47 protein-coding genes (1 of these 47 only partly in view) are annotated in these 56,576 nt (G+C 73.5%); 13 read left to right on the top strand and 34 right to left on the bottom strand.

Annotated elements, in window-relative coordinates:
- Nucleotides 1-13: 13 nt before the first annotated feature.
- Nucleotides 14-2,098: a SpoIIE family protein phosphatase gene (locus tag ABTY04_RS25180; RefSeq protein WP_352215647.1), complete on the bottom strand. Its 2,085-nt coding sequence runs from the start codon at nucleotides 2,096-2,098 to the stop codon at nucleotides 14-16.
- Between the two features lie 564 nt (nucleotides 2,099-2,662).
- Here ABTY04_RS25180 and ABTY04_RS25175 point away from each other — a divergent pair.
- From ABTY04_RS25175 to ABTY04_RS25160, 4 genes are all read left to right on the top strand, one after another.
- Nucleotides 2,663-3,028, top strand: coding sequence for a hypothetical protein (locus ABTY04_RS25175; protein WP_352215646.1), 366 nt, complete (start codon nucleotides 2,663-2,665; stop codon nucleotides 3,026-3,028).
- Nucleotides 3,029-3,189: 161 nt separating this feature from the next.
- Entirely contained in the window at nucleotides 3,190-7,155 is a 3,966-nt protein-coding gene (locus ABTY04_RS25170) for an nSTAND1 domain-containing NTPase (RefSeq protein WP_502996714.1), read from the top strand.
- Nucleotides 7,156-7,373: 218 nt separating this feature from the next.
- The gene (locus ABTY04_RS25165) at nucleotides 7,374-8,216 is read left to right on the top strand and encodes a C40 family peptidase (protein ID WP_352215644.1); all 843 of its coding nucleotides are present in this window, start codon (nucleotides 7,374-7,376) and stop codon (nucleotides 8,214-8,216) included.
- Nucleotides 8,217-8,346: 130 nt separating this feature from the next.
- The gene (locus tag ABTY04_RS25160) at nucleotides 8,347-9,621 is read left to right on the top strand and encodes a serine hydrolase domain-containing protein (RefSeq protein WP_352215664.1); all 1,275 of its coding nucleotides are present in this window, start codon (nucleotides 8,347-8,349) and stop codon (nucleotides 9,619-9,621) included.
- 77 nt (nucleotides 9,622-9,698) lie between these two features.
- Here ABTY04_RS25160 and ABTY04_RS25155 read toward each other — a convergent pair whose 3' ends face one another.
- The 4 genes from ABTY04_RS25155 to ABTY04_RS25140 are packed head-to-tail and all read right to left on the bottom strand — an operon-like array spanning nucleotide 9,699 to nucleotide 12,854.
- Complete coding sequence (locus tag ABTY04_RS25155; RefSeq protein WP_352215643.1) at nucleotides 9,699-10,472, bottom strand: class I SAM-dependent methyltransferase; 774 nt, start codon at nucleotides 10,470-10,472, stop codon at nucleotides 9,699-9,701.
- A 56-nt stretch (nucleotides 10,473-10,528) separates the two neighbouring features.
- Nucleotides 10,529-11,476, bottom strand: a complete 948-nt coding sequence (locus ABTY04_RS25150; protein ID WP_352215642.1) for an ABC-2 membrane transporter-related protein — start codon at nucleotides 11,474-11,476, stop codon at nucleotides 10,529-10,531.
- Complete coding sequence (locus ABTY04_RS25145; RefSeq protein WP_352215641.1) at nucleotides 11,473-12,423, bottom strand: ABC transporter ATP-binding protein; 951 nt, start codon at nucleotides 12,421-12,423, stop codon at nucleotides 11,473-11,475. Before ABTY04_RS25145 ends, ABTY04_RS25150 begins: the two co-directional genes overlap by 4 nt.
- Nucleotides 12,420-12,854: a GntR family transcriptional regulator gene (locus tag ABTY04_RS25140; RefSeq protein ID WP_352215640.1), complete on the bottom strand. Its 435-nt coding sequence runs from the start codon at nucleotides 12,852-12,854 to the stop codon at nucleotides 12,420-12,422. Before ABTY04_RS25140 ends, ABTY04_RS25145 begins: the two co-directional genes overlap by 4 nt.
- 146 nt (nucleotides 12,855-13,000) lie before the next feature.
- Between ABTY04_RS25140 and ABTY04_RS25135 the strand changes: the two genes are divergently transcribed.
- Entirely contained in the window at nucleotides 13,001-13,492 is a 492-nt protein-coding gene (locus ABTY04_RS25135; RefSeq protein WP_352215639.1) for a hypothetical protein, read from the top strand.
- On the opposite strand, the gene ABTY04_RS25130 is transcribed toward ABTY04_RS25135, so the two are convergent.
- The 5 genes from ABTY04_RS25130 to ABTY04_RS25110 all read right to left on the bottom strand — a co-directional run bounded on the left by ABTY04_RS25130 (nucleotide 13,485) and on the right by ABTY04_RS25110 (nucleotide 17,735).
- Nucleotides 13,485-14,276 carry a hypothetical protein gene (locus ABTY04_RS25130; RefSeq protein WP_352215638.1) on the bottom strand — a complete coding sequence of 264 codons (792 nt, stop codon included), beginning with the start codon at nucleotides 14,274-14,276 and terminating at the stop codon, nucleotides 13,485-13,487. The two genes, ABTY04_RS25135 and ABTY04_RS25130, sit on opposite strands and share 8 nt — an antisense overlap.
- Complete coding sequence (locus tag ABTY04_RS25125) at nucleotides 14,260-15,186, bottom strand: sigma factor-like helix-turn-helix DNA-binding protein (RefSeq protein WP_352215637.1); 927 nt, start codon at nucleotides 15,184-15,186, stop codon at nucleotides 14,260-14,262. Before ABTY04_RS25125 ends, ABTY04_RS25130 begins: the two co-directional genes overlap by 17 nt.
- A complete protein-coding gene (locus ABTY04_RS25120) occupies nucleotides 15,183-15,410 on the bottom strand; it encodes a hypothetical protein (RefSeq protein ID WP_352215636.1) in 228 nt (75 codons plus the stop codon). Before ABTY04_RS25120 ends, ABTY04_RS25125 begins: the two co-directional genes overlap by 4 nt.
- 215 nt (nucleotides 15,411-15,625) lie before the next feature.
- Nucleotides 15,626-17,065, bottom strand: coding sequence for a sensor histidine kinase (locus ABTY04_RS25115; protein ID WP_502996713.1), 1,440 nt, complete (start codon nucleotides 17,063-17,065; stop codon nucleotides 15,626-15,628).
- Nucleotides 17,058-17,735, bottom strand: a complete 678-nt coding sequence (locus ABTY04_RS25110; protein ID WP_352215635.1) for a response regulator transcription factor — start codon at nucleotides 17,733-17,735, stop codon at nucleotides 17,058-17,060. The genes ABTY04_RS25115 and ABTY04_RS25110 overlap by 8 nt, the downstream gene beginning before the upstream one ends.
- Nucleotides 17,736-17,868: 133 nt before the next feature.
- Here ABTY04_RS25110 and ABTY04_RS25105 point away from each other — a divergent pair, with 133 nt between their 5' ends.
- A complete protein-coding gene (locus ABTY04_RS25105) occupies nucleotides 17,869-18,525 on the top strand; it encodes a hypothetical protein (protein ID WP_352215634.1) in 657 nt (218 codons plus the stop codon).
- Between the two features lie 116 nt (nucleotides 18,526-18,641).
- Here ABTY04_RS25105 and ABTY04_RS25100 read toward each other — a convergent pair whose 3' ends face one another.
- Nucleotides 18,642-19,550: an aldo/keto reductase gene (locus ABTY04_RS25100; RefSeq protein WP_352215633.1), complete on the bottom strand. Its 909-nt coding sequence runs from the start codon at nucleotides 19,548-19,550 to the stop codon at nucleotides 18,642-18,644.
- Between the two features lie 111 nt (nucleotides 19,551-19,661).
- Here ABTY04_RS25100 and ABTY04_RS25095 point away from each other — a divergent pair, with 111 nt between their 5' ends.
- A complete protein-coding gene (locus tag ABTY04_RS25095; protein WP_352215662.1) occupies nucleotides 19,662-20,612 on the top strand; it encodes an ArsR/SmtB family transcription factor in 951 nt (316 codons plus the stop codon).
- Here ABTY04_RS25095 and cynS read toward each other — a convergent pair.
- Both cynS and ABTY04_RS25085 read right to left on the bottom strand, forming a co-directional pair.
- Entirely contained in the window at nucleotides 20,609-21,079 is a 471-nt protein-coding gene (gene cynS / locus ABTY04_RS25090; RefSeq protein ID WP_352215632.1) for a cyanase, read from the bottom strand. The two genes, ABTY04_RS25095 and cynS, sit on opposite strands and share 4 nt — an antisense overlap.
- A gap of 84 nt (nucleotides 21,080-21,163) precedes the next feature.
- Nucleotides 21,164-21,760, bottom strand: a complete 597-nt coding sequence (locus ABTY04_RS25085) for a carbonic anhydrase (protein ID WP_352215631.1) — start codon at nucleotides 21,758-21,760, stop codon at nucleotides 21,164-21,166.
- A gap of 123 nt (nucleotides 21,761-21,883) precedes the next feature.
- Between ABTY04_RS25085 and cynR the strand changes: the two genes are divergently transcribed.
- Nucleotides 21,884-22,771 (top strand): transcriptional regulator CynR, encoded by an 888-nt coding sequence (gene cynR, locus ABTY04_RS25080; protein WP_352215630.1) that lies wholly within the window; start codon nucleotides 21,884-21,886, stop codon nucleotides 22,769-22,771.
- Nucleotides 22,772-22,778: 7 nt separating this feature from the next.
- Here cynR and ABTY04_RS25075 read toward each other — a convergent pair whose 3' ends face one another.
- On the bottom strand, nucleotides 22,779-23,477 hold the full coding sequence (locus tag ABTY04_RS25075; protein ID WP_352215629.1) for a hemerythrin domain-containing protein: 699 nt from the start codon (nucleotides 23,475-23,477) through the stop codon (nucleotides 22,779-22,781).
- A gap of 151 nt (nucleotides 23,478-23,628) precedes the next feature.
- Between ABTY04_RS25075 and ABTY04_RS25070 the strand changes: the two genes are divergently transcribed.
- Nucleotides 23,629-24,372: an IclR family transcriptional regulator gene (locus tag ABTY04_RS25070; protein ID WP_352215628.1), complete on the top strand. Its 744-nt coding sequence runs from the start codon at nucleotides 23,629-23,631 to the stop codon at nucleotides 24,370-24,372.
- Nucleotides 24,373-24,458: 86 nt separating this feature from the next.
- On the top strand, nucleotides 24,459-24,785 hold the full coding sequence (locus tag ABTY04_RS25065; RefSeq protein ID WP_352215627.1) for a putative quinol monooxygenase: 327 nt from the start codon (nucleotides 24,459-24,461) through the stop codon (nucleotides 24,783-24,785).
- A gap of 22 nt (nucleotides 24,786-24,807) precedes the next feature.
- On the opposite strand, the gene ABTY04_RS25060 is transcribed toward ABTY04_RS25065, so the two are convergent.
- Both ABTY04_RS25060 and ABTY04_RS25055 read right to left on the bottom strand, forming a co-directional pair.
- Nucleotides 24,808-26,466, bottom strand: a complete 1,659-nt coding sequence (locus ABTY04_RS25060) for an AMP-binding protein (protein WP_352215626.1) — start codon at nucleotides 26,464-26,466, stop codon at nucleotides 24,808-24,810.
- Between the two features lie 111 nt (nucleotides 26,467-26,577).
- On the bottom strand, nucleotides 26,578-28,404 hold the full coding sequence (locus ABTY04_RS25055; protein ID WP_352215625.1) for a hypothetical protein: 1,827 nt from the start codon (nucleotides 28,402-28,404) through the stop codon (nucleotides 26,578-26,580).
- A 213-nt stretch (nucleotides 28,405-28,617) separates the two neighbouring features.
- On the opposite strand from ABTY04_RS25055, the gene ABTY04_RS25050 reads away from it, so the two are divergent.
- Nucleotides 28,618-29,835 carry a serine hydrolase domain-containing protein gene (locus tag ABTY04_RS25050; RefSeq protein ID WP_352215624.1) on the top strand — a complete coding sequence of 406 codons (1,218 nt, stop codon included), beginning with the start codon at nucleotides 28,618-28,620 and terminating at the stop codon, nucleotides 29,833-29,835.
- A 124-nt stretch (nucleotides 29,836-29,959) separates the two neighbouring features.
- Nucleotides 29,960-31,501, top strand: coding sequence for an alpha/beta hydrolase (locus ABTY04_RS25045; RefSeq protein WP_352215623.1), 1,542 nt, complete (start codon nucleotides 29,960-29,962; stop codon nucleotides 31,499-31,501).
- A gap of 54 nt (nucleotides 31,502-31,555) precedes the next feature.
- Here ABTY04_RS25045 and ABTY04_RS25040 read toward each other — a convergent pair whose 3' ends face one another.
- From ABTY04_RS25040 to ABTY04_RS25025, 4 genes are all read right to left on the bottom strand, one after another.
- On the bottom strand, nucleotides 31,556-32,248 hold the full coding sequence (locus tag ABTY04_RS25040) for an RraA family protein (RefSeq protein ID WP_352215622.1): 693 nt from the start codon (nucleotides 32,246-32,248) through the stop codon (nucleotides 31,556-31,558).
- A gap of 120 nt (nucleotides 32,249-32,368) precedes the next feature.
- Complete coding sequence (locus ABTY04_RS25035; RefSeq protein ID WP_352215621.1) at nucleotides 32,369-32,617, bottom strand: hypothetical protein; 249 nt, start codon at nucleotides 32,615-32,617, stop codon at nucleotides 32,369-32,371.
- Nucleotides 32,618-32,684: 67 nt separating this feature from the next.
- On the bottom strand, nucleotides 32,685-33,908 hold the full coding sequence (locus ABTY04_RS25030; RefSeq protein ID WP_352215620.1) for a cytochrome P450 family protein: 1,224 nt from the start codon (nucleotides 33,906-33,908) through the stop codon (nucleotides 32,685-32,687).
- Nucleotides 33,909-33,934: 26 nt separating this feature from the next.
- Nucleotides 33,935-35,047, bottom strand: a complete 1,113-nt coding sequence (locus ABTY04_RS25025; RefSeq protein ID WP_352215619.1) for an alpha/beta hydrolase — start codon at nucleotides 35,045-35,047, stop codon at nucleotides 33,935-33,937.
- A gap of 372 nt (nucleotides 35,048-35,419) precedes the next feature.
- Between ABTY04_RS25025 and ABTY04_RS25020 the strand changes: the two genes are divergently transcribed.
- Nucleotides 35,420-35,920, top strand: coding sequence for a hypothetical protein (locus tag ABTY04_RS25020; RefSeq protein ID WP_352215618.1), 501 nt, complete (start codon nucleotides 35,420-35,422; stop codon nucleotides 35,918-35,920).
- 80 nt (nucleotides 35,921-36,000) lie between these two features.
- Here the strand turns inward: ABTY04_RS25020 and ABTY04_RS25015 are convergent, their stop codons facing one another.
- From ABTY04_RS25015 to ABTY04_RS24950, 14 genes are all read right to left on the bottom strand, one after another.
- On the bottom strand, nucleotides 36,001-36,978 hold the full coding sequence (locus ABTY04_RS25015) for a helix-turn-helix transcriptional regulator (protein ID WP_352215617.1): 978 nt from the start codon (nucleotides 36,976-36,978) through the stop codon (nucleotides 36,001-36,003).
- A 114-nt stretch (nucleotides 36,979-37,092) separates the two neighbouring features.
- Nucleotides 37,093-37,833 carry a 4'-phosphopantetheinyl transferase family protein gene (locus ABTY04_RS25010; RefSeq protein WP_352215616.1) on the bottom strand — a complete coding sequence of 247 codons (741 nt, stop codon included), beginning with the start codon at nucleotides 37,831-37,833 and terminating at the stop codon, nucleotides 37,093-37,095.
- Nucleotides 37,834-37,849: 16 nt separating this feature from the next.
- Nucleotides 37,850-38,440, bottom strand: a complete 591-nt coding sequence (locus ABTY04_RS25005) for a nitroreductase family protein (protein ID WP_352215615.1) — start codon at nucleotides 38,438-38,440, stop codon at nucleotides 37,850-37,852.
- A gap of 67 nt (nucleotides 38,441-38,507) precedes the next feature.
- Nucleotides 38,508-39,344, bottom strand: coding sequence for a dimethylargininase (gene ddaH, locus ABTY04_RS25000; protein ID WP_352215614.1), 837 nt, complete (start codon nucleotides 39,342-39,344; stop codon nucleotides 38,508-38,510).
- Between the two features lie 100 nt (nucleotides 39,345-39,444).
- Nucleotides 39,445-39,867, bottom strand: coding sequence for a VOC family protein (locus tag ABTY04_RS24995; protein WP_352215613.1), 423 nt, complete (start codon nucleotides 39,865-39,867; stop codon nucleotides 39,445-39,447).
- Between the two features lie 7 nt (nucleotides 39,868-39,874).
- Nucleotides 39,875-40,192, bottom strand: a complete 318-nt coding sequence (locus ABTY04_RS24990; RefSeq protein WP_352215612.1) for an acyl carrier protein — start codon at nucleotides 40,190-40,192, stop codon at nucleotides 39,875-39,877.
- Nucleotides 40,185-42,092 (bottom strand): HAD-IIIC family phosphatase, encoded by a 1,908-nt coding sequence (locus ABTY04_RS24985; RefSeq protein ID WP_352215611.1) that lies wholly within the window; start codon nucleotides 42,090-42,092, stop codon nucleotides 40,185-40,187. The genes ABTY04_RS24990 and ABTY04_RS24985 overlap by 8 nt, the downstream gene beginning before the upstream one ends.
- The gene (locus ABTY04_RS24980) at nucleotides 42,089-43,138 is read right to left on the bottom strand and encodes a ketoacyl-ACP synthase III family protein (protein ID WP_352215610.1); all 1,050 of its coding nucleotides are present in this window, start codon (nucleotides 43,136-43,138) and stop codon (nucleotides 42,089-42,091) included. Before ABTY04_RS24980 ends, ABTY04_RS24985 begins: the two co-directional genes overlap by 4 nt.
- A gap of 59 nt (nucleotides 43,139-43,197) precedes the next feature.
- A complete protein-coding gene (locus ABTY04_RS24975) occupies nucleotides 43,198-44,022 on the bottom strand; it encodes an aspartyl/asparaginyl beta-hydroxylase domain-containing protein (RefSeq protein WP_352215609.1) in 825 nt (274 codons plus the stop codon).
- Nucleotides 44,023-44,024: 2 nt separating this feature from the next.
- Nucleotides 44,025-44,858, bottom strand: a complete 834-nt coding sequence (locus ABTY04_RS24970) for a DUF6202 family protein (protein WP_352215661.1) — start codon at nucleotides 44,856-44,858, stop codon at nucleotides 44,025-44,027.
- Nucleotides 44,859-44,898: 40 nt separating this feature from the next.
- Nucleotides 44,899-48,912 carry a non-ribosomal peptide synthetase gene (locus tag ABTY04_RS24965; RefSeq protein ID WP_352215608.1) on the bottom strand — a complete coding sequence of 1,338 codons (4,014 nt, stop codon included), beginning with the start codon at nucleotides 48,910-48,912 and terminating at the stop codon, nucleotides 44,899-44,901.
- Between the two features lie 131 nt (nucleotides 48,913-49,043).
- Nucleotides 49,044-50,087, bottom strand: coding sequence for a hypothetical protein (locus tag ABTY04_RS24960; RefSeq protein WP_352215607.1), 1,044 nt, complete (start codon nucleotides 50,085-50,087; stop codon nucleotides 49,044-49,046).
- Nucleotides 50,084-54,919: an excinuclease ABC subunit UvrA gene (locus tag ABTY04_RS24955; RefSeq protein ID WP_352215606.1), complete on the bottom strand. Its 4,836-nt coding sequence runs from the start codon at nucleotides 54,917-54,919 to the stop codon at nucleotides 50,084-50,086. Before ABTY04_RS24955 ends, ABTY04_RS24960 begins: the two co-directional genes overlap by 4 nt.
- Nucleotides 54,920-54,985: 66 nt before the next feature.
- On the bottom strand, nucleotides 54,986-56,576 hold the 3' portion of the coding sequence (locus tag ABTY04_RS24950) for a non-ribosomal peptide synthetase (protein ID WP_352215605.1). It continues 914 nt past the right edge of the window; only the last 1,591 of its 2,505 coding nucleotides appear in the window; the start codon falls outside the window, past its right edge — the gene reads right to left on this strand; its stop codon occupies nucleotides 54,986-54,988.

Here is a 56,576-nt window from a genome sequence, read left to right as displayed (position 1 = left end):
TTCCCGCGGGCCGTCATCCTGCCGGCGCACGGCCGGGAACCGTGCTGACCCGGGCGAGGACGAGAACCGTGTCGTCGGTCGCCGGGTCGGGGAGCAGGTTCGCGAGGATGCGGTCGGCTGCCTCCTCCAGCGAGCCCAGGGGCGCCCGCAGCTGCTCGCGCAGCGCGTCCACGCCGGTGTCGATGTCGTGGCCGCGGGCTTCGATGAGGCCGTCGGTGTACAGGGCCACGGTGGCGCCCTCGGGGATCTCGACCTCGACCGACCGGTACGGTACGCCGCCCACGCCGAGCGGGACTCCGAGCACGTCGCCGACGGTGTGCACGGTCCCGTCCCGGTGGCGTACCAGGGGCGGGGGGTGGCCGGCGTTGGCGATGCGGGCGCTGCCGGTGTGGGGGTCGTACAGCAGGTACAGGCAGGTCGCCCATTCGATGCCGGCCTCCTGGGCGCAGACGTCGAGTTCTTCGAGCAGGGCGGCGGGCTCCGCGGTGTGCCGGGCGAGCGTCTTCGCGGTGATCCGCAGCCGGCCCATGGCCGCGGCAGCGGGAACGCCGTGTCCCATCACGTCGCCGACGACGATGGCGACCCGGTCGCCGGGCAGGGTGGTCGCGTCGTACCAGTCGCCGCCGACCTCGGTGACGCGGCTTCCGGGCAGGTAGCGGACGCTGATGTCCACGTAGGGGCCGGCGGCGGGGGCGCTGGGCAGCAGGGCCCGCTGGAGGGTGATCGCGATGTCCCTGACCGTGCTGTACAGCCGGGCGTTGTCCAGGCACAGGGCGGCCCGGGAGGCCAGTTCGCCGGCGAGGCCGAGGTCCTCCTCGGCGAAGGCCGGGCGGGCGGCGGAGCGGCCGAACATCGTGATGCCCTGTACCGTGCCGCGGGCGACGAGCGGTGCGATGAGGATGCAGGCCACCCCGCTCTCCAGCAGCAGCCGCGCGCGGTACTGCTGCTCGACGCTCCGGGTCACGAACTCCTCGTCGACCGTGACGCAGAGCGGGCGGCCCGTGCTCACCATCTCGTGGACGCTGGAGCCCGGCGGGTACGCGACCTTCTCCAGGCCGCTCACCAGTTCCACGGCGGGCTCGGGGAGCGTGGTGCCGGACGCGATCCGCCGGGTGGCCAGGGGCAGCGCCGGGTCGAACGCCACGGTCTCGTCCATCCACTCCACGAGTTCGACGACGCAGGCGTCGCAGAAATCCGGGACCACCGCTTCGACCAGCTCGCGTGCGGTGGTGTTCACGTCCAGGGTCGTGCCGATGCGGGCCGCGGCCCGGTCGAGCAGGGCCAGGCGCCGGCGGGCCGCCGTCGCCTCCAGGATGGCCTGCTCGCGGTCGGTGACGTCCAGCAGCAGTCCGCCCACGCCGCGCCGGGTGTCACCCGCGCCGCTGAGCGGGAAGAAGCTGACCGAGCGCACCTGGTCGCGGTCCGGGTGACCCGGTGTGCGCAGCCCCACCAGGGTGCCGATGACGGGCCCGCCGCCCTCGGCCACGGCCCGGAGCATGCGCTGGTACTCCCCGCCGTCCGAGGTGATCATGATGTCCGCCACCGGGCGGCCCAGGTGCTCGTCGAGCGGGACCCCGTCCATGTCGGCCAGGGCCTGGTTGAGGTGGACGTAGCGCAGTTCCTCGTCCAGCATGACCAGGCCGATCGGGCAGGTCTCGAAGAGGGCGTCGAGGAAGGTCAGGTTGGTCTTCACCCGGTCGAGCTCGTCGCCCCGGCTGGCCAGTCCCAGGACCACGGAGCGGCCGGTGGACCCGGTCATCGGGAAGACGCGGAAGCCGCAGTCGAACACCGTGCCGTCGCGGTGCAGCGCGGGCAGCCGTACGCGCCAGTAGCCGAGGACGCGGGCGCGCTCGACGAGGCGCGCGGCCGAGCCGGGACCGTTCCCCGGGGGCGGCTCGGGGAAGAGGGCGGAAGCGGGCCGCCCCAGCACCGCCTGGGTCTCGTGGCCGAAGAGGTGCCGCGCTCCGGGGCCCCAGTAGCAGACCTGGTCCTCGTCGTCGATGCCGAAGACCGCCACCACCACGTGCTCCAGCAGGGATCCCGGTTCGGACCGGATCGGGCCGGGTTCCTCCGCGCCCCCCAGCCGGTCCGATGGCATCGGCAGGCCCCCTTCTGCGCACGGCTCGCGCGCGGCTGGCCGGAGCCCGCGCGGCGGACACGGGCTGCCCCTCAATTCTGCCCGCCATCGGGGAAGAGGACATCACCTGCGGTGTCCGGGAGCCGCCCGGTGACTACGGGTGACACTGCAGCCGCAGGCAGGCACGGGCACGGGACGGCGGCGGGCCCGGTCGCACCGCCGTCCAGGACGAGAGGCCCGTCGCGGGGACCGGACCGGCACCGGGCCGGGCGGGCACCGGGCCGGGCGGGCACCGGGCCGGGCGGGCACCGGGCCGGACCGGCACCGGGCCGGGCGGGCGCCGCAGCGGCCGGGCCGAGCCCGTCACGCGGTGGCCGCAGGCCCCGGCCCGGCCGTCGGGGCCCCGGGCTTCGCCGTCGCGCCCCGGACGGCCTCCGCCGGGTTGCCCCCCGCCTCGCGAGCGGGCAGGTCACGGCCGGTTTCCCGGCCGTCCCCGCGACGGGCAACAGGAAACCCGTCGACCCCCGCGGGCAGCCGGGCAAGGCTGAAGGCGTCAGCACCGAGGCAACCCAACAGGGGGACACCATGCGCAAGATGATCCGCGGCGCCGCTGCGCTCGCGACCGCCGCCGCAGCCGTCGTGGCACTGGCCGGCGCGGCCGACGCCAGGCCCGCCGACGACTGGGCGGGCTGTCCGTCCGGGGCGGTCTGCATCTACCCGCAGAACCAGAACCCGGCCGTCAAGCCGAGCCAGATCTTCTACAGCTACGGAGCCCACAACCTGAGCAACCAGTACGGCAATCACTGGGTCCTCAACAACCAGTACGGCGGAGCCACCGCCAGCCTGTGCACCGGCTACAACGGCGCGGGCTGCGGCTCGCCCATCGCCGAGGGGACCGGCGTCTACGCCGACCTCGGGCCGATCAACTCCATCACCCTCAACCGGCCGTAACCGAGCACCCGTTCGCAGCCTTCCGGATCCGCCGCCCCGGTGGCCCCGGAAGGCTGCTGTTCTGCGCGTTTTTCCGCCACGCCGGGCACAACGCGTGTTCCGCCGTGCGACCCCCGCGGTAGCCTGGCACCTTCCATCTCACAACCTGGGCGCGCTGTGCCATGGGGGATGCCGTGGGGAACCCGGACCGCGGACGGAACACCGATCACCAGCAGGATCCACCCGAAGCCGCGGAAGCCACCGGGGCCGACGACGGCTCCGGCGCGTCCTTCCCCGCCCGGCTGAGGCTCCTGCGGGTGCAGCGCGGCCTGTCGCTGGCCGATCTGGCCCGCCGGACGCACTACAGCAAGGGCTACCTGAGCAAGATCGAGACCGGCGCCAAGCGCGTCACCTTCGACGTGGCGCTGCGCTGCGACCAGGTACTGGAGGCCGGGGGCGCCCTCTTACGACTGGCCCCGGAGCCCGAAGTCCCCCGGGCCCGGACCGGATCCGGATCCGGGTCCGGCTCCGGCGGCCCGGCCGGTTCCGCTGCCGGTACCGGTACCGGCCCGGAACCGGCGAGGCCGCAGGCAGCGGGCGAGTGCCCCTACCGCGGCCTCGCCGCCTTCACCCCGCGGGACGCGGGCTGGTTCTTCGGCCGGGAAAGGGTCACCGCCGCTCTGGTCGAGCGGGTCTTCGAACGGATCGGCAGCGGCCCGCTGATGCTCGTCGGCCGGTCCGGCGCCGGCAAGTCGTCGCTGCTCAGCGCGGGTCTCGTACCGGCCCTGCGGCGGGCCGGCGGCTTCCCGATGGCGGGCGCCGACGGGTGGCCGGTCGTCCGGTTCACGCCGACCGCGCATCCGCTCCAGGAGCTGCTGGACTGCACCGCGAAGGCGCTGGGCGGCGATCTCGGCATCACCGCACGGGAGTTGCAGGACCGGCCGGAACGTCTGCTCGAAGCCGTCCACGGCCGGGCGGACGACACCCCTGCCGGAGTCGGGGAGCGCCAGGCCCCCACGGTCCGGCCGGTATTGCTCGTCGACCAGTTCGAGGAACTTTTCACCCTCTGCACCGACGAGGACGAACGGCGCGGCTTCGTCCGCGTGCTGTGCGCCCTGGCCACGGCGGCTCCGGGGGGCGCGGCACACGACCCGGCGGTCGTGGTCCTCGGCGTCCGGGCCGACTTCACGGCGGGCTGCCTGGACCTTCCCGGGCTGGCCCCGGTCTTCACCGACGGGCTCTTCGTCCTGCCCGCGATGTCCGTGGCGGAGCTGCGCGAGTCGATCACGCGCCCGGCGGAGCTCGCCGGGCTCACGCTCGAACCGGGTCTGGTCCCCCTGCTGCTGCGGGACGCGGGTCTGCGCGAGGAGCCGGGAGCGGCCGCCCCGGAGGCCGGGTCCGGGTCCGGGTCCGGGGACACGCCGTCCGGCGCCCTGCCGCTGGTTTCCCACGCGCTGATGGCCACCTGGCAGCGGCGCGAGGGGAGCACCCTGACCGTCGCGGGGTACGAGGACACGGGCGGCATCCAGGGTGCGGTCGCGCATACCGCCGAGAGCGTGTTCGCCCGCCTGTACCCGGCCGAGCAGCGGACGATCCGGCGCATCCTGATGGCGCTGGTCCATGTCGCCGACGGCACGGGGGCGACGCGGCGGCGCATGAGCCGGACCGCGCTGATGCAGCAGCCGGCCGCTGCGGACCGGGCCGCGGCGGCCCTCGACGCGTTCGTCCGGGCCCGGCTGATCACGATGGACAGCGACACCGTCGAAATCGCCCACGAGGCCCTGCTGCACGCCTGGCCGCGGCTGCGCGGATGGATCCACGCCGACCGGGACGGGCTGCTGGTCCACCGGCAACTGGCCCACGCAGCCGAGGAGTGGGAGCGCGAGGGCCGTGATCCCTCCGTCCTGTACCGCGGGACCCGGCTGGAGACCGCCCGCGCCTGGGCCGGCGAACTCGACGGCAGGAGCCGGCTCAGCCCCTCGGAGGCGGCCTTCCTCCGTGCGGGCCGGGCCGCGGAGGACGCCAGGCAGGCGCAGGCCAGGCGTCAGGTCCGGCTCCGGCAGCGGATGCTGGCCATGCTCGCCGTCCTGCTGGCCCTGGCCCTGACCGCCGGGGGGCTGGCGTACCGGCAGCGGGCGGAGGCGCTCGGCCAGGAGCGCATCGCCCGTTCGCAGGCCCTCGCCGTGCAGTCCACCTCCCTCGCCGCGGGCCGGCCCGAGGCCTCGATGAGGCTCGCCGAGGAGGCGTACCGCACCGGGGCGACGCCCGAGGCGCGGGGCGCGCTGCTGAGCACGCAGTCCCAGCCGTTCCTCGCCCGCCTCGGCGGGCACAGCGGCCCGGTCAACGCGGTGGCCTTCGCCCCGGGGAACCGGCTGCTGGCGACCGCCGGTTCCGACGGGAAGGTGCTGCTGCGCCGGGTCGCGGACCATCGGACGACGGTGACGCTGACCATGCCGGGCCGGGTGCGCGCGGTCGCCTTCGGCCCCGACGGCCGGATCCTCGCGGCGACGTCCACGGACGGTCCGGTGCGGCTGTGGGACACCGACGGGCACGGCGTCGCGGTGCTCCCCGCGCAGACGGCCGATGCCCGGGCCGTGGCCTTTGCGCCCGACGGGCACACGCTCGCCGTCGCGGGCGCCGACGGGACCGTGCGGCTGTGGGATCCCGCGGGCGGCGGGGCCGCCGTGGCGGTGCTGGCCGGCCACACCGGGAGGGTCGACGCCCTGGCGTACGCGCCGGACGGCAGGACGCTGGCGTCGGCGGGCACCGACCAGACCGTACGGCTGTGGGATCCGGCGGGGGCACGCCAGCTCGCCGTCCTGGCGGGGCACACCGGCGAGGTGCTGGGGGTGGCGTTCGCGCCGGACGGGCGGACGGTGGCCTCCGGGGGCGCCGACCGGACCGTACGGCTGTGGGACCTGGCCGAACGCCGTGCGACGGCGACGCTGACGGGCCATAACGACGACGTCAACGCGGTCGCCTACACCCCGGACGGCACCACGGTCGTCAGCGCGAGCGGCGACGGCACCACCCGGCTGTGGGACGTGCGCAGCGGCAGACTGGCCTCGACGCTGTCCGGACACACCGACTACGTGCTCGCGGTCGCGGTGGACTCCGGCGGCACGATGCTGGCCACCGCAGCCTTCGACCAGTCGGTGGTTCTCTGGGACCTGCGCGGTCCGGTCCTGGCCCCGCGCCCGTTCACGGAGATCTGGCACGCCGCGTACAGCCCGGACGGGAAGCTGCTGGCCACCGCCGACGCCGATCACACGGTGCGGCTGTGGGACGTGGCGGCGCGGCGGGTGGTGGCGGCGTTCGAGGGGCACACCGAGACGGTGTTCTCGGTGGCCTTCTCCCCCGACGGGGGGATGCTGGCGTCGGCGGGCTCCGACGGGACGGTCCGGCTGTGGGACGTGGCCTCGCGTACGGCCCTGGGCACGCTCGCCGGTCACACCGGGACCGTGTTCGCCGTGGCCTTCTCCCCGGACGGGCGGACGGTGGCCTCGGCCGGTTCCGACCGGACGGTACGGCTGTGGGACGTGGCCTCCCGTACGGCCCTGGTCACACTCACCGGTCACACGGACTTCGCGAACGACGTGGTGTTCGGTCCGGACGGCCGCACCCTCGCGAGCGCCGGGGACGATCTGACGGTACGTCTGTGGGACGTGCCCGGGCGGCGGCCCCTGGCCACGCTCACCGGACACGCGGGAGCGGTACGGGCCGTCGCGTTCAGCCCGGACGGGCGGACGCTGGCGAGCAGCGGCAACGACGGCACCGTACGCCTGTGGGACGCCCGGCGGTTCACGCCCGGGGCCGTGCTGGCGGGCCACACGGGCTCCGCGCGCGCCGTCGCCTTCTCCCCCGACGGGCGGACCCTGGCCAGCAGCGGCAATGACCGTACGGTGCGGCTGTGGGACGTGGCGGGGCGGCGGTTGCGGGCCGCGCTGACGGGCCACACCAGTGCGGTGTGGGGCGTCGCCTTCTCCCCCGACGGGCGGACGGTGGCCAGCAGCAGCAACGACGGCACGGTACGGCTGTGGAACCCGGACCCCGAGGCCCGGCTGGCGGAGATCTGCCGGCTGCGCGCAGGCGACGACGGCACGCCGGACGCGCGGGCGTCCGCCGCGCGGTGTGCACGAAAGCCCTGACGGGGCGGGGGTTTCCCGGGGGTTTCCCGTTGCCCTTCCGGGTGGGGTGACGCCGGGACCTCGACGCGGGGCGGCCGGGGCGCCCAGGCTCGTTCCGTGTGCGGCACGGGCCAACGGCCCTTCCGCGCAGGGTGCTTCCGCGCGTGCCCTCTCAGCGCGCCCGCCCGCGGCGGCTTCCCGCGCCGCCTTCCCACGGCAACGAGAAACGAGGATCCCGCATGCTTCGCCGGTCCGGTCTCATCGGCACACTCATCGCGCTCCTGGCCTGCCTACTGTGGGCCCCCGCTTCCGCGTCGGCCGCCGACGGCTCGTGCCGGGTCCTGGCCCCGGGGGCGTCCGCAACGGCCGAGCGGGCCGTCGGCGCCGCCTGCGCACAGGTTTCTGCCGACGTCTGGTACACGTGGGGCGGCGGCCACGGTCCGCAGCCCGGCCCCACCCATGGGCAGGTGGACCCTACGGATCCGGCCAGCGAGCACGATCCCGAACGGCTCGGCTTCGACTGCTCGGGGCTGGTGCGCCATGCCTATGCGCAGGCCGCGGGCGAGGACATCCTGAACGGGGTCGCCAGTGCCCAGTACTACACGCACCACGCGGCCGAACGCTTCACCGCGGCACAGGGCCTGGCCCCGCTGCTCCCGGGCGACCTGCTGGTGTGGGGCACCTCTCAGGACCTGCACCACATCGCGATCTACCTGGGTGCGGGCAAGATGGCGGAGGCCCGTCAGTCCGGAACGAAACTGATGGTCAGCGACGTCCGGCTGGACAGCGGTTACCACGGGGCGGTGCGCATCGACCCCGGTCCGGTCACCGGGCACGTGTTCCGGACCTGGGGCAACGGTGTCTGGACCAAGGACCGGCCCTCCACCGCGGCCGCGCGCGTCTACGCCTTCCCGGGGCCGACGACGATCCGGGTCCAGTGCCAGAAGCACGCGGAGGTGGTCACCTCCGACGGCTACACGAACGACGCGTGGTCCTACCTGCCCGACTACCGGGCATGGGTCACCAACATCTACATCCAGGGCCCCGCGTGGCTGGAAAACGTCCCCTCCTGCGCCTTCTGAGGCGGTACGGGATCGGACCCCGTCCTACCAAGCACGTACGATCGCAGGCCGCGGACTTGATCGCCTGTGGCGGCGAGTCCGCGACCGCGAAACCCTTCTTGTCACTCCGTAGTTGAGGAACAACGTGCGCCTGCCTCTCGACCGACGCCTGACTCTCAGCGCCGCCCTGCTCGCAGCGGTGGCCGGTGTGGTGCCGGCGACCGCCGCCCACGCAGCCCCGAGCCCCTTCGCCGGCCCGTCGGCGCAGCCCGCCGCGCCCGCACCCGCGCCGGTGCCCGATCTCGATGCCGTGACGCAGGCGTTGAAGAACACCACCGCGGCCGGGGCGCCCGGCGCCATGGTCCGCATCACCGGTTCCGGCGCGCCGCTGACCAGTGCGGTGGGCGTGCAGGACCGGACCACGGGCGCGGCCATGGACCTGAACGGCCGCTTCCGGATCGGTAGCGTCACCAAGACGTTCTCCAGCGTCGTCCTGCTCCAGCTGGTGAGCGAGGGGAAGCTGAGCCTGGACGCCCCGGTCAACCAGTACCTGCCCGGCCTGCTGCCCGACAGCCGGATCACGGTGCGTCACCTGCTCACCCACCGCAGCGGGTTGGCGGACTACACGAACGCCATGTTCGACAAGACCGTGCCCGGCTTCGAGGCCGTCCGGAACAAGGTCTTCACCTACCAGGAGCTGGTCGCCCTCTCGCTGCGCGAGCCGCGCACGACCGAGCCGGGCGTCTCGTACAACTACTCCAACACCAACTTCGTGGTCGTCGGCATGCTCATCGAGAAGGCCACCGGGCACGGCGTGGCCACGGAGTACGAGCGCCGCATCATCAAGCCCTTGAAGCTCAAGAACACCTCGTACGTGCACCCCTCCACGCAGATCAAGGGTGCGCACCTCCACGGCTACCTCACTCCGGACGAGGCCGGGGCGCCGCTGGTCGACTCCACCGAGCAGACGGTCTCCTGGGCGCAGTCCGCCGGTGCGATGATCTCGAACACGGCCGATCTGAACACCTTCGTGTCCGCGCTGCTCGGCGGCAAGCTGCTGGCACCCGCCATGCTGGGCGCCATGCTCAACGTGACCCCGACCGACACCACGAACACCCGTTTCTACGGTCTGGGCCTGCGCCGCTACGACCTGTCGTGCGGCACGTCGGTGTACGGGCACACGGGCACGGTGCAGGGCTTCTACACGTACGCCTTCGCGACCCGCGACGGAAAGCGCAGCCTTGCCGCAGTGGCGAACACCTCCAACAAGGGCGCCGCGAACACGGCCCTGGGCGGCACGCTCGAAGGCGCGTTCTGCGGGAAGAAGGGGCCGGTGGCCCCCACCGCCAAGCGCAGCTTCGCCCTGGTTCCGGCCCTGACCGCGGCCCCGGCCGAGAAGGACCTCCCGGAGCACGGCTCGCGCTGACGCCTGCGGCGGACGGCAGTCGCGGGGGCTGCCGTCCGTCCGGACGGCCGAGGGGCCCGAGGGGGGACGCAGAGCGGTCAGGCGGTGATCCGGATCTTGGACTGGCCGTGGCCGAACCGCTCCCAGTCGTCCATGAACCGTGCCGTCAGGCCGTGGCGGGCCGCCAGGTCGACGAGGGTCGCGGTGCGGTAGTAGAAGTCCTCCCGCAGGACCTGGTGCTCCGTTCCCTCGGTGCGGTCGAAGGTGAAGTCGAAGAAACCGCCCGGGGCCAGGACGCGGCCGACGTGGGCGAAGCACTCCTCGATGATCTCGATCGGCGAGTGGGAGAACACGCTGTGGGCGTGCACGACGTCGAAGTACGCGTCAGGGAGGAAGTCCAGGGTGAGGTCCTGGGAGAGGGTGAGGTGCGGCAGCTTGCCCTGGAGCCCCTGGCGGGTCAGCGTCTGCTTCGCCGATATGAGGATGTCCGGCGAGATGTCCATGCCGTAGTAGTGGCCGGCGTCGAGGTGCTCGATGAACCGCCAGCCGGCGCGCAGGTTGCCGCAGCCGATGTCCAGCATCGTGTGGTGCGGGGCGAGGCCGTGCTCCACGAGGTAGTCGAACTGCATCTTGCCAAGGGCCAGCCATCGGTCGTGGGTCTGGCTGCCGACGGCGGCCTCGGGGTTGCGGGCGGTGTCGGAGGCCATGACCGCCCGGTAGTAGCCGACGTGGTCGGGGTGCTTGAGCCGCAGCCAGCTGTCGCGGGCGGCCCGGCGGACGTACGGCCCGATGCGGGCGGGGTTGCGCGCCGCGTAGCGGACCTTGTGGGTGAGGCTGGTGCGGTTGGCGACGAGGTTCTTCTTGGTTGCCATGGGGGGTTCCTCCGGAAGGAGCGGTGGAAGGGGCAGGGCTGCCGGGCGGCTTCGGCTCAGCCGAGGCGGCGGCTGCGCAGCAGGCAGGCCGTCAGGGTGACGAGGACCAGGGTGAGCAGGAGATAGACCGTGGTGTCGATCCCCTGGAAGGTCCAGAAGTCGGAGCTGGGGTAGACCTTGTGGACCCGGCCCACGAACCCGTGCTCGTCCATGCAGCGGCGCAGCTCGTCGCCCGAGAACAGGCAGTTCTCCAGCGGGTGCTGGCCCCCGTCGGGGGTGAGGTAGCGGTATCCCGCGGACCAGGCGCTGCCGATGAGCCGCTTGGGCGTCATCCCGGGGGTGATCCGGTCGACGGGGGTGACGAAGTCCCGGCGGAAGAAGGTCAGTACGGCGGCCGTACCGAGGACCACGGCGAGGGTCACGCCCATCGCGGGAAGGGTACGGCGCACCAGCAGACCGAGCGCGGTGCCCGCGGCCAGGGCGAACAGGGCGCCGGCGACGGCCGAGGGGCCGGACGCGTTGAGGATGTACGGGTCGTGCCAGTACACGCCGTCGTTCATGTTGGAGATCGGTGCCCACCACCAGGCGATGAGGCCGGCGACGGCGGTGGAGACGGCGACGGCGCAGAGCGCGGCGAGGCCGAACCGGGCGGCGAACCAGCTGCGGACGCCGGTGTTCTGTGTGAGGACGACCTTGATCGTGCCGCTCTCCAGCTCGCGGCCGATGAGCGGGGCTCCCCAGAACATGCCGATGGCCGCCGGAAGGACCAGGCCGAGGGCGCCCAGGGTCCGGATCCCCGCGTTGCCGTCGGACATGGCCGCGTAGGCCTCGGGCGGGCAGGTGCCGTTCCAGCCCTTGCACTCCGAGAGGTCGTAGCCGCTGATGGCTTCGATCAGGTCCGCCCGCCGCAGGGCGACCCAGATCGTGCAGACGGTGACGAGCAGGGCTGCGCTCAGGATGAGCGGGCGCTGCTGGCGCCAGGCCAGCCACAGGGTGCCATTCATGCCGCGGCCTCCGTTTCGTGGCCGGCCGTGGTGGCGGTCGGGGCGCTGCGGGGTCCGGAGCGCAGGTGGGCGAGCAGGAGCTCTTCGAGGGAGGGCGCCCTGGTGATCCAGCGCTCGTCGGCGCCCGCCGGGCGGGAGGAGCCGGGCGCGTTGCGGACGAGCGCGGTCAGCTGGCGGCCCGTGGTGGTGGCGTGGACGACGGCGCCGCGGTCGGCGCCGCGCGGCAGGCCGTCCGGGGTGTCGGGGTCGGCGCGGCCGGTGAGCCGGGTGTACGCCTCCCGCAGGTCCTGGGTGTCGCCGGCGAGCCGGATCCGTCCGCCCTGCAGGAGCAGGACGTGGTCGCAGACGTTCTCCAGCTCGGGCAGGACGTGCGAGGAGATCACGACGGTGATCCCGCAGTCGGCGGCCTCGGCCATGAGCAGGCCCGTCACCTCGTGGCGGACCAGCGGGTCGAGGTCGGCGAGCGGCTCGTCCAGGAGGAGCAGGTCGGCCTGTTTGCCGAAGGCCAGGGCCAGCGCGACACGGGTGCGTTTGCCTCCGGAGAGGGTGCCGATCCGGGCGCTGAGGGGGATCTCGCCGTCCCCCACGATGCGCTCGGCCTTCGCCTGGTCCCAGTGGTGGGGGCTGAGCCGGCGGCCCACGGCCAGCATGTCCGCGACGGTGAACTGCGGGTAGAGCGGCTTGTCCTGGCTGACGAAGGCCGTCCGGGTGCGCGCGGCCCGGCTGCCGGGGGCGGCACCGAAGACCCGGATCTCCCCGCAGGAGGGCCGCAGCAGACCGGTCAGGAGGTGGAACAGCGTGCTCTTGCCGGCTCCGTTGGGGCCGACGAGCGCGGCGATCCGGCCCGGCGGAAGGTCGAACTCGCAGTCGTGCAGGGCCCAGTTCCCCCGGAACTGCCGCCCTGCCGCTGAAGCCCGGATCGCCGGTTCGGCGGTCGGGTCGTTCACGTGGTGTCCTCTCGTTGCGTTCGTTCCGTGCCGGCCTGCGCGGGCCCCGTCCGCGTCGCCGCCTCGGCCAGCGCCGCCTCGACGAGCGCCAGGACGTCCTCGCGGCCCAGCCCCGCGCGGTGCGCCCTCGTCACCCAGGCGACGAGGTCGGCGCGCAGCGGCGAATCGGCTGCGGCCTCGGGGCGGGAGAGCGAGCGGGTGACGAACGTGCCCTGTCCCGGGCGGGGTTCGACGAGTCCCTCGCGCTCCAGTTCGCGGTAGGCCTTCAGCACGGTGTTGGGGTTGATCGCGGTGGCCTCCACCACGGCCCTGGCGGTCGGCAGCCGGTCCCCCGGTTCCAGTACGCCCAGCCTGAGCGCCTGTTTGACCTGGTTGACGAGCTGCAGATACGTGGCGACACCGCTGTGCCGGTCCACCTGAAACTCGATCATGCCTGCCTCGTTCCACTAATTCCTTAGTGGAATGGTGCAGCGAGGGATTACGGTCCGTCAAATCACCGACCTCCGCATGGGTGTGATGAGATGGCCGGATGTCGACGTCCCGTCAGCCGGAGCACGGGAGGCAAGGAACGGGGAACATGCGCAGGACGGTTACCGGAGTGGCCCTGCTCGTCGCGGCGGCGGCGCTGCTGACGGGGTGCGGAAGCGACAGCGGGAAGGCCGACGGGAAGGCGAAGGCCGCGCCGAGCGCCGACGGCGGCAAGCCGTCGGCCGCGCAGAGCCCGTCGGCCGCCGCCACGCCCACGGCCACCGCGAAGGGCGGGGCGAAGGGCGGGGCGACCCACGAGGTGACCCTGGAGGTCGAGGGCCAGGGTCAGACGCCGGTCATGTACCACGTCGACAGCAGCGGTTTCGAGCCGCAGACGCTGCCGTGGGCGAAGACGGAGACGGTCGAACTCACCGCCGCGGAGCAGAAGGTGGGCTACCTGGTGAGCGTCGTCCCCGGCTCGGTCAAGGCCGCCGACGGCTCGCTCCAGCAGGCCGCGTGCACCATCAAGGTCGACGGCAAGAAGGTCGCCGACAACGAGGGCGGTAAGAACGCGAAGGGCTGCTCCTACCTGATCAAGTAACCCGGAGCCGGGCCGGCAGGCGCGGCCCGGCGCGGTGGCCCGGCCGCCTCGCCGGCCGGGTGGCGGCAGCCGTCAGGGCCCGGATCCGGTCGCTGAAGTCCGAGTCGGGCAGCGGCAGTTCGAGGTCGTCGTCGACGTAGCTGACGGCAGCCGAGACGTACTCCATGACGGCGTCGACGGTGGTGGAGCCGCGCTGCGGCCCGCGTCCGCCGGGCCGCAGCGCCCGCAGGACGCGCAGCGTGGTGGGCAGGCTCGCATCGGCGGCGAGGTCCCGCGCCGCGCCGTCGAAGACCACCGTGGCCGAGTCCGCACCGTCCGGTGCGTCCGCCGCGTCCCGTTGCGGCGCCGTCTGACGCCGCCACCAGACGGCTTCGTGGTTCTCCCCCAGGGCGAGGTGGTGGAGGTACAGGCAGTACGACGCGACCGGGTCTCCGGCGCCGGCGGCGTACTGCCACCAGAAGCGGGCCGAGTCCTCGGCCCCGGTGAGCAGCAGGATGCAGCCCAGGACCCGCGCGCCGGAGGGCTGGGGCAGCTTGTGCGTCAGGAACTCGCCCAGCGCGGCGACGGCGGTGCCCGCGACGGCCGTCTCGCACAGGGCCTGGAGGTCGTGCGCGGCTCCGCGCATGTCCTTCTGCGGTTCGCCCGTCGCCGGGTCGGGTGCCCCTGCCCCCGCCCGGCGGTGCGGTGCGCCGCCGGTGTCCGCGATGTCGGCGACGTCGGCGGGCGCTCGCAAGGTGTGGTGGATTCGGGCGCGGGCCAGCAGCTGGTCAATGGCCGAGGTCATCGCAGCGTCCCTCCTCGATGGTGCTGTCCGGGTACAGGGCGGCGTGCAGGTTGCGCTTGGCGTGCCGTGCGGTGGACCGTACGGAGGCGAGGGAGACGCCCAGTTCGCGTGCCACGCGGGCGTCCTCCAGCCCGCACAGGTACAGCAGGACGACGACGTCCCTCTGCAGGGGTGCGAGCTCCCCGACGGCCCGGAACAGGGCCATGGACTCCTCGACCTGGCTCATCGGGTCCGGGGCGAGGTCCAGGGCCACCGTGTCGAAGGCGGCCTCGACGAGCGAGGGGCGGCCGTTCTCCTTCGGGGCGCGTTCGAGCACGGTCTGGCGCAGCAGCGGCCACGCGAACCGCTCGGGGTTCTCGCTGGCGAGCGCGTCGTGCCACAGCATCAGCAGGAGCGTGAAGACGTCGTCGACCGCCTTCTCGACGAGGCGGGGCCGGCGCAGGAACACCGAGGCGTAGCAGGCGTAGTGCGGGCGGTGCATCTGCCGGAAGGCCAGGTAGTCCAGGGGGACCGAGGCTGATGCGGCGCGGCGGCGGGAGCCGCCTTCGTGGAGGCAGTCCTTGATCCACGAGGTGCGCTTGCCGGCGTCCCGGGCCGCGAGCACCCAGCGCAGCCGCATCGCGTCGTACGGCAGGCCGGGCCGGTCCAGCGCGAGGAGCACCGTACGGACGAAGACCCAGCGGGGATAGCGTCCGACGGCCCGCAGCAGCTCGGAGATGTGCCCTTTGGGCCGACCGGTACGGGCCTGGAGTTCGCCCAGCGTCACCCCCCTGCCGTGGACGGCGTCGCGTAACGGCTCCAGCCAGGCGCGGTGCGCCGGTCCGGTGCCCTCGGCGATGGGGCCCAGCTGGCGGCCCGGCCTGCCGCGCCGGTCCCGGGGCAGTTCCTGGGGTGCCGAGTGGAGGTTCATCCGCGCGGCTCCTCGTCCCGGTCGGACACCGGCGCGGCGGCCCGCTCGCGGCGGCTCTCGGACACCCCGACGCTCGCCTGCACGATCTGCTGCACGCCCAGCGCGGCCGACGGTATCAGCGCGGTGATGGCCGCGACGGGCTGTCCCGCCACCACCATCACCACACTGAATGCGAAGATCGCTACGAGCGCCACAACGGTGACGATCATCCGGTTGTTCTTCATCGCGAAGTCCTCTGACTGCTTGCGCCCTGGTTGATGTCTGTCCGGAATCCGGCTCCTGGCGTTGCCGCCTCCCCCCTTCAAGAGCCGAAGCAAGCATGGAGTGAACAGAGTTGGACAGGCGCGAAAAAAGCAGAACGGGGAACAATCAGAACTTCATGTCCGCCCCGTTCCAGGTGAGTTGACCGAACATCGGCCCCTCGGGCCGGCTCCCCGGTTCAGGCGGGGTCCAGGGGCAGCCGGGCCACCAGCAGGGCGCCGGCCGGGGCGTCCTCGACCGTGAGGGTGCCGCCCAGGCGGGTGGCGATGTCGCGGGCTATGGCCAGGCCCAGGCCCGTGCCCCCCTCGTCGCGGCTGCGGGCGTCGTCGAGGCGGGTGAACCGCTCGAAGATGCGCTCGCGGTCCGCGGCCGGGATGCCCGGCCCGTCGTCGCGGACCTCCAGTACGGCGGCGCGCCGGGTCCCGTCGACGCGCAGAACGAGCCGGACCCGCCGGTCGGCGTGGCGCTGGGCGTTGTCCAGCAGATTGGTGACGAGCCGGGTGAGCCACAGCGTGCTGCCGCGCACGACGGCCTCGGGTGCGATCTCCATGTCGACGGGGATCCGGTCCCGCCTGCGTGACCGGGCCGCGTCGCGGGCGACGTCGGCGAGGTCGACCGCGGCGTCCGGCGGCGGTTCCCCGGTGTCCAGGCGGGCCAGCAGGAGCAGGTCGGCGGCGAGGTCCTGGAGTCGTACGGTGTCCTCCAGCGCCCCGCTGACCAGCTCGCCCCACAGCGCCGGATCGGGGTGGGCCTGGGCGACCTCAAGCTGGGTGCGGAGCACCGTGATCGGGCTGCGGAGCTCGTGCGAGGCATCGGCGATGAACCGGCGCTGGCGGATTCCGGCGGCTTCCAGCCGGTCCAGGGTGGTGTTCATGGTGACGGCGAGCCGGGCGATCTCGTCCTGGCTGCGCGGCACCGGCACCCGGCGGTGCAGGTCGCCGTCGCCGATCTCGGCGACCTCGGCGCGGATCGCCTCGACGGGGCGCAGCGCCCAGCCGGTCACCCGCCAGGTGACCAGGGCCACGGTGAGCACGAGCAGCGGCACCGCGACGGCGAGCGCGCCCGTGATGACGTCGTCGGCGGTGTCGGCCTGCCGCAGGGATGTCCCCGCGTAGACGGTGACCAGCCCCTCCCCGGTGACGGTGGTGACCTGGACGACGCGATGGCGGCGGTCGCCGCGCACCGGGCCGTCCTTCCAGGTGCCGCGGACCGTGCCCGGTTTGCCCGGACGGGCCGGGGAGAGGGCGGGGCGGCCGACGAGGTTGGGGCTGGCCGCCAGGACGCGGCCCTCGGCGTCGACGACCTGGAGGAAGTCGGTGCCGCGCCCGGGGGTCAGTACGGTGTCGAGCCGGCCCGCGGCCACCAGCCCGGCGGTGGAGAGGGCCTGCCGTTCGGCGTCGGCCTGGGCGGTGCGCATCAGGTCGCCGTCCAGCATCCCGAGCAGCGCGAAGGAGGCGGCGCCGAGCGCCAGGGCCACCACGGTGGAGGCGCCGAGCGTGGCCCGGGCACGGACGGAGCGGGGGCGCAGGCGCCGCGAGGTGTCGCGGATCCGGCCGAGGGCGCGCAGGGGAGCACGGACGGCGGGCCGACGGGCGGCCCCGGTCTCCGGTTCAGCCACCGTCGGCCGCCAGCCGGTAGCCCGCACCGCGGACAGTCTCCACCGCGGCCCGGCCGAAGGGCGCGTCGATCTTCCGGCGCAGGGCGCTGACATGGACCTCGACCACGTTGAGATCGCCGTCGTAGGCGGCATCCCAGACGTGTTCCAGTATCTCCCGCTTGGGTACGACCTCCCCGGCGCGCCGGGCCAGGTACACGAGGACGGCGAACTCGCGCGAGGTCAGGCGGGCCTCGGTCCCGGCGCGCGTGCACCGCTGCCGGGCCGGGTCGATCACCAGGTCGCCGAACTCCATGATCTGGGGGCTGCGGCGGCCGGTGCGCCGGATGAGGGCGCGCAGCCGGGCGACCAGGACCACGTAGGAGAAGGGCTTGGAGAGGAAGTCGTCCGCGCCGGTGTCGAGGGCCTCCGCCTCGTCGTACTCCCCGTCCTTGGCGGTGAGCATCAAGATCCCCGACTCGCAGCCGCTCGCGCGCAGCCGGGCGCAGACCCGGTAGCCGTTGAGTCCGGGCAGCATGATGTCGAGCACGATGGCGTCGTAGTCGTGCTCGCAGGCCAGCCACAGGCCGTGCGCGCCGTCGTGGGCGACGTCCACGGAGAAGCCCTCGGCCTGCAGGCCCCGCTGCAGGGCAGCGGCGAGCCGCCGTTCGTCCTCGACCACCAGTACACGCATGGGGACAAGGTTCTCAGGTCGCGTCGGCGGCTTGCTGAAGAGGTCTTCAGCCGGCTTCAGCAAGGCTTCAGCATCGGCCGGGCAGGATCTGCCGAGGCGGGCAGAGTGCCCGCAGAACGCGAGGAGCAGCCAGATGACTCAGTCCAGTCCCCAGCCCCCCGAGCCGTCCGCGGCCCCGGGCGAGGCCACGGCCGACGCGACCGGCAAGGCGGCGGGACGCCGCGGCCGGGTGGTCCGGCTGGTCCGGCTGGTCCGTGAGGGACGTACGCGATGGGTGGCCCTCGGGCTGGTCGTCGCGATCGGCGGGGCGGCGGCGGTGGCGGTGGCGGCCGAGCACGGCCACCGGGAGCACGTGCGGCCCGGCTTCGCCGCCGATCGGCCCGGACACGGCCGCGGGGAGAAGCTGCCGGAGGGCCTGACGGGCCGGAAGTTCCACAAGGGCGGCGAGCCCGAGGCCGTCGATGGCGACCGCGGCCTCCCCGGCCGGGGACCGGGGGGCTTCGGTCCGGGAGGCCGGGGTCCGGGAGGCCGGGCGGACGTGGCCCGCAAGGCCGCCCCGGCACCGCTGCCCGCGCTGCCGGCGGCCCAGGCCCTGGAGAAGGCGACGGCCGCCGTGGACGGCGGCAAGCTCGAATCGCTGCGGGTCGTGGCCCAGCAGGGCGGTGGCAGCGCATGGCTGGCCGTGGTCCTCGGGCCCGACGGCGTCCGCCACGCGGTGACCCTGGCCGGCGCCGACGGCACGGTCACCGGCAACACCGTTGCCGGGAAGGGACCGCTGGCCCGCCGCTGACGGCGCACCCGGCCGGCCCGCCGCCGCCCCAGGCGGGGCCGGCAGCGGGCCGCCTCCCCTGGGCGGCCGCACGGCAACCGGCGATCCGGTACACGTGTCCGTCCGGCGGCGTGCGCTCACGCCCCGTCGGGGCCGAGGCCGTCCAGGAGCGCGAGTTCCTCCGCGGAGAGCCGCAGGGAGCCTGCGGCCACATTGGCGGCGAGGTGGTCCGGGTTGCCCGTGCCCGGGATGGCCAGTACGTGCGGTCCGCGGTGCAGGGTCCAGGCCAGCTTGATCTCGGCGGGGCCCACCCCGTGGGCGCGGGCCACGGAGAGCACCTCCGCGCGTTCGGCGCCGCTCGCGCCGTCCTGGCGTCCCGCACCCGCGATCGCGTAGAACGGCACGAACGCCACGCCCTGCTCGCCGCAGCTGCGCAGGAAGGCCTCCTGCTCGGGCAGCGCGCCGAGCCCGTACTGGTTCTGGACGCAGACCACCGGCGCGATGGCCTGCGCCTCGGCGAGGTGCTCGGGGCGCACGTTGGAGAGGCCGAGGTGGCGGATGAGTCCCGCTTGGCGCAGGTCGGCCAGGGCGCCGAAGCGTTCGGCTAGCGAATCGGTCCCTACGATGCGCAGGTTCACCACGTCGAGGTGGTCGCGGCCGAGCTGGCGCAGGTTCTCCTCGACCTGGCCCCGCAGTTGCGCGGGGGTGGCGTGGGGCAGGAACTCCCCCGCCGGGGAGCGGCCCGGACCGACCTTGGTGGTGATGACGAGGTCGTCTGGGTAGGGGGCCAGAGCCGTGTTGATCAGCTCGTTGGCGGAGCGCAGCGGGGAGAAGTAGAAAGCGGCCGTGTCGATGTGGTTCACGCCGAGCTCGACGGCGCGGCGCAGTACGCCGATCGCCCGGCCGCGGTCGGCGGGGGCGGCGCCGGCGGCGAACGCCGGGCCGTCCTGGGTCAGGCGCATCGCGCCGAAGCCGAGGCGGTTCACTTCGAGGTCGCCGAGCTTCCAGGTGCCCGATGCGGCCGCGTTGATCATCTGAGGGGTCATGCCGGAATGATCTACGCCCGGTAGGGTCGGGGCCATTGATTCGGGCATGTGTGAATCCAAGGGGTGGTCCTCCTGGCGGAGTTGGCGTTCTCGGCCGGCGATCTGGCGCAGATGCGGTGGGCCGTCTCGCCGCTGTGGGAGGTGGTGACCAGCTTCCGGAGGCTGCTGAACGACGACGCCGCGTCCCCGGTGTACCGGCCCTGGGCGGAGCAGGTACGGCCGCGGCTGGCGGCCGCCGGGCTGGACCGGGGCTGGCTCGCCGAGCTGGTCCCGCCGTCGGGATACGTGCCCCACTTCCTCAATCCCGCGCCTGCCGGACCGGCTCCGGTCCTGGCGGCGGAGCTGGCCGGGGTCGTGGCCGCTCCCGCCGGCACGGTCCGCCGCAATCTCGACCACCTGCGCTACCACCAGGGTGCGCTCGGCCCTCGTGCACGGAGCCTCCACACGGATCCGCAGGCCCGGCTGCCGCGCCTGGCGGAGGAGATCGAGGCGTACTGGAAACTCGCGCTCGCCCCGTACTGGGCGCGGATCCGGTCCGTGCTGGACGCCGATGTCTTCCACCGGGCCCGGCAGGCCGCCGAGCAGGGCGCCGGGCACGTCATCAACGAGCTGCACACCGCGGTGAGCTGGGACGACAATGCGCTGCGGCTGCTGCGCCGGACCCGGCCGCTGTCCCGGGAGGCGGCGGGGACGGGGTTGCTGCTGGTTCCCTCGGCCTTCCTCGGGCCGGGCCTGCTGACCCGGATGACGCCGCCCGATCCGCCGCAGCTCGCCTATCCGGCGCGGGGAGTCGGGACGCTGTGGGCGTCCCGGCCGCCGACCGCGAAGGCGCAGGCCGTCGCCGCCGTGCTCGGCCGGTCGCGGACGCTGCTGCTGTCGGAGCTGGAGGCGCCGGCCTCCACCACCGAGCTGGCGCGGCGTACGGGGCTCTCGGCGGCCGGGGTGTCGCAGAACCTGACCGCACTGCGCGACGCGGGCCTGGTCAGCGCCCACCGGGCGGGCCGCTCGGTGCTGTACGCGCGCACCGCCGTCGCCGAGGCCCTCCTCGGCGCCTGCTCCTAGAACGGCCTGGTGGGGAGGTACTTGCCGTCGAGGGTGATGACGGCGCGCTCCCCGCCCTCGGGGTCCGCGACCTTCCGGACGTCCAGCTTGAAGTTGATCGCGCTGATGATGCCGTCACCGCACTGCTCGTGGACCAGGGCCTTCAGGGTGGTGCCGTAGACCTGGAGCATCTCGTGGAAGCGGTAGATGGTCGGGTCGGCCGGGATGCCGCCGGGGATCGAGCCCCGGGTCGGGATCGTCTGGAGGAGCAGCGCGGCGTCGGCGTCGAGGCCCAGCAGCTCGGCGACGGCCTCGGCGGAGGCGGCCGGCAGGGGGTGCTGGCCCAGCACGGCGGCGGTGACGAAGGCGACCGACAGGCCGGCCGTGTCGGCGATCTGCTGCCAGGTGAGGTCCTTGCGGGTCTTGGCGTCGACTGCGGCGACGGCCAGGGCCTGACGGGCGGAGGGGTCGAACTGCGCGTGGATCACGAGGGGCTCCTTTTTCGGGGTGGGATTTTGGGGTGGGATGCGGTGGGTGGTGCGGGGCCGGTGCGGGACGGAGGCCGGGCCGGGTCAGGCCGCGCGGGCGGTGGGCCGGCCGGTGGCGGGATCGATCCGTTCGACCGTGCCGGTGGGGATGTCGTAGACCCAGCCGTGCAGGGTGACGGCGCCGGCGGCCAGGGCGCGGGCCACCGCGGGGTGCGTGGCGAGGTGCGCGAGCTGCACGGCGACGTTGTTGCGGATCAGGACGCCGACCTCGTCCTGCGGCGCCCCGGCGGGGGCCGCGTGGCGCAGCCACCGGGCGACTGCGGGCAGGTCCGCGAGGTCCTGGCCGGCGGCGAGTGCGGTCATGGCGCCGCAGGCGGAGTGCCCGCACACCACGATGTCGCGGACGCCGAGGACGGCGAGCGCGTACTCGATGCCGGCCGCGACGCCGTCGGCGCCGTCGACTCCCAGCGGGTGGGCCGGAACGAGGTTGCCGGCGGTCCGGATGACGAACAGCTCGCCCGGCTCCTGCTGGGTGATCAGCTCTGGGACGACGCGGGCATCGGAGCAGCCGATGAACAGCGTGTGCGGCCGGTGGGTGGTCGCCAGCCGGGCGAACAGCTCCGCCTTGGCCGGGAAGACGTCCTGCTGAAAGTACGCGACGCCCTCGGCGAGGTCTTGCACGGTCACTCCCTTCGGTGGGGCCCGCCCTGGTCGGGCTGACGAGAACCACCCTGCATGACCTGCACCTATAGTGTCCAAGACGCAATGAACATGATCGCTATTGCTGCGATCTATAGTGATGCCATGCCCCTGGAACTGCGCCATCTCCGCTATCTGCTGGCCGTGGCCGAACACGGCAGTTTCACCCGCGCCGCCGAGGAGCTGCACATCTCGCAGCCCACGCTCTCCCAGCAGATCAGGCAGCTGGAGCGGACCGTGGACGCGCAGCTGCTGGACCGCACGGGGCGCGCCGTGCGCCTGACCGACGCGGGCACGGCCTTCGTCCCGTACGCGCGCCGCGCACTCCAGGACCTGGCGGCGGCCGAACGGGCCGTCGTGGACGTGGCCGACCTCTCGCGCGGCAGCCTGCGCCTCGCCATGACGCCGACCTTCACCGCGTATCTGCTGGGCCCGCTCGCCGCGGAAATCCATGCCCGGCACCCCGGAATCCGCCTGAACGTCAAGGAGATGACGCAGGGCGGGCTGGAGTCGGCGCTGCTGGCCGACGACGTCGACCTGGGGATCGCCTTCCACGGCTCCCACCTGCCCGGCATCGCCGCCACCGGCCTGTTCACCGAGACCCTCGGCCTGGTGGTCGGACCCGCCCATCCGCACTCGGGCCGTACCGAGCCCCTGCCGGTGTCCGAACTCGCCCCGCTCCCCCTCGCGTTGCTCGGCAGCGGCTTCGCGACCCGGGCGCACATCGACGCGTACTTGCATCAGTACCGGGTCGAGCCGCCGATCGCGGTGGAGGCGGACTCCATCAGCGCCCTCACCGAGATCGTCCGGCGCACCGGGCTCGCCACGGTGCTCCCCGATGCCCTCACCCACGGCCACACCGGCCTGCACCCCGTCCCCCTCGCCCCCGCCCTCCCCGCGCGGACCGTGGTCCTGCTGCGCCGCGAGAGCGCGTACGAGAGCGCCGCCTCCCGCGCCTTCGCCGCCCTCGCCCGGCAGTGGGCGGGTGCCTGAAACCCGGTCAGCCTGCGAACACCGCCGCCGCCTCGGCGGCGTACGCCCGCAGCAGCGGGTCCAGGGCCGCCGGGTCCGCAGCGCCGCCGGGCAGCAGCCGGCGGCGCTCGCCCTCGGTGGCGTGGCTCAGCAGCCAGGCGCTCGCCCACGCCGGGTCCGCGGACCGGCCGGCTTTGCGGATGCGCGCCTCCGCGGCGGCGTAGGCGGCGCCGGGCACCTGGCCGGCGATGAGGGGGAAGAGGTGCTTCTCCTCGGCTTCGATGTGCTCGGCCAGCAGATCCCGCTGGTCGGCGAGGAGCCCGGCCAACCGGCCGGCGTGGCGGCCGGGTTCGGCGGCGAAGCGGTCCGCGGCCGCGTCGCAGTCGGCTTGGAGCGCGTCGAGCGCCTCGTGGTCCTCGACGAAGCGGACGATGGCGGGCACCGCACCGGCCGCGTCGGGCACGGCGTCCAGGATCACCGGCCACAGGATCTCGTCCTCGCCGCGGTGGTGGCCGCGTACGACGGCGTTGTAGCGGTGCACGTACCCGGCGACCGCCTCCGCCCGCGCGCGCCCGGCCGGTTCCGCCGCCCCGGCGAGGGCCGCGAGCAGCCGGGCGAGGCGCTCGATGTCGGCCAGGATCGCGCGGTGGGCGAGCCGGATGCCGGTGAGGTCCGCGGCAGCCGCACCGTCGTACGGCGGCGCGGGGGTGTGGTGTTCGCTGTCCATACGGACGACTGTGCGCGCCCCCGCTCTGCGTCGGGTCAACGTTCGATGAACGCCGTCTTCGCAGCGGCCTCCGTCGCCGTCTTCGCAGCCACCGTCGGCGGCGGCGTAGGCTCGGGGGTCCGTTTCCGTCACCACCTCGGGGGAACCCGCCATGCCGCCCACCGGTCCGCAGTCCGTCGACCGCGCGCTGGCGATCCTCGACGCCGTCGCCGATGCGGCAGGGCCGGTCGGCGCCAAGGCGCTGGCACGCCGGATGGAGTGTTCGCTGTCCACCGCCTACCACCTCCTCGCCCCGCTCACCGAACGCGGGTACCTGATCCGCACCGCGCAGGGGTACGTGCTGGGACCGCGGATCCCCGGGCTGCACCGGAGCCTCCTGCGGCATCTGGAGCCCGCACCGCGCATGGCCGATCTGCTGACCCGGCTGCGCCGGACCACCGGCGCCGAGGCGTACTACACCGCGTACCGGGGCGGGCTGATCACCGTGGTCGACACCACCGCCCCGGTCACGGACGCGGCGAACCCCTTCACCCCCGGGCGGGAGACCCGGGCGCACGCCACCGCGCACGGCAAGGCGCTGCTCGCCGAACTGCCGCGCCCACTGCGCCGGCGGTACCTGGCCGAGCACGGGATGGCCCGCCTGACCGGGGCCACCATCACCAGTGCCGAGCTGCTGGAGGCGGAGCTGGCCCGGGTCCGGGGGCAGGGTTTCGCCGTGTCCGTCGGGGAGGCCGATCCCTCGTACACCTGCCTGGCCGTGGCCCTGCCGCGCGGCCGCGACCACGAGGGCGACGCGGTGCACGCCCTGTCGGTGTCGCTGCCGACCGAGGAGTTCCGGCGGCGCCCGCAGGAGGTCCGTACCGCGCTCGCGCAGGCCGCGGCGGACTGGGCCTGACGCCCGGCACGCCGGTTTTCCGGCTCTGCCGGAAATACGGTGCGATGGGGATGCGCGGCGCGTGACCGCCTGCCAGGCTGGTCTGCATGATCTTCATCGCCGTCAGGTTCGACATCCGTCCGGAGCACAGCGACAACTGGCTCACGATCGTCGACGACTTCACCCGGGCCACCCGCAACGAGCCGGGCAACCTCTTCTACGACTGGACGCGCAGCGTCGACGACCCCAACAAGTACACGCTCCTGGAAGGTTTCACCGACGCCGAAGCGGGCGCCGCGCACGTCGCGTCCGACCACTTCAAGGCCGGTATGGAGACCCTCGCCGGTGCCATCGCCAGCACTCCGGAGATCATCCACGTCGAGGTGCCCGGCCAGGGCTGGAGCGCCATGGCCGAGCTGTCTCCCCGTAACTGAACCGGCCGGCCCGGCCCGGCCGCTAGGAGGAGGTCTCCAGCAGCCGGGCCGCCGCCTCGCGCATCTCGACCTTGCGGATCTTCCCGGTCACGGTCATCGGGAACTCGTCCACCACGTGTACGTACCGCGGGATCTTGAAATGGGCGAGCCGTCCGTCGCAGTACGCGCGGACGGCGGCCGCGGTCAGCGGCTGCGCTCCCTCGCGCATCCGCACCCACGCCATCAGCTCCTCCCCGTACTTGGGGTCGGGAACGCCGATGACCTGGACGTCCAGGACGTCCGGATGGGCGTGCAGGAACTCCTCGATCTCGCGCGGGTACACGTTCTCCCCGCCCCGGATCACCATGTCCTTGATGCGGCCGGTGATGCTCAGGTAGCCGTCCTCGTCCATGACCGCCAGGTCTCCGGTGTGCATCCAGCGCGCGGCGTCGACCACCTCGGCGGTCCGCTCGGGCTCGCCCCAGTAGCCGAGCATCACCGAGTAGCCGCGGGTGCAGAGCTCCCCCGGCTCGCCGCGCGGCAGGGTCCGCCCGGACTGCGGGTCGACCACCTTGACCTCCAGGTGCGGTCCGACGCGGCCCACGGTGGACACCCGGCGCTCGACGGAGTCGTCGGCGCGGGTCTGCGTCGACACCGGCGAGGTCTCCGTCATCCCGTAGCAGATGGACACCTCGCTCATGCCCATCCGGCCGATGACCTCCTTCATCACCTCGACCGGGCAGGGCGAGCCCGCCATGATCCCGGTGCGCAGGCTGGACAGGTCGTACGTGTCGAAGCCGGGCGCGGCCAGCTCGGCGATGAACATCGTGGGGACCCCGTACAGGGAGGTGCACGCCTCCGCCTCGACGGCGGCGAGGGTGGCCTCCGGGTCGAACGAAGGCGCCGGGATGACCATCGCCGCGCCGTGGCTGGTGCACGCGAGGTTTCCCATGACCATGCCGAAGCAGTGGTAGAACGGCACGGGGATGCAGACCCGGTCCTGCTCGGTGTAGTGGCACAACTCGCCGACGAAGAAGCCGTTGTTGAGGATGTTGTGGTGCGACAGGGTCGCCCCCTTGGGGAAGCCCGTGGTTCCCGAGGTGTACTGGATGTTCACGGGGTCGTCCGCGCTCAGCCCGGCCCCAGCCCGTACGAGGTCGTCCGGGTCGCCCCGGCGGCCCCGCTCCAGCAGGGACGTCCACTCCGGCCGGTCCAGCAGGACCGTGAACTCCAGCTCCGGGCAGCGCGGCCCCACTTCCTCGATCATCCCGGCGTAGTCGGAGGTCTTGAAGCGTTCCGCGGCAACGAGCAGCCGGATCCCCGACTGCCGCAGGACGTACTCCAACTCGTGTGAGCGGTAGGCCGGGTTGACGGTGACCAGGACCGCCCCGATCTTGGCGGTGGCGAACTGGACCAGCGTCCACTCGGCGCGGTTGGGGGCCCAGATGCCGACCCGGTCCCCCTTGGCGATGCCCAGGTCCAGCAGGCCGAGCGCGAGGGCGTCGACGTCGGCCGCGAGCTCCGCGTACGTCCACCGACGCCCGGCGGCGAGGTCGACGAGGGCGTCCCGGCCGGGGAACCGGCGGACGGTGCGGTCCAGGTTCTCGCCGATCGTGTCGCCCAGCAGCGGCACTTCGCAGGCCCCGGACGCATAGCTCGACGACGCAGTGCTCGACGACGCGGTGCTCGACGCGGCAGACACACGTACCTCCTGGGCTCGGTGGCGAGGCGGGGCCCGGCGGGCCGGCGCCCCCTCATGATCCTCTCCGGCCGGATCCCCGGCCACCCTCGTGACGCCGTTCCCCCGAACGGTTCAGCGCAGACAGCCGACGATCCTGACGGAGACCTCGGCGCTGCCGGTGAGTCCGCCGGCCGGGTCGGTGGCGCTGAACACGAGCTTGTACGTCCCGTCGGGCAGCAGGGGGACGGTGAAGCGCCCGGACGCGCCCGCACCCAGCGTCACCGGCCCGCCGGGCCCGTTGATCCGCCAGCTCGTGTACTGCGGGTCGGTGAGGGGCTGGTTGCCCGGGCGGGTCCGGGCCGTCCCGGCGAACGACTCCTCGCAGCCGCGCCGCAGTTGGCCGCCGGCGGCGGGCTGCTGGATGCTCACCGCCGGGGCTTGCGGCTGCTGCCGGGTCGGCGGACCGCTCGGGGACGGGTTGCCCGGCGGACTCGGATTGCCGGTGGCCGGGGTCCCGGGGCTGTTGGGGCTGCCGGGCGTGGCCGAGGTACCGGGCGATGCGGTCGGGCTCGGCGTGGGCGAAGCGCCGGGGGCGGAGGCCGAGGGCGAGGCGGAGCCCGGACCGCCCGTCCCGCCCGGCAGCGGGTCGAGTGCGTGCGGGAGTTCCGGGCGGGTCACTGCGGGCGGTGAGGGGGCCTTGGCGGGCTCGGTGGGCTTGGCGTCGATCCTGGCGCAGACCGCGCTGGCGACCAGCTCCTGGCTGTCGGGCACCGCCAGGGCGCGCAACGCCTGGTCGTCCGGGCCGCGGCCGTGCGTGTCGAAGTAGCCGTTGCCGGTGCTCGTCTCGCGGTCGCTGTGCTCGATCCAGACCGAGTTGTAGTAGTCGGCGCCGGCCTTCTGCTGGTTCCTGCCGGTGACGTGCCATGCCGTCACCTTGCGGCCCGAGGGCTCACCGGCCGCCGGCGCGTCGGCCGGTGCGTACAGCCAGCCGTCGCCGAAGAAGCGCGTCGGGGCCTGCTCGTTGCTCGTCTCGTTTTCGGCGGGGAACCGGAATCCACCACCGAAAACGAGTTTGCCCTTCGGACAGGACACGGCCGCGTCCGCGCTGCCCCCGGCGGTCACCGCAACCTTCGTGGTGGCCACGGAGACGCCTTTGAGCCGGACGCAGACCGGCCGGATCGCGATCGCGTAGTTCGCCTCGGGGGGCTGCGGGTCCTCGATCCGGGTCTGGTGCTCGATGAATTCGGACCTGCGGATCGGGAACACGCCGGCGCTCAGCCGGGTGCCCGGGTTGAGCGAGGCGAAGGGCAGGGACTTGGGGTCGTCGGCCGCCACCTTGGGCGTCAGGACGTCGAGCGGGACCGGCGCGACGGCGCGGCCCGACAGGGTGCGTTCGGCCCGGAATTCGATGCCGACCGTGGTGAAACCCTCGTAGCACCGGGTGGCGGCGCCCGGGTCCGCGGCGGGCACGGCCGCGAACGGCCCGTCGGTGGTGAGGTCGTGGATGGTCCTGCCATCGCTGGCGGTGGTCATCTTGTTGAACCGGTCGTGGAACGCGTACGCCCGTGTGTTCCAGTTGCCGGTCGAGAACTCCGGCTCCGCGTTGACGCACAGGGCGTATGAGGTGAGTGTGGCGGGCGCGTCGTCCGGGTTGTACGCGGCCGCCAGCCACGCGTCGCCCACGAAGAGGCTGCTCGTGGCGAAGCCGCCGCCGGTAATCGCGTAACCGCCGCCGAGCGCCCTCTCGTGCGGCAGGCACGGCGCGATCGCGGCCTGCTCGCCGTGCGCCGCGACCGACACCGAGGCGCTGCGCTGGACGACCGCCAGCTGCGGGCCGCCGCTGACCGCCCACACGCCCGCGCCCACGGCGCCGGACACCACCAGGGCGCCTGCCGCCGCGACCGCGGCCGTCTTGGCCGTGATCGCACTGCCCAGCTTCGCGAAGACTCCAGAGCCCATCGCCGATGCCCTCCCCCGCCGTACGGCCCCCATCTCCCCGCGACCGCGGGACGTGGGCAATGTAGCGCTGCGTGCGATACGCGTCACAGAGGCCTGAAGTATCGGTTCTGCTACGGACTCCCCGTCCGGAGGCAAAGCCGCCCGGGCGGCCGGCGGACCGTGCGGGGCGCCGACCGACCTGCCCCGAGGGACGAACCGGAGCATAGTGAGAAGATGAGCCGCATACGGACGGCGCTGCTGTGCACGGCCACTCTGATCGCCGCCACCCTCCAGGCGACGGGCGCCGCCGCCGCGCCGGCGCCCGGGACCGGTCGGGAGCCGCCGCCGGAACCCTGCGTCAGCTCCCCCGGCCCCGCCCGCGGCGAGGCCCGGCAGGTTCTGGACATCGCCCGGCAGGCGCAGAAGGACCTCGGGGTCAAGGCCGTCGTCCTGCGGGTAACCCGCGACGGGCAGGAGGTCGTCACGGGCGCGCTCGGCGAGTCGATGACCGGTGTTCCCGCCACGGCCGACATGCACTTCCGGTCCGGATCGGTCGCCATCGCGTACATGGGCGACGTCCTGCTCCAACTCGTCGACGAGCACAGGGTGGGACTCGACGACCCCGTCTCCCGCTGGCTGCCTGATCTGCCGCACGGCGACGAGATCACACTGCGGATGCTCGCCGCCAGCACTTCGGGGCTGCACGACTACGTCACCGACCCGAAGTTCCTCGCGGCTCTGGAGGCCGCCCCGTTCCGCCAGTGGACCCCGAAGGAGCTCGTCGGCTACCCGCTCGCCCACCCGCTCCGGTACGAGCCCGGCACGAACTGGAGCTACTCGCACGCCAATTTCGTCCTCCTCGGGGCCGCCCTGGAGAAGATCACCGGCATCCGGCTCGACCGGCTCCTCCAGCAGCGGATCATGAGCCCGCTGGGGCTGAGCGAAACCCGCAACTCCTACACCCCCGAGATCGGCATCCCCGTCCTGCACGCCTTCACCTCCGAACGCTCCACGTACGAGGAGTCCACCTTCTGGAACCCCTCCTGGACCACCGCTCCCGGCGCGGTCGAGAACACGAACGTCTGCGACCTGGCCCGTTCGGCCGTGGCCATCGGCTCGGGTGAACTGCTCTCCCCCGCCGGCTACCGGGTCTCGCTCGACCCCGGCACCGTGGGCCTGGGCAAACCCACCGCACAGTGCCCGGCCGCCGTCTGCCGCCCGATGACACCGGAGGTCCATTTCGGGCTCGGCCTGATCGTCCAGAACGGCTGGATCCTGCAGAACCCGTCGTTCTCCGGCTACGCCTCGATACAGGCCTACCTTCCCTCCGACCACCTCGCCATCGCCGTCTCCACGACGCTCGGGCCTGAAGGCGCCCAGGGCAACACGGCGCAGACGATCGCCTACCGGATCGCGGACGCCCTCTCCCCCGGCCACCCGATACAGAAGTAGCGGTCCAGCCGTCGAGGGGGTGGCACTACTGCCACCCCCGATGCGGATGGCAGTGGGATCGAGGGCAGGGGGGCCGGCACGGGACGATCAGGGAGACCTGCCGGACCCCAGGGGGAGTTCAGACATGCACGTGTTCAAAAAGCCCGCACGATGGCTCGCGGCCGCCGCCTGCGGGCTGTTCGCCGCAGCGGCCCTGCCCGTCGGCCCGGCGAGCGCCGCGGCCGCCGGCGGCGCGGTCCCGGGCGCCGAGGCCCCGCCGGTGCCCGCACGGTACCGCCAGCAGCAGCTCGACTGGCAGCCCTGCACGGGCGGTTCACTGGAGTGCGCCTCGATGTCCGTGCCGCGGGACTGGTACCACCCGGACTCCGGGCCGAGCCTGACGATCGCCGTCTCGCGTCACCGCGCGGCCGACCCGGCGGGGCGCCGGGGCGTGCTCATGATGGCCGCAGGCGGGCCGGGGGCCTCGGGGCTGCCCCGGCCGGCCCGGCTCGCCTCGTACAGCCCGAAGCTGGCGGACGCGTACGACATCGTGGGATTCGACCAGCGGGGCGTGGGCGCGAGCACGCGGGTGGTCTGCTCGGACCAGGAGAAGGTCGACGCCATATTCGGCGGCGGTGACCTGCGCGACCGGTCGGCGGCCGCCGTCCGGCAGACCTTCGACCGCGCCCGCGACTTCGTACAGGACTGCAAGCGCAACTCGGGCGGGCTGCTCCCTTACATCACCACCGATCAGGCCGTGCACGACATGGACCTGTACCGGGAGCTGCTCGGGGTGGAGAAGGTCTCGTACTACGGGCCGTCGTACGCCAGCTTCCTCGGGGCGTACTACGCCACCGAGTTCCCGCGCCGCGTGGAGCGGGCCGTCCTCGACAGCAACATCGACTTCACCGGGGACTGGCAGTCCTTCCTGACGGGGCAGCCGATGAGCTTCCAGCGCCGGTTCGAACAGGACTTCCTGCCGTGGCTGGCGAAGAACGACGCCACGTACCACCAGGGGCGCACCCCCGAGGAGGCGCAGGCCTCGTACGAGCGGCTGCGCGCGGCCCTGCACGACCGGCCGCTGGACGTGGAGGGGACGGTCATCACCCCCAACCACCTCGACGCGGCGACCACGGACGCCCTGTACAACGCCGACAAGTTCGCGGGCCTCGCCTCGCTCCTCGGGTTCCTGGAGCATCCGGACCAGGCGCCGGCACAGACGAGGAAGGCCGTCGCCGGGCAGCTGAAGCACCTCATGGGCGCGGACTTCGTCGCCGACTTCTTCGCGGTCACCTGCGGCGACACCCCGTGGAACCGCGACAGCCGGTACTGGGTGGCCCAGAGCGCCGAGGCCACGCGCACCCACCCGCTGGCCGGGGCAAGGGAGTTGACGTACGCCTCGGTCTGCGCGAACTGGCCGCGGTCCAAGGCGCCGCGCATCAAGGTCACCGGCGAGGGACTGCCGCCGGTGCTGATGCTCAACTCCCGGAAGGACCCGGCGACGTACTACGAGGCCGCCGTACGCGCACACCGGGGGCTGGCCGGGTCGCGCCTGGTCACCGTGGAGGGCGGCGACCACGGCCAGTTCCAGAACGGCAACGCGTGCGTCGACGCCCACGTCGAGGGCTACCTGCTGGACGGGACCGTGCCCGCCGGGGACACCACGTGCCCGGACGCGAAGCGGTGACCCGCTGCGCGTCCGGGTGACCGGTCCGTCCTCGCGGACGCTGCGGCGGCGCCGTCACTCCTCGATGGCGCCGCCGATCCGGCGCAGGTGCCGGCGGAAGGTGTACGACGGGTCGGCCTCGCGCAGGACCAGGTAGTCGGCGAAGGCCGTCTGGCTGCGCAGGGTCTCGCCCGAGCGGATCCGGCGGGCCTGCTCGCGCTCGGTCTCCCGGATCCGCAGCGCGGTGTCCAGCACCTCCTCGACCCGGTCGGCGGCGACGAACAGCACGCCGTCGGCGTCACCGAAGACGAAGTCCCAGCCACCCACCAGCTGCGCCCCGAACCGGGCGGTGACCAGCGCCTCGGGCTCGCGTTCGTCCAGCCGTTCCGGCCCGGCCGGGTGACTGCCGTAGCTGAAGACGGGGAGGCCGATCTCGGCCAGCTCGGGCGTGTCGCGGTGCAGCCCCCACACCACGAGGCCGACCACGCCCGCCGTCTCGGCCTCCAGTGCGGCCAGGTCGCCCACACAGGCCTCGTCCGTCCGCCCGCCGTTGTCGATGACCAGGATGTCGCCCGGCTCGGCGGATCCGTACGCCTCCAGGAACACGTCGACGCTGCCGTAGTGGCGCACCGCGAGCGCACGTCCCGCGACCCGGTGGCCGGGCAGCACCGCGCGGATGCCGGGCGGTGCGACGCGCAGCGGCACTCCGGTACGGACGCAGGCATCGGCCACGAGCGGCGTGGACAGGTCGTCGAAGGCCTTCAGCATGCCGTTCTCCCCTTCTCTCCCGAACGGACGGCTTCTCTCCCGAACGGACGGCTTGGGTCAGCCACCGCCTTCCATGGTGCCCCCCGGCCGCCCGTGACGCGGGGGTTCGGGCGTGCGGCGTCACGGGATGTCGGTGTCGGAGGGTTCCGCCTCGTAGGCGTGCGGCTCGTCGCCCTGCCATTCGACGAGCTCCGAGCCGCCGAGGACCATCTCGTCGGGATCGGGTACGCCGGCCCGGCGCAGGAACTCGATCACGTCGGCGTCGTTGAAGGCCAGGCCCAGGATGGAGTCCTGCCCGGCGGCGCGCAGGGAGACCCTGCGGCCGCCGGCCGGGGCGATCGGGTGCACGAGGATCGGCGCATGGTGCATGGGCCCAGCCTCCGCCCGGACGGCCCGGGCCGCATCCGGACGGCGCGGCCCTGTCCGCCATCAGGCTCTAGAGATCCGCTGTGACCGGCAGGGCGCGCAGGGCATGGAATCGGAACGTGCTCGTCCAGGTGAGCTGCTCCACGGGGCGGGCCGGACGCAGGCCCGGCAGCCGGTCGAGGAGCGCGGCCAGCGCGAGCGTGATCTGGAGGCGGGCCAGCGGGGCACCGAGGCAGTAGTGCAGCCCGTGGCCGAGTGCGAGGTGGGCCTTGTCCTCCCGGCCGATGTCGAAGCGGTCGGGGTCCGGGTAGCGGGCCGGGTCGCGGTGGGCGGAGGCCAGGCAGAACAGGACCGTGTCGCCCACCGGGATGCGGACGCCGCCGATCTCCACCGGTTCGGTCGGGAAGCGGCGGATCGCAGTCTGGCCGGGTCCGGCGTACCGCAGCAGCTCCTCGGCGGCCTCGGGGAGCAGCCCGGGGTCGGCGCGCAGGGCGGCGAGCTGGTCCGGGTGGGTGAGCAGGGTGAGGATCCCGCTGCCGATGACGTGCTGGACGGTCTCGCTGCCGGCCATCAGGATCAGGAAGGCGAGCGAGACCAGCTCGTCCTCGGTCAGCCGGTCCTCCTCGTCGCGGGCCGCGATCAGGCTCGACAGCATGTCGTCCCCGGGGCGGGCCCGCCGCTGCCCCACCAGCTCGACGAGGAAGCGGTGCACGTGGCCGACGGCCGCCACGAGCTCCTCCTTCGAGCGCGGGGCGAGCATGGCGGCGATCCAGCCGGAGAACCGCTCCTGGTCGGGTGCGGGTACGTGCAGCAGTGCCCCGATGGTCCGCAGCGGCAGCGGCCTGGCGAACCCGGCGACCAGATCCGCCTCGCCGGAGCGGGCGATCTCGTCCGCGAGCCGGGTGACCAGCTCGTCGACGCACGTCCGGACGCCGGCCCGCAGCAGCTCGACGTGCCGGGCGGTGAACCCCTTCGAGACGAGGCGGCGCAGCCGCAGGTGGTCCTCCGGGTCGACGTTGAGGAGGTTGGCGTCGAGGGCCGCAGGCAGGGAGAAGCCGCTGAACCCGGTGGTCGAGTGGCGCTTGTTGACGGAGAACCGGGCGTCGGCGAGCCCGGCCCGGACGTCCGAGGCGCGGGTGACCAGCCACACCGGGGAGCCGTCGGGCAGTGCGACGCGGTGCACCGGCCCCGCGGCGCGCAGGCGTGCGTAGACGGCGTGGGGGTCGCGGCCGAACGGCTCGTCGAACGGGCGCGGGAGGGGTGTGGTGGGGGTTGCTGCGTCCTGAGTGGTCATGCCCTGTCCTTGTCTGCTGCCGGAGGTCACTCGGCACCGATGCGGGCACCGACCCACTGCAAGGCGGGCGGGATCTCGCGGCACCACGTCTTGAAGTTGTGCCCGCCGTGGTCGAGGGTGATCGACGAGACGCGCGCCGGCGCCTTCACCTTCTCGACGAACTTCTGCGTCGGCTTGTAGTTTCCCTCGCCCTGCATCGAGGTGGTCACCAGGAAAGAGGACTTGCCCTGCGGCAGGTTGTCCAGGCTCCACAGCAGGTCGGATCGTTTCTCCTCTGCGGCGTTCCCGTGGAAGAGATCGCCGGAGTCGCCGTCCAGTTCCGGCTTGTAGTCCGCCGAAAGGCCCACTCCGGCCGCGTAGTTCTCCGGGTGCTGCAACGCGACCTTCAGAGCACAGTACCCCCCGGTGGAATCCCCCATGATGGCCCAGTTCGAGGGCGAGGTGCCGACGCGGTAGGCACCTGAGATCGCCTTGGGCAGGTCCTTGGCGAAGAAGGTCTCGCTGAGCGGGCCGCCCGGCACGTCGATGCACTGGGTGTTGCGGGTCGGCACCACCGAGGGCTGCATCATCACCAGGACCATCGGCGGCATCTTCTTCTGCTTGGCGAGCGTCCACGCCGTCTTCGGGTACGGCAGCGGTTTGAGCAGGTTCTCGGCCATCCCGGGGAACCCGGTGAGCACCACGGTCGCGGGGAACTTCCGGTTCTCGTTCCCCTTCTGGAAGTACTCCGGCGGCAGGTACACATAGGCGTTGACGGCGGCCTTGGACCGCTCGCCCCGCACCGTGATCTTCTCGATCTCACCGCCCACGTGCGGTGTCCGCCCGCCCCCCACGTCCGTCGGCTGCCGGCCCAGGAGCCGCACGGCGGAGCCGCCCGGCGCGTCGTGGCCCATGGACGGCATGCGCCCTTCCTGTCCGGCCAGGTCCGCCCAGGAACCGTAGAGCAGGAAGGTCCGGTTGGCCGTGAGGCCGACGGAGGCGAGCACCAGCACCTGGAGCGTGAGCACCACGCCGATCCGGCCGAGCACCGGCAGTCCGCCCCCGCGTCCGAGGCGTGGCCAGAGCCATACCGCGGCCGCGAAGGCCAGCACCGTGGCGAGTACGACGACGATCAGTAGCGTGCTGCTGGTCAGACTCACGGATCAGGGGAGCTCTCTACGCTGTGTCGGCACGGACCTGCGGTCCGGCGGCGCCGCCCGTGCGTGCGCACAGGGCTAGACAGCAACGGGACTCGATCCGTTCCACGCCGTTCACAGGAATTCCCTACGGTACGGCGTCTTTCGGACGGCCCGCCGGGTGCGTGGCGCCGCGCCCCGCGACAGAGCCATCCAGCCAATTCATTGACATGGGCCTGACATTTCAAGGTCCCTGTGGGACCTTCCCTGGCGTATCGCGCAAGCCCTCTCCCCGGCCGTGACGGAAACCGCCCCCGACGGCCGGGCGCACGCCCGCGAGGCCCCCCAAGGCCCCGCTTCACACCCCACGAGGACGTGGCGAAGAGGAGCGACAGGATGAAGATCTCGAAATGGCCGGGCGTGACCGCCCTCACAGCAGCGTTGACCATCGGCGGAGCGACGTCGGCGACGGCCCTGGGCCCCACCGCCGACCAGCGCCTCGACGGCGTCATCGTCGTCGCCGGCAACACCTGTACGTGGACCAACGCGCACACCAGCGCCGACCCCCCGAGCGCCCTGAGCGTCGACCGGACCACCATCAACACACCGGGCGGCAACCTCGCTTGCAACGGCGGCATCACGGCCACCCTCAACAACAACCCCGCGTTCACCTTCGACGACGCCGCCGGTGTTGCCAAGGCGGACGTCATCGACATCACGGGCCGGCAGAGCTTCATCTCCTGCCGCTTCAAGGCGACGAACATCGCGTGGAACCGCGACGGAACCACCCGAAAGTACGTCAACCAGGCCTTCACCGCGACCAAGGTCTCGGGCAGCTTCCTGTGCCCCGGCTCGGTCACGACGGCCGCCGGCGACGCCTCCATGCTGTTCCACTGATCCCGGATCCGCCGTACGCTGCCGCAGCCCCGCCGGGGCTGCGGCACGCGGGGACCGGGCGGCCGGCCGGTGCACGGGGATCAGGAGAGCCAGCCCGCGCGGGCCGCCAGGACGCCGGCCTCGAAACGGCTGCGCGCGCCCAGGCGTCCGATCAGGCCCGACGCGGTCCTGCGCACGGTACGCAGGGACAGGCCGAGCTTCTTGCCGATGGCCTCGTCGGTGTGGCCGCTGGCCAGCAGGTACAGCAGCTCGCGTTCACGGCGCGAGAGACCGGTGCTGTCGGGGTTGTCCTGTTCGTGCCAGGGCAGTCCGGAGTCCCAGAACCGGGTGAAGAGCACGTGCAGGGCCTCGACGACGCCCCGGCTGCGGATCTCCAGGGCACCTTGCCGGCCGTCCTCCGGATCGATGGGCACCAGCGCGACCTCGCGGTCCACGATGACCATCAGCATGGGTAACGTCGGCACGGTACGGGTCTCGCCGCCCAGCGTGGACAGCCAGCGGACGTATTCGAACGTGTCCGGATCCTTGCGGAAGCTGTCCTGATAGAGGGTGCGCAGGACGACCCCCCGCTCCAGCGCCATCTGGTCGAGCGGCTTGCTGGACTCCATCACGTCGGGCTTCTGGGCGCCGCCGGGGAAGAACGACAGGCATTCCGTGCGGGCGGTCTCGGCAAGTTGTTCCAGCCGCCGGCGGACCGTCTCCAGTCCGAACAGCTGCTGTACGACCTCGGGCGCGTGCCGGTGACTGCTGAACTGGCTGACGATGGCTGCCACGGAGGCACGGGCCGCTTCGAGCCGGCGCTGCTTCGCGCTGAGCTCCAGTTCGTTCCGGTTCAGCAGCACCCCGAGGCCGACCTCCGGACTGACCGTCAGGAATTCGCCTTCTGCCCTGCTCGGCTGCAGGAGATGGAGATCGGCCAGCTCGTCGAGGGCGTCCCGCACCGCGGACTCGGGAAGGCCGAGGTGCACGCCGATCTGCTGAACTCCCCAATCGGGTTGCGCCAGCAGCAGCCGGTATACGGCCTCGACTGCCGGTCCCAGGCCGAGTGCTTCCAGCAACGCCTGCTCCTTCCACAGGGGGTGGCCCGTGCGCGTCTCGCACGATCTCGGGGGTGCGGAAACCTCGACCGCGGGGAGGCGATCACCGCGAGACGCCGAATCCGGCCGACAGTACTACCGGTGGGCAGGCGTTCGGGATGCCCTGGCCGAAAATGCCACGGCCGCCCGATATCCGGCGTCGACCTCGACGTCGAGCACCGTCCATCCGCTTTCGGGGACCGCCGGTGCGGGCCCGGTCCCGACGTAGTGCCGGTCGATGCCGTGCGCCAGGCCCGCCCCGGTGCCCTTCAGATACGCCTCCTTCCTGGTCCAGCAGCGCAGGAAGGCGTCGCGCCGCTCCAGCGGTGCGAGCGCGAGCAGTTCCTGCCGTTCGCGCGGGTGCAGCAGGTCCCGCAGGTCGCCGTCCTCGCCGACCGGCGACGCCGCCTCGATGTCCACGCCCACCGGGGTCCGGCCGACGGCGCACAGCGCCAGGTCGCCGCTGTGCGAGAGCGAGAAGTGCAGGTCCGCGGCGGCCACCGCGGGCCGCCCGGTCGGACCTCCGCACACGGTGCAGGGCTCCCGGGTGATCACCACCGCCGCGGGGTCCCGCCCGAGGCAGGCGCCGAGCAGCCGGCGCAGCGCGAGGTGTGCCGCCGTGTACCGGTGGCGGTCGCCCGGGTACACGAACCGGGCGCGCCGCGCGGCCTCGTCGGGCTGGAGCATCCCGACGGACCCCGGGGCGACCCGGTGGTCCGCCGTGCGCACCAGCCAGATCTGCGGCGGCGCCCCGGCCTCCGGAGGGGCGAGGCCGCCGCTCGGCAGCCCGTCCCCGATCAGCAGCGGCGCCGGGGCCGTGAACACCGCGACGGTCATGTCCTCGCTCCGCCGCTCAGGCCGCGTGGCTGCCGGCCGGGACCTTGGCTCCCGTGTACGGGGCCACCTGCGAGAAGAGCGTGATGTGCTCGCTCACGTCCTCCAGCGGGCGCCGTGCACGGACGTTCGCCGGGTCCGGGGTGCCGATGTCAAGGGAGCCGAGGAGCCGCTCGCCGTCCCGCAGGCCCAGCGCCGCGCAAGCCGCGCCGGACCGGGCGAGCCGGCCGGTGCGCCAGATGCTGCCGTAGCCGCGGGCGTGCAGCAGGAGCATCAGGGAGTGCGCCATGCAGCTGGCGGCGGCCAGTTGCTCCCACTCCGGGACCCGGTGGCCGGCATGCGGTGAGAACACCAGCGCGGCGGACAGCGGCGCCCGGCGCAGTTTGGCGGTCAGCTGCCGGGCGGTGTTCTCGTCGGCGCCGTCCTCGTCGGCCAGGGCCCGGCCGAGGGCGTCGCGGTCGTCGCCGCGGAGCAGGACCCAGCGCCAGGGCCGCAGCCGGCCGTGGTCGGGGGCGGCGCTCGCGCCCTGGACGAGGTAGGTGAATTCGTCGTCGCCGGGCGAGGCCCCGCCGAGGACCTGCTCGCTGCGCCGGGTGAGTATCGCGGTCATGACATCCATCAGGGGTCGTCCTTCTCGTCGTCCGGGTGCGCGGGCAAAAGGGGAGGGAAGCAGCCGTTCAGGGCCTGATTTCGAGGGTGCAGCACTTGACGCTGCCGCCGCCCTTGAGGAGTTCGGACAGGTCCATGCCGATGGGGTGGAAGCCGCGCTCGCGCAGCCGGGCGGCGAGCCCTTCGGCGGCCTCGGGGAGCACCACGTTGAGGCCGTCGCTGACGGCGTTCAGCCCGAACGCGGCGGCATCCTCGGCGGAGACGAACAGCGCGTCGGGGAAGAGCGTCTCCAGGAGGGCGCGGCTGCCGGGGGCGAAGGCCTCCGGGTGGTACATGATCTCGTCGCCGTCGAGGACGGCGAGTGCCGTGTCGAGGTGGTAGTAGCGCGGGTCGACCAGTTCCAGGCTGATGACGGGCCGGCCGAAGAACGCCTCCGCCTCCTGGTGGCTGCGCTGGTCGCTGCGGAAGCCGTAGCCGGCCAGGACGAAACTGCCGGTGACGAGGAAGTCGCCCTCGCCCTCGTTGACGTACTGCGGATCGTGCAGCTCGGTGAAGCCGTGCGCGCGGAACCAGTCCAGGTACGCGGGCCCCTCGGGGACGCGCTCGGTGTTGCGGAACCGGGCTCCGAGGACGCGGCCGTCGACGACGGTGGCGCCGTTGGCGGCGTACACCATGTCGGGCAGGCCCGGCACGGGGTCGATCAGGTCGACGGTGTGCCCGAGCTCGCGGTACAGCTCGCGCAGCCGCTCCCACTGCAGGACGGCGAGGGCGGCGTCGACCGGCTTCTCCGGGTCCATCCACGGGTTGATCGCGTACACCACCTCGAAGTGGGAGGGGCGGCACATCAGGTAGCGGCGGCGGCGCTGCTCGCGCGGCCGGGCGGAGGGCGTCGGGACAGAGGTCATGTTCGCTCCCGGGTGAGGGGCCACACGGTGGTGGCGGGGATGAGGGGCGGGCTGTCGAGGTGAGCTTGAGGGGCGTGGGCGAACGGAGGATGAAGGCGGTTCAGCCGGCCGGGGCGTAGTGCACGAGCTCCACGAGCAGCTCGGCCGGCTCGGGCAGGTACAGGAAGACGACGCGCATCCCGGGGCGGGCGCCGCGGCACGGGCGGGCGTCGAGGGCGAGGAAACCCTCGCCGCGCAGCCGGGCGGCTTCGTCCTCCAGGCTGTCGACGGTGAAGGCGAGGTGGTAGAGGCCGGGGCCCGGGTCCTGGAGCCGGCCCTCCACGGCCGAGCCGGGGCGGGCCGGGGAGACCAGTTCGACGGCCGGTCCGGCCGGGGCGCCGGGGATGTTCCAGAACTCGCAGGCCACCCCGTAGGCGTCGGCCGTACCGCTCGTGGTGCGGGCGAGGCCGAGGGCGGCGAGCTGGGCGCCGGCCCGGCCGGGGTCCGCCGTGGCCAGGCCGATGTGGTCAAGGCCGAGTATCACCGGGCGCTCACCCCGTGGGGGCGGGTGCCTGTGCCGACGTCGGCGCCGGCCCGGTGCTCAGGCGGCCGATCTCCCGGGCCAGCTCCCCCACGGTGGCGAACCGCATGTACGCGCGCAGGTCGAGCTGGACGCCGTACGTCTGCTCGACGGTGGCGAGCAGACGCATGGCGGCGAGGCTCCCCCAGCGGCCGATCGTCTCGAAGCGGGTGTCGGCCGACAGCTCCTCGGCGGGGTGCCGGGCGACCCGGGCGACCAGCGGCCGCAGCGTTTCCATCAGCTCGGGCGCGGGCGCCGGCTCGGTGACGGGTCCTGGCTGCTCAGACATGGTGCGGTGCCTCCTTGGCGTCGAGGGTGATCCAGTCGGGGGCGAGGGCCGGGAGCGCGTCGAGGCGCGTCACGTAGCGGAGCGTCCCGTCGTCCCCGGGTGGGCCGTCCGCACGGCCGAACCCGGCGGACGGGTACAGGGCGGCGGCCGGCGCGTTGCGGCCCGTCGGCGTGAACCGGGCCTCCAGCAGCGCTGCGCCGGCCGCGCGGGCCCGGTCCGCCACGTACTGGAGGACGGACTGCTCCACGCCCCGGGACAGCACCCGGCAGCTGAGTACGAGATTGCGGATCACCCAGCGCTCGGCGCCCCGGTCGATCCACACACCGCCCACGACGCCCTCGGTGCCGAACCGGTCGGCCACCTCCACCGCGAGCACCAAGTGCGCGGCGGAGGCCGCCAGCCGCCGGGTCGCCGCTTCGCCGTGGGTCCGGCCGGTGAGGTTGAACTGGTTGGTCCGAAGCTCCAGTTGGATCACCCGGGGCAGGGTGAAGGCATCGGCCGGTGCGACCGCGACCCGGATGCCGAGATCCCGGAGATAGTCCTCGGCCGAGGCGTGGGTGCTCTCCAGCCGGCGCCGCTCGCGCCGGTCCCGGTAGAGCGAGGTCCGCGCGGCGTCGGTGGCGGTGGCCCCGAGCTGGGTGAAGTACGCCGGGTCGAGGACCTTGAGGGCGTGGCCGGCCGGGTCGCCGGCCAGGTGGACCACGCCGACCTGCGGCAGCCCCTTCCGTACCATCCCGCATTCGAAGGCGCTGTCGTCGGCGAGGACGAACGCGTCAGGCGACAGCCCCAGTTCATCGGCGAGGGCCGCGATGCGCACGTCCTTGCGCTCCCAGTCGGCGAGCACGGCGACGAAGTCATCGGGCCGCAGCACCATGTCCGGGTGCCCGGCGAGCACCTCGTCCACCAGGGACCGTTCGTTCTTGGAGCAGACGGCCAGCAGCACTCCCTGTCGCCGCAACGCCAGGGCCCGGCGCTGGAGTTCGGTGTAACAGTCGCCCGGGTAGAGGGTGCCGAGCTCGATGCCTGCCGGTCCGTCGTCGCCGAGGACGCCGCCCCAGAGGGTGTCGTCCAGGTCCAGGACGAGGACCTTGCGGCCGAGACCGGCAGCCGCCCGGCAGAAGGCCGCGGCCTCCCGGGCGTACGCCAGTTCCGCCCGCGGGGTCCACGCCATCCGGCCGAAGCGGTACTGCCGTTCGTCGCGGACCGGGCCGGGCACGTCCGCGAGTACGGACTCCAGGTCCAGGGTGTACACCCCGTCCAGGGTCTCGCCCGCCGCGAGCAGGACGGTGTTGGCCTCGCGCCAGATCCGGCCCAGCGCGGCCGCGCCCCGGTGGCCGATCACGCTCGCCCGGTCGGCGCGGGGCAGGGGAACGGTGTGGAGCAGCACGTCGGAGCCGGTGCGCCCGGCGAATGCCGCCGCCGCCCGGGCGAGGGTCCCGGCCCGCTCGCATACGGTGTCCGCGAGCGCGTCGAGGCGTGTCGGGTCCCAGTCCCCGGGGAGCAGTGCGGCCGCGTCGACCAGGCATAGGGTGGCGTCGGGCCGGAAGGCGGCCAGCTCGGAGTGCGGGTCGGTGAGTTCCGGGCCGAGTCGGTTGTAGGGGCAGGCGTGGATCTCGGTGTCGAGGCCGGCGGCGAGCAGGACGGCCCGCAGCAGGGGTTCGACGTTGTCGGCGGTGAAGGTGGCGGCGACGGCGATCCGCAGCGGGGCGGCGCGCCGGGCCGGGGCGGGTGACAGCCGGGCGGCGGTGACGCCGTCCAGCAGCCGGCCCGCCTCGGAGAGCAGCAACGGGTCTTCGAGCCGGTCGAGTCGGCCGGCCAGGTACGGGTCGGCCGACTCCGGTGCGGTCCGCAGGGCGGTGATGCGCCGCAGCAGTTCCTCGCCGTCCACGGCGGCGGTCATGACGCCCCGGCCGTCCATGCGGGCTGTCCGAGGATCTCGACGACGGCGCAGGCGTACGTGAAGCCCATCCCGATGCCGCACAGGGCGACCCGGTCGCCGGGCCGGATCTCGCCGTTCTCCAGCAGGTGGGTGAGTCCGGCGATCTGGTCGGCGGCGCCGATGTGGCCGACCCTGCGGCCCCATTCCCAGGTGGTGTTGGCGTCCTCGATGCCGAACATCGCCCGGAAGTCGACGTCGTCGAGGGTGCGGCCGACGTTGGTGAGCACCCAGCGGTCGATGTCCCGTGCGGTGAGCCCGGCGTCCGCGAGGGCGACGGTGACGCTCTCCTGCTGCCGCTCGGTGAGCGACTGGACGATCTTCAGCAGGAGTTCGCCGTTCTCCAGCAGGTAGTCGTCCCGCCGTCCCCGCAGGTCGACCGGCCCGTCCTGGGACGTGCCGGCCAGCTCCGCGAACGGCGTGTTGCCGAGGTAGACCGCCCCGTACGTGCCGTCGCTGATGACGGCGGTGGACAGCAGCCGCGCCACGCCGCCCTGCCGGGAGAGAACCAGCCCCGTGCCGCCGTCGCCGAAAACCACACCCTTGTCGGAGCGGTAGCGGTCGAAGCCCGGCAGGGCGAACACGTCGCTGGTGGTCAGGAGCGCGGCCGCCCGGTCCGACCGGGCGGTCAGATACGCCGCCGCGATCTCCAGGGCGGCGAGGCCGCCGTTGGAGTACTGCTTGACCTCCACGGCCGCGGCCCGGCCGCCGATGGTGCGGCCCTGGACGTAGGACGCCGGGGCGAAGTGGTCGAGGCCCTGGTGGTTGCAGCTGGAGTGGACGACCAGGTCGATCTCCTCCGGTGCCACCGTAGCCCGGTCCATCGTCAGATCGGCTGCCCGGACGGCGAGTTCGACCGCGGGCCCGTCCTCGGCCACGCTGATGGAGAGGAAGCCGTCGGAGACGGCCTCCGCCTCGTCGTACCGCCCTTCCGCGACCGCGGTGCGGACGTCCTCGCGGCGGCCGAGCACGGCCGCGCAGGCATTCACGTAGATTCCGTTCCACCGCACGGTATGCGGCCCCCCTTCGGTTGGTGGTCCCTGGTGTCCGGGCGGATCGCGCTCCGGTCTCACCGTCGGACCATGCAGTACTCCTCGTGCTTGGTCGCGCGGGTGAGCAGTTCCTCGTGGCCGCCGGCCGAGGCGATCTCCTTGAGCAGGGTGAAGACCTCGTCGCCGGACACGTCGGTGAGAAAGTGCTGTTTGATCAGCAGGGTCCGGATGTCCTGGTAGTTGCGGGGGTCCAGCACTCCGGCCAGTCCGAGCAGGGCCCGCCGGCCGTCCGCGCCGAGCGGCGGGCGGACGGCGACATTGCCGGCCGGGATGTCGGCCTCCGGGGTGACGTCCACGGAGAGCACCTGGTCCAGGCTCTCGGCCGTGAAATCGCAGATGATGTGGACCCGGTCGGCGTCGGAGAAGGATCCGACGGAGTGGGTGCGGGTGGCGTCCAGCCGCCACAACTCCCCGCGGCGCATCCGGAAGACGGTGTTCTCCTCGGAGGCGTAGACGTTGTCGTCGGTCTGCACCGGCAGGTGGATCCGCAGCATGTCGTTCTTGAGTTCGAGGAAATCGCGGTGCGGTACGTAGACGCTGCCCGGCGCGAGCCGCATGAACCGGGCGAACTTCAGGTGCTCGGTGCGGAACAGCGTGCCGATCAGCTCGCTGATGTACGGCAGGGCCGCCCCGTGCGGGGTGGGCCGGGCGGCGCCCTCGTAGTCGCCCAGAGCGGACTCGTCCAGGGTGCCGGTGCCGTTCCACAGCATGGTGCTGCGCAGCAGGCCGGTGCTGATGAAGTCCGCGTACGAGTCGTTGTACGCGAAGCCCTCGGAGACGGCGAGGTCAGCGGCCAGGCGCTCCTCGTCCAGCCGGATGGCGGCGATGCGGTGGGATCCCATGCTCAGGCCGCCTGTACGGCGGGGGCTGCGGCGGGCAGGCCGAGCGAGTCGGCGAAGGCGTTCAGGGCGCCTGCCCAGCTCGCGGAGTACTCACGGACCATCCCGGCGAAGAGGCGGGCCTCCTCCTCGGTGGTCAGCAGCGTGGTCATGCCGGTCTCGTCGTCGCTGACCTGCGCCGCGTGCATGGTTTCGGCCTTGATGTGCGAGTCGATCCAGGCCAGGTCGCCGGGCTCGGGGAACAGGCGGCGGCCGTCCGCCTCCAGCTTGCCGTAGACCCGGCGGAAGCCGACGGCGATGTCGAGGGCGATCGTCTCGACCACCCGCAGCTGGACGGCGGCGCCGAGCGGGGAGTCCGCGAACCGCTCCATGTTCTCGATCAGCCGCACCACTCCCTCGGGGAGCTGCCGGGCGGCCTCCCGGCCGGCCTCGCCGACGTGCTCGGAGACGGGCGCGATGACGGCGTCCTCCCACCACACGTAGTGGGCGCCGTCGGGGCCCTTCGGAGCGACCGCGGCGAAGACCGGCGCGAGGTTGTCGAGGTCGTCGCCGATGACCCGGAAGATGGTCTGGAAGGCGGCCAGCACGTCGCGGGACGGGGTCTCCTGGCGGGCGAGCCGGTGGGCGATCACGCCGAGGCTGGACAGCGTGGTGTACATGAACGCCTTGGTCATCGCCCGCCACTGGTGGGCGACGGCGAGGGCCCCCTGGAAGTCGTCGGTTTCGTATCCGCGGGCAAAGCTGAAGAACCGGTTGTCCACGCGGCCGAGTCCGGCGGCCGCTATCTCCTGGTCCACGAGCTCGTCGAGAGCGGTCCGCGCTTCGGTGGTCAATTCCATTGCTGTCACGGCTACTCCAGAATCCTTGATTTCTTGTGCGCTAGATTTCATCGAACGAGAGCGACGCGTCGACGACGGCGCGAATGGCTTTCGCGAGCTCCTGCGCGTTCTCCGGCGAGACGAGCGTGAAATGGTCCCCGGGAACGGCCCCGGTGGTCAGGGCGGAAATCCTGGCCCGCCATCCGTGGTCCTCGGCGCGCAGGGGCGCGGGCAGGTCGATGTGCGGGTCGGGGTACGGATCGGCCGCGCGCAGCAGGTGGACCGGGCCGGCGCAGGGCTGCGGCTCGTACCGCAGGAAGGCGGAGCGGTGGCGCTCCAGCAGGGCCCGGATCCGGGCGGCCTCCTCGGGCAGTCCGGCGAGGCCGTCCCGGGGGTACCCGGGTTCCGGCCCGTCCGCGGGCCGCTCTCCCGCCAGCAGGTCCATGCCGGCGAAGGCCGCACGGGCCCGGGCCTGCTCGTCCTCGTCCGCGAGGGCGGCGGGCGGCAGCCAGGTGTCGAGCAGGACGGTGCCCAGGACGTCCACGCCGCTGCGCTGCCACCGGCGGGTCATCTCCAGGGCGACGCAGCCGCCGACGGACCAGCCGGCCAGCAGCAGCGGGCGGGTGCCGCGGACCGCGTCGACCGCCGCCACGTACCGCTGTGCCATCTCCTCGATGGACTCCGGCGCGGGGCCGGGCCCGTCCACGGCCTGGACCCCGTACACGTCGCAGCTGCCGCCGAGCGCCTCGCCGACCGCCCGGAAGGGCAGTGCCGAGCCGCCGGCGCCGTGCACGAACAGGACGATCGGGCGGCCCTGAGGGCGTACGAGCGGCACCACGGTCTCGTCCGTGCCGCTGTGCGCGGATCCCAGCCGGGCGGCCAGCTCGCGCACCGAGGGGGCGGCGAACACGTCGCCGACGGTGGGCCGTACGCCCAGCTCCTCGGCACAGGCGGCGATCAGCTTGAAGACCAGCAGGGAGTGGCCGCCCAGGGCGAAGAAGCCGTCGGTGACGCTCAGCGCCTCGATCCCGAGGACGGTACGGAAGATCGCGGCGAGCCGGGTCTCCGTCTCGCCCTCGGGCGCGACGAGCTCCGCCGAGCCGCCGGCCGCCACCGTGCCCAGCCGTTCCAGCAGCGCCGCCTCGTCGACCTTGCCGTTGACGTTGTAGGGGATCCGGTCCACGCGGACCACGGCGGCAGGCACCATGTGGGCGGGCAGCAGGTGCCGGGCGTGCCGTTCCAGTTCCTGCGCGGCCGGGTCGGTGCCCGGTTCGGGTACCACGAAGACGGCTATGCGGCCGTCGAAGGTGCGCGGGGCGAGGGCGACGCAGGCCCGGACGCCGGGATGGTCGCGCAGGACCGCCTCGATCTCCGGCAGTTCGATGCGCAGACCGCGGATCTTCACCTGCCGGTCGATCCGGCCCAGGTGTTCGATGACCCCGTCCGGGCGGTAGCGGCACAGGTCGCCGGTACGGTACATGCGGGCCCCGACCGGCCCGAAGGGGTCGGGCAGGAAACGGTCGGCGGTCAGCGCCGGCCGGTCGTGGTAGCCGTGGGCCAGGCCGGTCTCGCCGCCGATGTACATCTCGCCGGGCATGCCGACCGGGAGGACCTCCTGGTCGGGCCCGAGGACGTAGATCCGGAAGTTGGCGCAGGGCCGGCCGAGCGGTACGACGGGCGCCCCGCTCTCGCGCGGGATGACGCCCTCGACGACGGTGCCCGCCTCGGTGGGTCCGCAGCAGTTGACGAGGTCGGCGTCGAAGCGGGCGTGGAAGGCGTCCCGGAGCCGGGGTTTGACCTCCTCGCCGCCGATGATGACCCGGCGCAGCGAGCGGCAGCTGCCGGGCGGGGCGGCGTCGAGGAACACCTCCATCATCGTCGGGACGAAGAACAGGGTGGTGACCTCGTACTTCTCGGTGAGCTCCAGCAGGTGGCCGGGGTCGCGCTGGCCGCCGGGCCGGGCCACGACGAGCCGGGCACCGTAGTAGAGCGGCCAGAACAGCTCCCAGGTGGAGACGTCGAAGCCGTATGAGGTCTTCAGGATGTTGGCGTCGCCCGGCCCGAAGGGGTAGGTCCGCTGGAGCCAGAAGATGTTGGCCAGGGCGCCGTCGACGGGGTAGGCGACCGCCTTGGGCCGGCCCGTGGAGCCGGAGGTGTAGAGCAGGAAGGCGAGCGCGTCGCCGCGGGTGCGCACGGCGGGGTTGACGGCCGGGCAGGCCTCCCAGGGGCGGTCGGGGCCGGTCAGCCGCAGCACCTCCCAGGGTCCCGGGGGCAGCTGGGCCGCGCCCTTGTCGTCGGCGAGGACGAGCTGCGGGCGGGTGTCCTCCAGCATGAAGGCCATCCGGCCGTCGGGGAGTTCGGGGTCCATGGGGATGTATGCGGCTCCCGCCTTGGCCACGGCGTACAGCGCGGTGACCATGGTGAAGCCGCGGTCCATGCAGACGGCGACCTTGTCGCCGGGGCGCACTCCGCGGGCCGCCAGGTGGTGGGCGAGCCGGTTGGCGCGCTCGTTCAGCCCGGCGTAGGTCAGTTCGCCCTCCTCGCCGACGAGAGCGGTGGCGTCGGGGGTGCGGGCCGCCTGTTCCTCGAAGGGCTCGGCGAGGGTGGCGTACGGGAAGCGGGGGGTCTCGTAGGCGTTGAGGCCGTGCAGGATCTCGCGGCGCCGCTCCTCGGAGAACAGGGGCAGCCGGCGTACGGGGGTCCCGGGGTCTGCGAGCAGGGTGGCGAGGAGTTCCAGGTACAGCCGGGCGAAGCCTTCGACGCTCGCGGCGTCGAAGAGGTCGGTGGCGTACTCGAACAGGCCGTGGAATCCCCCGCCCGCGCCCTCGTCGTCGACGGAGACGGACAGGTCGGTGCGGGCCGAGCCGGTGTCCACGACGGTCAGGGCGGCGGCCTCGGCTCCCTGGTCCATCCGGACGCCGTCCTGGACGCCGAAGATGGTCTGGAAGACGGGGTTGACGCCCGGGGTCCGCGTGATGCCGAGTTCGGCGACGATCCGCTCGAAGGGCACCGTCTGGTGGTCCTGCGCGTCCAGCACGGTCTGCTGCACCTGCCGGACGAGGTCGCGGAACCCGGGGGTGCCGGAGAGGTCGGTGCGCAGGGCGACCGGTTTGACGAAGCAGCCGACGATCTTCTCGGCGGTCTCGTCGTCGCGGCCGGCGAGCGGGGAGCCGACGAGCACGTCGTCCTGGGCGGCGAGCCGGGAGAGGAGGACGCTGTAGGCGGCGAGCAGGACGACGAAGAGCGAGGCGCCCTCGCGGGCGGCGAAGGCCCGTACCCGCCCGGCCAGTTCCGGGTCTGCGGCGAATTCGACGAAGGCTCCGGTACGGGTCTCGGCCGCCGGCCGGGGCCGGTCCCTGGGCAGGTCCAGCACGGGCAGTTCGCCGGCCAGCCGCGTCTTCCAGTAGGCCAGTTCGCGCTCGTCCCGGCCGTCGGCGGCGGACCGGGCCCGTTCGGCGGCGTAGTCGAGGTAGCCGACGCCGTGTGCGGGCGGCAGCGGTCGTCCGGACAGGAGGCGGGCGAGTTCGTCCATCACCTGGGTGACCGACCAGTGGTCGATGATCACGTGGTGGAAGCCGAGGACGAGGCTCGCGCGGCCGCCGGGGAGCAGCACGGCCAGCACCCGGAACAGCGGCGCCCGGTCGGTCGGCAGCGGGATCGCGGCGCTCTCCCGGGCGATTTCGGCGGCACGCCGGCCGGCGGCGTCCGGGTCGAGGTCCCGCAGGTCGTGCCAGGTGACGGGGGGCTCGGCGGGGCCGGGGTCCTCCTGGACCGGGACGCCGTCCTCCTCGACGATCCGCAGCCGCAGGGCGTCGTGGCGCTCCATCAGGGTCCGGACGGCGGCGGTGAGCCGGTCGCGCTCCGGGGCGCGGTCGAGTTCCACCGTGTTGTACAGGTTGTATTCGGCGCTCTGCGGAAAGCGCTTGGTGAAATACCAGATCCGCGCCTGTGCGGGCAGCAGTGGAACCCGGGTGCCCGGTGCTGTGCGGGCTATTTCCGAGACGGGCGCCTTCTCCGCTTTCCGACTGCGGAGCCTTTCGAGGAGCTGGGCTTGTCCGGCACTGAGCTGACTCACCTGTTCACACCCCACCCGGGAACGAGGACGACTTCTTGAGGATGAAAAGGAAGTTATCCGATGCCGGGTGAATTCGACTGGCCAAGCTTTTCAGTCGAACAGGGGTGGCCCGAAGGCGCGGCCTGCCGGGCTCAGTGCCGTTTGACCGGAGCCTCGGCGGGGCGGAAGGCGAGCCGTGGTCCCTCGCCCGTCCAGCCCCCGGCCGCCGGGTCCGCGGCCGTGGCGTGGAGACGGCGCAGGCTCGCCAGCAGGCCGAGGGTGAGCCAGCGGCCGAGTTCCGGATGGGCGGGGTGCTCCCACAGCCCGCCGGGGCCGCGCAGCCCCTCCAGGAAGGCGACCAGATCGGCGACGCGGGCGTCGCGCGGCGAGATGCCGGTCCGGGAGGCCAGGTCGAGGACGAAGGCCAGGTCGAAGCGGGCGTACAGGGAGATGAAGCCGGCGGCGCGCTCGCGCCCCTGGAGCCGTGCGGTCTCGGTGCCGAGCGCCCATTCGTCCCGGGTCTCGCGGCGCAGCAGCAGGTCCACCGCGCGCCGGGCCGGTTCGCTGCCGGCCCTGCCGGGATGCAGGACCAAGGCGGCCAGTGCCGCCTGCGTGTTGGCGCGGCAGCCGGGCGAGCCGGGCAGCCTGCGGTAGCCGGGGACCCCGCCGGGCTGCCCGGCGACGAGGCCGGTGGGCCAGGAGCCGTCCGCGAGGCGCCGGTCGAGCAGCCAGCCGTACGCGCGCTCGGCCCGCGGGTCGGTGGCGGCGCCGACAGCGGCGACGGCCCGCAGCGGCACCGACGCCTGGAGCGGGATCATGGAGTAGCGCTCGTCGGTGCGGAACCGGTCGAGCGGGAAGGCTCCGTCCGGGCGCTGCTCGGCGAAGACCCGCTCGGCCAGTTCGGCCACGCGGGGGTGGTCCCGGTCCAGTCCCAGGTTCCCGAGCCGGCACAGCAGCATGCACAGTTGCTGGAAGTCGGCGGGCTCGGCCGTCAGCAGTTCACGGATCTCGGGGTCGGTGGTGCGCCGGGCCAGCAGGTCGGCCAGTTCGGGGTCGTCGGCGGGGACCCCGAGCAGTTCGGTCAGGACGCGGGCGCGCAGGGCGGGCGACCGGTCGCACAACAGCAGCAAGGCGGCGGAGGCGGCCAGCCCGGTCCCCTCCACGGCGGTCGCGATCGGGGGCACGGCCTTGCTCACGTCAGTACCTCGCGCAGGTAGGGGGCGGTGGCGGTGTCGCCGGCGGCCAGCTCCTCGGGGGTGCCCTCGGCGACCACCCGGCCGCCGTCGGGGCCGCCGCCGGGGCCCAGTTCGAGGAGCCGGTCGCAGCAGGCCAGCAGTCGGACGTCGTGGTCGACGACGAGCACGCTGTGGCCCCGGCGCACCAGGCCGTCCAGCGCTTCGACGAGCTGGTCGACGTCCGCGTCGTGCAGGCCCGCGGACGGCTCGTCGAGGATGTAGAGGGTGGGGCGGGCGGCCGGCCTGGCGAGCTCCCGTACCAGTTTGAGGCGTTGGCGCTCGCCGCCGGAGAGGGTGGCGACACCCTGGCCGAGGCTGAGGTGCCCGAGGCCGAGGGCGGCGGCCGAGCGCAGCACGGGGGCCACCGGGTCGAGGTCCCCCCACAGTTCCAGGACCTCCTCGGCGGTCAGCCGTTCCAGGGCGGGCAGGCTGTGGCCGCGCACCACGAGTTCGCGGGCCTCGGCGCGGTAGCCGGTGGCCTCGCAGGCGTCGCAGGGCCGGTGGACGGCAGGCATGAAGCCCATGTCCTCGGTGACGGTGCCCTTGCCCTTGCAGGCGTCGCAGCGCGGCTGGAGGTCCTCGGCCGTCAGTTCGCGCTCCCGGGCCGCGGCGGTGTCCGCGTACGCCTCGCGCAGCGGGGCGAGCAGCTTGAGGAAGGCACCGGGCGAGGTGATCCCGGTGCTGCTCTGGTCGGCGTGCCTGACCTGGCGGGGGGCGCCCTCGATGCGGGCGTGGGCGCCGGGGGCGACGGGGGTGGCCGCCGCCGAGGTGGTGAGCTTCTTCGGGGCGAGCGCGCGGGCCACGATGTCGATCGCGAGGGTGGACTTGCCCGAGCCGGAGACCCCGCAGATCCCGGTCAGGACGCCGAGCGGGATGACCACGTCCCGGCCGTCGAGGTTGTTCTCGGCGGGCCCCCGTACAGTCATCCGGCCGGTGGGCTCGGCCCGGGGGCCGGCGGCCCGGCCGGGCAGGGGGCGTTCCAGCAGTGCGCGGGCAGGTGGTTCGCGCCTGACCTCGGCGGTGGTTCCGGCGGCGACCACGGTGCCGCCGCGGCGGCCCGCCCCCGGGCCCATGACGATCTGGTGGCCGGCCCGGGAGACGATGCGGCTGTCGTGGTCGACCACCACGACGGTGTTGCCGCGTCCGGTGAGCTCCTCAAGTACGTCGCCCAGGACGTCGGCCTCGCGCGGGTGCAGGCCCCGGGACGGCTCGTCCAGCAGGACGGTCATGCCGGTCAGTTCGGCGCCGAGCAGGGCGGTGAGCCGGACCCGCTGGAGCTCTCCGGCGGACAGGGTGTTGGCCATCCGGTCCAGGTGGAGGTGGCCGAGGCCGACGCGACCGAGGAATTCCAGGCGGCGCAGCGCCACGCCGTGCGACCAGGCGGCCCAGCCGGGCGCGCCCTCGGGCAGGCGCAGCGCGGCCAGGGCGGCATGGACGGCGGCGGCGGGCTCGCGGTGCAGCTCGTACCGGCCCAGCCCGGCGACCTTCTGGTCGAGGAACTCGGGGCGCAGGCGGCCGCCGCCGCAGGGCGGGCAGAGCACCCTCTCGGTGTAGAGGCCGCCGACGTCCCAGCCGTCCATGATCCGGAACACGCCCCGCCACAGGACGGTGGCCCCGGGCGTGACGCGGGCCCGGTCGGAGAGGGTCACTTCCTCCTGGCCGAACAGGAAGGCGTCCTGGGCCTCCTTGGCCATCTCCTGCCAGGGGGTGGTCTCGGGGTCGAAGCCGTGGCGTTCGCCGAGGGCCTGCAGCATCCAGTACCCGCCGTTCGCGGGCTTGGAGTGGTAGGCGCGGGGATAGAAGCCGGGCGAGTACATCGCGCCGTCGCAGAGCGGCCGGTCGGGCCGGGTGATGAGGCGCTCCACGACGGGTACGGCGACGGTGCCCATGCCGTGGCAGCGCAGGCAGGCCGCCTCGTAGCGGATCGGGGAGAAGTCGGCGGGGTCGGCGGGGGGTCCGGGGCGGCCGCAGTCCGTGCAGGCCCAGGGGCTGCCCGGCCGGTGGCCCGTGCGCCGTTGCGCGCCGCCGCAGTCGGGGCAGGTCCGGGCCCCCGCGTAGGCGAGCAGGACGCCGAGGTGGGGGCTGAGGTCGGTGGCGGAGCCGACGGTGCTGCGCAGGCCGGGGGCGCGCCGGTCGGCGCCGATGGCCAGGGTGGGGCCGAGGCCGGTGACCGACGCGGCCCCGGCCCGGGGGCCTTCGCGCACCGACTGGCGCTCGTACAGGGAGAGGGACTCCAGCAGCCGCCGGGTGGCCTCGGCTTCGAGCACGTCGCGTACGAGCGAGGACTTCCCGGAGCCGGACACCCCGACGACGGCGGTGAGGGTGTTCTTGGGCAGGGAGACCGAGACGTCGCGCAGGTTGTTCGCGCGGGCACCGGTGATCTCGACGGCGGTGCGGGCGGGGCGCGGGGCGCGCGGCCCGGCCGGGGGGCGGACCCGCTCCTCGGGGCGCGGACCGGGCGGTCCGGCGTGCAGCAGCCGGCCGCCGTGGGGGCCGCTGCCGGGGCCGATGCGCAGGGTCCAGTCGGCCATCGCAGCGATGTCCTGGTGGTGTTCGACGACGACGACCGTGCAGCCCCGGTCGGTGAGGGTGCGCAGCAGGGCGGCGAGCCGGGGCACGTCGGCGGGGTGCAGGCCGGTGCTGGGCTCGTCGAGGTAGACGAGCTGGGCGGGGCGGCTCGCGGCGAGCTGGCGGGCGAGTTTGACGCGCTGGGCCTCCCCGCCGGAGAGGGTCGGCGAGGGCTGGCCGAGGGTCAGGTAGCCGAGGCCGACGTCGGTGAGGGCCGTCAGGATGCGGCGGGCCTTGGCGTCGTGGCCGAAGAGCGGTACTGCCTCCCGCACGCTCAGTTCGAACACCTCGGCGACGGAGTAGTCGCGGCCGTCGGCGAGTTCGGCGCGCAGGGCGAGCGCCGCGGTGGCGTAGCGGCGGCCGCCGCAGGCCTCGCACTGCACCCATTCCGAGGGCAGGAAGCGGAGCTTGACCTCCACCGATCCCATGCCGGCGCACTCGGGGCAGGCGCCCTCGGTGCGGTTGAAGGAGAAGACGCTCGCTTCGGCTCCGGTCGCGGCGGCGAGGACGGCCCGGATCCGGTCGGCGAGGCCGGTGTAGGTGGCCGGGTTGGAGCGGGGGTTGATCCCGATGGGCGCCTGGTCGACGGTGAGCGGGGTGAGCGTACGGCCCTCGACCGCGGTGCAGCCGCGGGGCTCCTTCGCTTCCAGGGAGGCGACGAGGACGTCGCGGACCAGGGTGCTCTTGCCGGCCCCGGAGGGGCCGGTGACGACGGTCAGGGCGCCGACGGGGAAGGAGCAGTCGAAGCCGGTGAGGTTGTGGTGGCGGGCGCCGCGCACGGTGAGCCATTCGGTGTCAGCGGCGACGGCGGCCCCGGCGGGGGCGGTGAGCCCCTCCCGGCCGGAAAACCAGCGGCCCGAGACGGTGTCGCCCTCCCAGAGGCCGCCCGGGGTTCCCTCGTACACGACGCGCCCGCCGTCCGGTCCGGCCCCGGGGCCGATCTCGATCACGCGGTCGGCGCCGGCCACGGCGGTGCGGTCGTGCTCGACGAGTACCACCGGGCCGGCCAGCTCGGCGAGTTCGTCCATGAGCGCGCGCACCTGGGCGGCGCCGAGGCCGATGGTGGGCTCGTCCAGGATGTGCAGCAGGTCCTCCACGTCGTTGGCCAGCAGGACGGCGATGCGCAGTCGTTGGGCCTCGCCGCGCGAGAGGGTCGGGGAGGGCCGGTCCAGGGCCAGGTAGCCGAGGCCCAGCGAGTCCAGGGCCTGGAGGCGGCGCAGGACGTGGCGGACGGGTGCGTCGGCGTGGGCGGGCAGCGCGGCGCCGGTCAGGACGGCGCGGGCGCCGGTCACGTCGAGGCCGAGGAAGGCGTCGAAGGTGTGGCCGGCCAGTTCGTGGCCGCCGGTCCGGGGCATGCCGGTGCTGACAGTGCCGTTGCCCGGTGCGCCGTTCTGCGCGGTGCCGCTGCGGAAGTCCTGGGGGCGGACGGCGGGCAGGGCCGCCCCGCAGCCGGTGCACAGGGCCGCCCGGGACAGGATCCGGCTGGCGCCGTCCGGGGTGGTGATGCGCAGCTGGACCGCGCCGAGCGCGGCCGCCTCGTCGAGCAGGGCCCGGGCGGTCCGGGCCGGTTCCCCGGCGGCCAGAGTGCCGACGCCGACCTCGATCGTGTGGGGCAGCGCCGGATCCAGGGGATCCCCGGTCCAGGGCAGCCCGTCCACGGTGAGCCGCTCCCGCCCGAACCGTCCGGCCAGATGCGCCAGCAGCCGAACGTGGCTGCCCTCGGCCCCGCGCACCAGCGGGGCGGCGACCTCGGCGGCGCCCGCCGCGTCGGCCGCGGCCCGGAGCACCGAGAGCTGTTCCTCGGCGGGCATGGTCTCGGTCGTCGCGGAGCAGTGCGGGCAGCGCAGCGTGGCGAAGCGGGCGAAGAGCACCCTCAGGAAGGGGTGGATGCCGGCGGCGGTGGCGACGGTGGACAGCGGGTTGCGGTTGAGGACGTTCTGTCCGACCGCGACGGCGGGCCGCAGGCCGTGGACGGCACGGACCCGGGCGGCCCTGGCGGCGGCGCCGGCCGGGGCCGCCGCCAGGGTGGCCAGGAACCGGTGCCTGGCCTCCCGGTAGAGGGTGTCGAAGACGAGCGAGGACTTGCCGGAGCCGGAGGCTCCCACCACGGCCGTGATCCCGTCGGACAGAGTGACGTCGATGTCCCGGAGATTGTTCTCCGTCGCGCCCTCGATCCGCAGTCCTAAGCCCGCGGCTCCCGCCGCGCCGTCACCCGACGTACCCATCGCACCCACCGCAGAGCCCTTCCGCCGCCCGGCCCGGTCCGGGCCGGCGTCCCGCCGCCGTCTCGATCACAGCCGGCTCAGGAGTGTAGCCGCCTCCTCGTCGGTCATTCCGGCGACCAGCTCGGTGAGCGCCTTCTCCACGGCGGCGGCCAGGCCCTCCACGGTCGGCAGACCGAAGAAGTCCCGGACCGACACCTGGACGTGGAATGCGGCGTTGATCCGGTTGAGCAGTTGGAGGGACTTCAGCGAATTGCCGCCGACGGAGAAGAAGTTGTCGGTCCGGCCGGTCTTGCCGACGCCGAGCACCGCCTGCCAGAGCAGCGCGACCTCCTCCTCCAGCCCCGCCCGCGGGGCGTCGCCGCCGCTGCGGGCCTGCCGGTCGGCGAGGGTGGGGGCGGGCAGCCGGAGCCGGTCCAGCTTGCCCGAAGGGGTGTACGGCAGCTCTTCGACCGGGACGTACACGGCGGGCAGCATGTAGCCGGGCAGCCGCTGTTCGGCGAAGGCGGCCAGGGCCTCGACGTCCGGCGCGTCCGCGTACGCGGCCGCGACCACGTACGCGGCGAGCTGGCCCGCGCCGTCGTCGTCCCGGAAGACGGAGACGGCGCAGGCGCGGATCCCGGGGTGGCCCGCGAGGACGGCCTCGACCTCGCCGGTCTCCACGCGGCAGCCGCGGATCTTGACCTGGTTGTCGACCCGGCCCAGGTAGTGGATCGAGCCGTCGGCACCGGCCGAGACCAGGTCGCCGGTGCGGTACAGCCGCTCGCCGGGCGCCACCGGGTACGGGTGCGGTACGAACCGCTCGGCGGTCGGCGCGGGGCGGCCGAGGTAGCCGCGGGCGAGCCCTCCGGTGCCGGAGACGCAGAGCTCGCCGGGGACGCCGGGCGGCACCGGGCGCAGGGCCTCGTCGAGTACGAACAGCCGGTAGATGCCGATCTGCCGGCCGATGGGGAGCCCGCCGTGCCCTGCGTACGAGCGGCCCTCCCAGCCCGCGACCTCGGAGGTCTCCGTCTGGCCGTAGAGGTTGTGCAGTTCGGCGTCGAACCGTTCGGTGAAGCGTTCCAGCAGATGGCTGCCGGCGGCCTCGCCGGACAGCTGGACCCAGCGCAGATCGGGGGCGGCGGTGTCCGGGGCCAGGTCGAGATAGGCGTTGAGCATGGAGGGCACGAAGTGGGCGAACACGGTCCGCTCCGTCGACAGCAGCCGGCTCAGGTGCACGACGTCGGATTCCGCGCCCGGGTCGGCCATCAGGACGGTCGCGCCCGCGGCGAGCGGCCCGAACAGCTCCCAGATCGCCACGTCGAAGATGAGCGGCGTCTTGTGGATCACCCGGTCGCCGGGCCGCAGGCCGTAGCGCCGGCCCAGCCACTCCAGGCGGCCCGCGGCGCAGCGGTGGTCGATGACCACGCCCTTGGGGGTGCCGGTCGAGCCCGAGGTGTAGTACGCGTACGCGGCGTGGTCGAGGGACACCTCGACGTACGGCGGGTGCGGCGCCGAGCCCTCGGCGGGTACCGGGATGAGCGGCCCGGCCACGGCCGCGGCCAGCCGCTCGCGCTGGGACTCCCCCGCGAGGACGGCGGCGACACGGGCGTCGCCGGTGATGACCGCGACCCGCGGGGCGGGCAGGGCCGGGTCGAGCGGGACGAAGGCGGCGCCGCGC

The organism is Streptomyces sp. NPDC097981 (genome assembly GCF_040302565.1).
GTDB lineage: Bacteria > Actinomycetota > Actinomycetes > Streptomycetales > Streptomycetaceae > Streptomyces.
Note: the sequence above shows the minus strand (reverse complement) of the source record. Positions and strands in the feature narration are given on the sequence as shown.

What these genes read in the sequence shown, in the direction of transcription:
- ABTY04_RS25180 (WP_352215647.1), bottom strand. Translation starts at nt 2,098, where the DNA reads ATGCCATCGGACCGGCTGGGGGGCGCGGAGGAACCCGGCCCGATCCGG.
- ABTY04_RS25175 (WP_352215646.1), top strand. Translation starts at nt 2,663, where the DNA reads ATGCGCAAGATGATCCGCGGCGCCGCTGCGCTCGCGACCGCCGCCGCA.
- ABTY04_RS25170 (WP_502996714.1), top strand. Translation starts at nt 3,190, where the DNA reads ATGGGGGATGCCGTGGGGAACCCGGACCGCGGACGGAACACCGATCAC.
- ABTY04_RS25165 (WP_352215644.1), top strand. Translation starts at nt 7,374, where the DNA reads ATGCTTCGCCGGTCCGGTCTCATCGGCACACTCATCGCGCTCCTGGCC.
- ABTY04_RS25155 (WP_352215643.1), bottom strand. Translation starts at nt 10,472, where the DNA reads ATGGCAACCAAGAAGAACCTCGTCGCCAACCGCACCAGCCTCACCCAC.
- ABTY04_RS25150 (WP_352215642.1), bottom strand. Translation starts at nt 11,476, where the DNA reads ATGAATGGCACCCTGTGGCTGGCCTGGCGCCAGCAGCGCCCGCTCATC.
- ABTY04_RS25140 (WP_352215640.1), bottom strand. Translation starts at nt 12,854, where the DNA reads ATGATCGAGTTTCAGGTGGACCGGCACAGCGGTGTCGCCACGTATCTG.
- ABTY04_RS25135 (WP_352215639.1), top strand. Translation starts at nt 13,001, where the DNA reads ATGCGCAGGACGGTTACCGGAGTGGCCCTGCTCGTCGCGGCGGCGGCG.
- ABTY04_RS25130 (WP_352215638.1), bottom strand. Translation starts at nt 14,276, where the DNA reads ATGACCTCGGCCATTGACCAGCTGCTGGCCCGCGCCCGAATCCACCAC.
- ABTY04_RS25125 (WP_352215637.1), bottom strand. Translation starts at nt 15,186, where the DNA reads ATGAACCTCCACTCGGCACCCCAGGAACTGCCCCGGGACCGGCGCGGC.
- ABTY04_RS25120 (WP_352215636.1), bottom strand. Translation starts at nt 15,410, where the DNA reads ATGAAGAACAACCGGATGATCGTCACCGTTGTGGCGCTCGTAGCGATC.
- ABTY04_RS25110 (WP_352215635.1), bottom strand. Translation starts at nt 17,735, where the DNA reads ATGCGTGTACTGGTGGTCGAGGACGAACGGCGGCTCGCCGCTGCCCTG.
- ABTY04_RS25105 (WP_352215634.1), top strand. Translation starts at nt 17,869, where the DNA reads ATGACTCAGTCCAGTCCCCAGCCCCCCGAGCCGTCCGCGGCCCCGGGC.
- ABTY04_RS25100 (WP_352215633.1), bottom strand. Translation starts at nt 19,550, where the DNA reads ATGACCCCTCAGATGATCAACGCGGCCGCATCGGGCACCTGGAAGCTC.
- ABTY04_RS25095 (WP_352215662.1), top strand. Translation starts at nt 19,662, where the DNA reads ATGCGGTGGGCCGTCTCGCCGCTGTGGGAGGTGGTGACCAGCTTCCGG.
- cynR (WP_352215630.1), top strand. Translation starts at nt 21,884, where the DNA reads ATGCCCCTGGAACTGCGCCATCTCCGCTATCTGCTGGCCGTGGCCGAA.
- ABTY04_RS25075 (WP_352215629.1), bottom strand. Translation starts at nt 23,477, where the DNA reads ATGGACAGCGAACACCACACCCCCGCGCCGCCGTACGACGGTGCGGCT.
- ABTY04_RS25070 (WP_352215628.1), top strand. Translation starts at nt 23,629, where the DNA reads ATGCCGCCCACCGGTCCGCAGTCCGTCGACCGCGCGCTGGCGATCCTC.
- ABTY04_RS25065 (WP_352215627.1), top strand. Translation starts at nt 24,459, where the DNA reads ATGATCTTCATCGCCGTCAGGTTCGACATCCGTCCGGAGCACAGCGAC.
- ABTY04_RS25055 (WP_352215625.1), bottom strand. Translation starts at nt 28,404, where the DNA reads ATGGGCTCTGGAGTCTTCGCGAAGCTGGGCAGTGCGATCACGGCCAAG.
- ABTY04_RS25050 (WP_352215624.1), top strand. Translation starts at nt 28,618, where the DNA reads ATGAGCCGCATACGGACGGCGCTGCTGTGCACGGCCACTCTGATCGCC.
- ABTY04_RS25045 (WP_352215623.1), top strand. Translation starts at nt 29,960, where the DNA reads ATGCACGTGTTCAAAAAGCCCGCACGATGGCTCGCGGCCGCCGCCTGC.
- ABTY04_RS25040 (WP_352215622.1), bottom strand. Translation starts at nt 32,248, where the DNA reads ATGCTGAAGGCCTTCGACGACCTGTCCACGCCGCTCGTGGCCGATGCC.
- ABTY04_RS25035 (WP_352215621.1), bottom strand. Translation starts at nt 32,617, where the DNA reads ATGCACCATGCGCCGATCCTCGTGCACCCGATCGCCCCGGCCGGCGGC.
- ABTY04_RS25030 (WP_352215620.1), bottom strand. Translation starts at nt 33,908, where the DNA reads ATGACCACTCAGGACGCAGCAACCCCCACCACACCCCTCCCGCGCCCG.
- ABTY04_RS25020 (WP_352215618.1), top strand. Translation starts at nt 35,420, where the DNA reads ATGAAGATCTCGAAATGGCCGGGCGTGACCGCCCTCACAGCAGCGTTG.
- ABTY04_RS25010 (WP_352215616.1), bottom strand. Translation starts at nt 37,833, where the DNA reads ATGACCGTCGCGGTGTTCACGGCCCCGGCGCCGCTGCTGATCGGGGAC.
- ABTY04_RS25005 (WP_352215615.1), bottom strand. Translation starts at nt 38,440, where the DNA reads ATGACCGCGATACTCACCCGGCGCAGCGAGCAGGTCCTCGGCGGGGCC.
- ddaH (WP_352215614.1), bottom strand. Translation starts at nt 39,344, where the DNA reads ATGACCTCTGTCCCGACGCCCTCCGCCCGGCCGCGCGAGCAGCGCCGC.
- ABTY04_RS24990 (WP_352215612.1), bottom strand. Translation starts at nt 40,192, where the DNA reads ATGTCTGAGCAGCCAGGACCCGTCACCGAGCCGGCGCCCGCGCCCGAG.
- ABTY04_RS24985 (WP_352215611.1), bottom strand. Translation starts at nt 42,092, where the DNA reads ATGACCGCCGCCGTGGACGGCGAGGAACTGCTGCGGCGCATCACCGCC.
- ABTY04_RS24975 (WP_352215609.1), bottom strand. Translation starts at nt 44,022, where the DNA reads ATGGGATCCCACCGCATCGCCGCCATCCGGCTGGACGAGGAGCGCCTG.
- ABTY04_RS24970 (WP_352215661.1), bottom strand. Translation starts at nt 44,858, where the DNA reads ATGGAATTGACCACCGAAGCGCGGACCGCTCTCGACGAGCTCGTGGAC.
- ABTY04_RS24955 (WP_352215606.1), bottom strand. Translation starts at nt 54,919, where the DNA reads ATGGGTACGTCGGGTGACGGCGCGGCGGGAGCCGCGGGCTTAGGACTG.